The sequence below is a fragment of the Celeribacter sp. genome (assembly GCF_048266405.1).
Lineage (GTDB): Bacteria > Pseudomonadota > Alphaproteobacteria > Rhodobacterales > Rhodobacteraceae > Celeribacter.
Genome location: NZ_JBLWZO010000003.1, coordinates 342,716 through 397,093, shown reverse-complemented (window position 1 = coordinate 397,093; position 54,378 = coordinate 342,716). Strand labels below are relative to the sequence as shown.

Sequence of the window (54,378 nt, the reverse complement as noted above, 5' to 3'; positions counted from 1 at the left end):
AGGGCGTTATCCAGTCGAGCGTCTTGCCCATCTCCCCCCAAAACCCCACAGGATCAGACACAGACCGCGCATACATCTCATCATAACCAGCGCGATCAATATGCGCATCGGCCGTAAACGCGGCGGTTGGGGCGTAGGTTTTCTCAGACATGGTTTTCCTCCCAAAAGTAAACGCCCGCGCCTTTGACAGGAGCGGGCGGCCCCCGCAATGTGCGGGTCGCGGGGGCCGTCTCGATCTTAGATAGCGAGATATTCGGCGCGCAGCGCCTCATTCTCAAGGACTTCTTTCGCGCTACCATCATACACAACCGTGCCAGTGTCGAGGATAACTGCTCGATCTGCGAGGTTGAGGGCGCGCACGGCGTTTTGTTCGACCAAAACGGTGGTGATCCCTTGGGCTTTGATGATGCGCAGGGTCTTCTCTATCTCGTCGACGATAACGGGGGCAAGGCCCTCATAGGGTTCGTCGAGCAATAACACCTTGATATCGCGGGCAAGAGCGCGGGCGATGGCAAGCATTTGCTGTTCGCCACCTGACAGGGTGACGCCCTCTTGCTTGCGCCGCTCACGCAGACGCGGGAACAGCTCGTACAGACGCTCAAGTGACCAGCCGACAGGTTCGACGATTTGGGCCAATTGCAGGTTTTCCTCGACGGTCAGACCGGGAATGATGCGGCGATCCTCGGGAACCAAGGCGATGCCTTCGACGGCGGCCTGATAGGACTTCATGTTGTGAAGGCCCTTGTGATCGAGCCAGATTTCGCCGTGGGTAACTTGCGGATCGTCCAGACGGGCCAAGGCCCGCAGGGTCGAGGTCTTGCCCGCACCGTTACGGCCCAAAAGCGCGAGAATTTCGCCCTCATGGATGTTGAAGGACACGCCTTGGACGATATAGCTCTCGCCGTAATAGGCGTGAATATCCCAAGCCGAAAAGAACGCAGGCGCGGTTTCGGCGTGATTGGCGTTCGGGTTGAACTGTTTTTCTGCCATTGTCTCGCTCCTTAAGACGTATTCAAGTCAATGTGCCGATGCAGATTGCATTGAATGCGGGGCAACGATTGAATTGTGATGGACGTCCCCCGCGCCCGATGGCGGGGCGGGGATAACGTTTAGACTTCTTGGGTTTCGCCCAGATAGGCCTCTTTGACCTTCGGGTTGCCCTTGATGTTGTCGGGGGTGTCCTCGACGAGGGGGGTGCCCTGCGCCAGAACGGTGATACGATCCGCCAAAGAGAACACAACGTGCATATCATGTTCGATGATTGCGATGGTAATATCGCGCTGTTCTTTGATCTCTTTGAGAAGCGCGATTGTGTTGTTGGTGTCGGCGCGTGCCATCCCCGCTGTTGGCTCGTCGAGCAGCAGCAGTTTCGGCTCTTGCACGAGACACATCGCGATCTCGAGGCGGCGTTTGTCCCCGCGAGACAAGGCGGAGGCGAGCATGGTGGATTTCTCCAACATGCCGACATCGCTCAACATCTGTTCGGCTTTTTCAATCAGACCGACCTCGGCGCCCATGCTTTCCATTGCGTGCATACGAAAGGCACCATCGCGTTTGGCAAAGCAGGGGATCATCATGTTTTCCATCACCGTGAGATCACCGAAGATCTCGGGCGTCTGGAATACACGGGAGATACCCATTTGGTTGATCTCATGGGGCGCTCGCCCCAGAACGGACTGGCCGTCGAACATGACGGAGCCCGTGTCGGGGATGAGTTTGCCCACCAGACAGTTTAGCAGGGTGGACTTGCCTGCACCGTTCGGACCGATGATGGCGTGGACGGTGTTTTCCTCAACGGAGAGGTTCACGTCGCCGAGAGCTTGCAGGCCCCCGAAACGTTTTCCCACGCCTTTGACTTCAAGAATTCCCATTTTGAGTTCTCCTTAAACGACGTGTTTGCTGGGGTCGGGGTGATGTTCGGGATCGGGATCGTCGAGCTTATCCCGCTTGGTTCTGCCTTTTTTCAGGCGCGTCGAGATATGCTTGAGGCCTTCGACCAAACCACCTGGAAGGAAGGTGACGACGAGCATGAAGGTGACGCCCAGTGTGAGGTGCCAGCCTTCGCCTGTGAAGCGGGCAAAGAGCCAGACAACGAGGTCTTCGAGGCCGTCGGGCAACCAGTGGAACCAACTGTGCAGAACGCTTTCGTTGATCTTGGAGAAGATGTTTTCAAGATACTTGATCACACCTGCGCCAAGAACCGGCCCCATCAATGTGCCTGCACCACCAAGGATGGTCATGATGACAACCTCACCAGAGGCGGTCCACAGCATACGGTCGGCACCGGCGAGCGGGTCCATTGCAGCCAGAAGGCCACCGGCAAGACCCGCATACATGCCCGAAATCACGAAGGCCGCGAGCGTGTAGGGTTTGGGGTCGAGACCTGTGTAGGTCATGCGCTGCTGATTGGATTTCACCGCCCGCAACATCATGCCGAAGGGCGAACGGAAAATGCGGATCGCCATGTAGAAAGCGATGATCGCGATGATCGCACAGAAATAGTACCCCACAGAGAAGGTAAAGACGCGACCCAAGGCTTCGAGCTTGTAGGATGAGTTCATCGCCAGACCGAACAGGTTGGTGACGGGCAGAGAGCCTGTTTGAGCCGCAGTATCAAGAATGCGTGGATCTTCGAGAGACAGTTGCAGACCTGTTTCCCCGTTGGTGATGGGGGTTAGCACAGAATAGGCCATCTTGTAGCACATTTGCGCAAAGGCCAGTGTCAGGATCGAAAAGTAGATGCCCGAGCGGCGCAAAGAGACGTAGCCGATGGCCAGAGCAAAGATGCCCGAAACGACCATGGCCAACAAAATGCCGGGAATGACGTTCATCGTCAGAAGTTTGAACATCCACACCGCGGAGTAGGAGCCAATGCCGAGAAAGGCGGCGTGCCCGAAGCTGAGGTAGCCCGTGAGGCCGAACAGGATGTTGAAGCCCACAGCAAAAATCCCGAAGATCGCGATTTTCTGCATGAGGTCGGGATAGCCACCGTTGAACTGGGCAAGGCCCGATCCTTCGGCAAAGGGCTGCATCAGGAACGGCGTGAGCATGGTCAACGCAATTACAATCAGCAGGAATTTCGAGTCAGATTTATTGAGTCCGAGCATTTGATTAGTCCTCCATCACGCCTTTTTTGCCCATCAGACCGCGCGGACGGGTCAACAGGATGATAATGGCGACGACGTAGATGATGATCTGGTCGATACCGGGGATGATCGACTTGATTTCGTTCATCGAGGCGAAGCTTTCGAGTACGCCGAGCAGGAAGCCAGCAGCGACAGCACCGGGCAGGGAGCCCATGCCGCCGACAACCACCACGACGAAGGACAGCACGAGGAAGTCCATGCCCATGTGATAGTTCGGGCTGAGAACAGGCGCATACATCACACCTGCAGTTCCTGCCACGGCGGCGGCAAGTCCGAACATGAAGGTGAAGCGGCGGTCGATATTGATGCCCAACAGGCCCACCGTTTCGCGGTCGGCCATCCCCGCACGCACAACCATCCCGAAGGTGGTAAAGCGCAGGAAGGAGAACACGGCCCCGATGACGACAGCGGCAAACATAAAGTAGACCAGACGCCAGTAGGGGTAGACGATGCGGTTGGCTTCAAACCCGATCAAGGACCCGAAATCGAACGAACCTTTGAAGGCGTCCGGTGCGGGAGTGGAAATGGGGTTGGCGCCGTAGAAATACTTGATCACTTCCTGAAGCACGATGGCCAGACCGAAGGTCACGAGGATCTGGTCGGCATGGGGGCGCTTGTAGAAGTGTTTGATGAGGCCACGCTCCATGATGTAGCCGACAGCGATCATGATCGGGATGGAAAACAGGATGGCCAGAGGGACCGACCAATCAATCAGCCATGCCCCCGTTTCGGGGCCAAACCACGCCTCGACATAGGGCGTTTTGATCACGGCGGGGTTGCCGAGAAAATCTGTTTTGGTCGGGTCTACCGTCTCGAACGAAATCGAGAAGATGCGCGACAGTGTGACAGCACAAAACGCCCCGATCATGAAAATGGCCCCGTGGGCAAAGTTCACGACACCGAGCGTGCCAAAAATAAGTGTAAGCCCAAGCGCGATGAGCGCGTAAGCCGAGCCCTTATCGAGCCCGTTGAGCAATTGCGAAAGAATCGTCTCCATCGTCCCCACCTTAGGATTGTGGTTATGCTTTGGCATGAAACCCTCAACGCCGCAGCCTGTGAGAGGCGCGGAGGGAAGGGAACCGGAACCGCAAAGGATGCGGCCCCGATCGTTTCAATTGCATGAGGTGGAGCGCCCGACACCATGGGTCTCAGGGCGCTCCGAAGCGTCGGCGGTTTAGCCTGCGTTACACTGACCCAATGCGCCACCCGCGAACATGGGGTGATCGACATCGTAGGTAACTTGAGCTGCCGGCGTGACTTCAACCACTTCGAGAAGGTCGAACTCGGACGTCGGATTCTCTTTACCGCGCACAACCAGAACGTCTTTGAAGCACTGGTGGTCGCCTGCACGGTAGAGGGTTGGACCGTTGCCCAAGCCGTCGAACTGGAAGTCCTCAAGGGCTTCTGCAACTGCACATGGGTTGAACGATCCCGCACGCGCCACTGCGTCTGCATAAAGCAGGGTCTGGCAATACGTGGTGTGCGCAGCCTGCGATGGTGGGAAGCCGAACTTGGTGCCGAAGGATTTAACGAAGGCTTTGGAGCCCTCATCCTGAAGCGACCAGTGCCAGTTTGTCGAGCCGTGGATACCTTTAACGTTTTCACCAGCACCACGCGCCATGAGGCGGGAGTAGAGTGGAACAACGATTTCGAAGTTCTTGCCGTTGACCATCTTGTCACGCAGGCCGAACTGAACGGCGTTGGTGAGCGAGTTGACCATATCCCCACCGTAGTGGTTCAGAACAAGCACATCGGCATCTGTCTGCAAGACGGGCGTAATGTAGGATGAGAAGTCGCCTGCGCCGAGCGGGGTGCGAACCTTGTTCACAGTTTCCCAACCCATAGCTTCGGTTGCCGCAGCAATCGACTCTTCTTGGGTCCAGCCCCATGAGTAGTCAGCGGTCAGGTGATAGGCTTTACGGTCAGTGCCGTAGAGGTTTTTCAGCACAGGGGCGAGAGCCGCCGCGGACATATACGCGTTAAAGAAGTGACGGAAGCCGTTGGCTTTCTTGTCTTTACCTGTTGTGTCGTTGGAGTGCGTGAGGCCAGCCATAAAGATGACGCCTGCCTCTTGGCACAGACCTTGAACAGCAATCGCCACGCCGGAGCTTGAGCCGCCGGTGATCATGATAGCGCCGTCTTTTTCGATCATGGACTTTGCCGATGCGCGGGCTGCGTCCGATTTCGTCTGCGTGTCGCCTGTGACGTACTGGACCTTCTTACCCATGATGCCGTTACCTTCGAGCACTTTGGAGCTGAAGGTGTTGAGCATACCGCCGTCGCCCTCACCATTGAGGTGCTCAACAGCAAGCTCGTAGGCGCGTAGCTCGTCGGCACCCTCATCGGCATAGGCACCAGACTGGGGAACGTTGAAGCCGAGCGTTACGGTGCCGCCGGTTGGCTCGTTGGTGAACGCCATTGCGCCAGAGGTGAAGATCGTCGGCATAGCGAGACCAGCACCTGTGACGGCACCAGTCTTCAACAGACCGCGACGTGTGAAGTTGGATGTGGACATATTTATCCTCCCTAAAGGTTTTATTCCGACCCATTGCGCCTCCTCCGCGCTTTGGGTCGTCACCTGTTTTTTACGCCGCGAGGCGTTAACAGGATGGGAGGAGTATGAGCGGGGAAAGGAAAATTTCTCAACAAGTCACTATTGGTAAATGATTTTTTTGTTAACGTTTACACAATGCAGTGGTACACATTGTAAAGAAATTTTCGCGCGGTTGCAGCATTGCACGAATGCGCGCGCAGAAAGATGCTGAAAACGCTAAGGAATACATATGCCGCGTTCCACCCTCACAGGCAGCCGCATCCGCGAGCGCCGCACGCTCAAGGGCATTAAGCAGGCCGATTTGGCCCGTCGGGTCGGGATTTCGCCTGCTTACCTCAATCTGATCGAACACAATCGCAGGAGAATCGGCGGCAAGTTACTTGTCGATCTGGCTCGCGAGCTTGAGGTCGATCTGATGGCCTTGTCGCAGGGCGCTCATGCGCCTCTGGTCGAGGGCTTGCGGGCGGCTGCAGGCGAGGCAGGGGAGGCCCGTGACATGGCCGAGATCGACCGTGTCGAGGATTTTGCTGACCGCTTTCCCGGATGGGCGGGGCTGATGATACAGCAGCGCGATCACATCGGCGCGTTGGAGCGTCGTGTCGAGGCGCTCAATGACCGCTTGGCCCATGACCCTTATTTGAGTGATGCGTTGCATGACCTGTTGTCTTCGGTGACGGCGGTGCGCTCGACGGCGGGTATTCTCAATGCAGGGGACGATATTGACCCCGAATGGCGTGTCCGTTTTCACCGTAATATATATGAGGATAGCCAACGTCTCGCGGACGGGGCGCAGTCGCTCGTCACCTACCTCGACACCATCGGTTCGGCCCACGAGGGATTGTCGACGCCGCTCGACGAGGTCGAAGCATGGCTTGCGGCGCAGTCCTATGCGCTCGGCGATGAGGCTGGCGAGGCGATCCCTGATGATGTGTCCGATAGTGTGCCCGCCTCGCCAGAGAATACAGCGGAGGCGGAGACCGCGACCACAAGCCCGTTAAAAAGCCTCGCCGCACAACAGCTTGCTCGCGACTGGCAGGCGAAGGCCGCGCAGGATGCCGCCGCCATGCCGCTTGATCAGGTGGATGCGGTTCTTGCGGAATTTGGCCCTGATCCATCGGCTTTGGCGCGTGCGGCGGGTGTGCCACTTGATGCGGCGATGCGTCGTCTCGCTGCGCTGCCGCCCGCCGATCACCGCCCGCCTATTGGCCTCGCGCGTTGCGATGGCTCGGGGACGCTGACCTTTCGCAAGCCGCTCGACGGCTTTGTTTTGCCTCGCTTCGGCGCGGCTTGCCCGCTGTGGCCACTCTATCAGGCATTGCTGAGCCCGACGGTCCCTGTGCGCCGTCTGATCGAGGCGCAGGGGCAGCCCGCCCGCCGTTTTGTCGCCTATGCGGTTTGCCAGCCGACGCAAGCGCCACAGTTCGACGCGCCGCAAATCGTCGAGGCCACGATGATGGTTGTGCCGTTGGAACATGCGGGGGCCACAGTGCCGCTTGGCGATGCCTTGGGGGTGGGGTCGACCTGCCGTGTCTGTGTGCGACCCGACTGTGCGGCGCGGCGGGAGCCGTCCTTGGTCATGGTTGACCATACGTAAGTTGGCCGCGTTTAAAGGAAACTCCGGTTAAGTCTTTTGACTCGCGCCCTTTGAGCGGCGATAAGAGAGGGAACCAATGGGAGAGGGGGACTGCATGGGCAAACGTGTCCTGCTCATCGAAGACGAGCCTAATATTATTGAGGCCATTCGGTTTATTCTGTCGCGTGATGGTTGGGCGGTGGAAACGCATTCCGATGGCGGAACAGCTGTGGCGGCGGTCGAGGCCAAAGTCCCGGACATTATCATCCTCGACGTCATGCTCCCCAATAAATCCGGCTTTGATATTCTGCGCGAGTTGCGTGAGATGGACGCTCATAAAAACCGTCCCATCATGATGCTCACCGCGCGGGGCCAGAAAAAGGACCGCGAGTTGGCTGAGGTCTCCGGGGTGTCTGTCTTTATGACCAAGCCCTTTGCCAATGCCGATATGTTGGAGGCGGTGCGCACTTTGGCGCGTGAGGCGCAGGGCGCATCCCAAAGCGGCGATGGCTGACCCGACACAGATCCCTCTTGACCGTCTCGATCCCGAGCAGGCGGAAAGTGGCGATCCTGATGTGCCGCGCCCAGACCTGTCGCGAGTCGAACGCCGCACGCCGCTTTACCTCGCGCGGGCCTCTTACCGCCAACGCCGTTGGATAGATGCGCAGCGTTTATTGCCGTTCCTGTTGTTTTCGCTCTACCTTTTGCCGCTCCTTTGGGGAGGTGACGACACGGGAGAGCCCGTGGGACGAGGCGTGCGAGCTGTCGTCTTTGTCTTTGTGATTTGGGGTGTGGCGATTATGGGCAGTGTGGCCTTTGCCGTCGCGATGCAGCGTAAAGTCGCGCAAGAGCCACGCTTGGGCGGAGAGCGAAGCCCGACGGACGATCCCACCATCCCGCAGGACGGGGAGGGTTAAAAATGCTGTCATTCAACCTGCTCGTCGTTGTCTGTCTGACTTATGCCTCGCTGTTGTTCGTGGTGGCCTTTTGGGCCGAGAAACGCGCCGAGCGGGGCCGTTTGGGGTGGCTGCGCTCCCCCACGGTCTACACGCTGTCGCTTTCGATCTATTGCACCGCATGGACGTTTTACGGCGCGGTAGGCTATGCGGCCCGTTCGGGGCTTGAGTTCGTAACGATCTATGTCGGGCCGAGCCTGGTGATGATCGGCTGGTGGTGGGTCTTGCGCAAATTGGTGCGCATCGGGCGCACACAGCGCATCACCTCCATTGCCGACCTGATCTCGTCCCGCTTCGGGAAGTCCAACACCCTTGGTGTGCTTGTCACCTTGCTCGCCGTGATCGGCACAACGCCCTATATTGCGCTGCAACTTCAATCTGTTGCCCTGTCTTTCGCAGTTTTCGGGATCAACGACCCCAACGCGATCGTGGTCACGGACCTGAACAAAACCGCGCTTTGGGTTGCGGGGGGGCTGACCCTGTTCACCATCCTGTTCGGGACGCGCAACCTAGACGCCAACGAGCGTCACCACGGGGTTGTGACCGCGATTGCCTTGGAAGCGGTGGTGAAACTCATAGCCTTGCTCGCGGTGGGGGTGTTCGTCGTCTGGGGCGTGGGTGGCGGTTTGGGAGAGACCTTGGCGCGGATCGACGCCTCACCCATTGCCCAACAATCCATCAACAGTACACGGTGGGTGACGCTGACACTCTTGGCCGCTGCGGCGTTCCTTACGCTGCCGCGTATGTTCCAAGTGCTCGTGGTCGAAAATCCGGAGGAAAGCCACTTGTTTACCGCAGGCTGGGCCTTTCCGCTCTATGTCTTCTTCATGTCGCTGTTTGTGATCCCGATTGCGGCGACTGGGTTGGCTGTGCTGCCGGAGGGGGCGAACCCCGACATGTTCGTGTTGACCATTCCGCTGAATTTTGACCAACACGCACTGGCGGCCTTGAGCTTTTTGGGCGGGTTCTCCTCGGCCACGTCGATGGTAATCGTCGCCGCAATTGCCCTCTCGACGATGGTGTCCAACCACATTGTGATGCCGATCTGGCTGTCGAGCCGTAAAGACGGGGCAACAGTATCGGGCGATGTCCGCTCGGTCGTGTTGCTGGCGCGGCGGCTCTCAATTGCGGGGGTGCTGGCCCTTGGCTACCTGTATTTCCACATCTCGGGTGGCTCGGAAGCCCTCGCGGAAATCGGCCTGATTTCCTTCACGGGGGTGGGGCAGGTCTTGCCTGCGATGATCGGTGGTGTGTTCTGGCGTGGCGCCACACGCGTGGGTGCGATTGCCGGCATTCTGACCGGATTTGTGATCTGGGCCTACACGATGTTCCTGCCCTCTTTCGGGGCGGCGGCTGGGTTCTCGGACGCATTTCTGGCCAACGGCCCGTTTGATCTTGCGTGGCTGCGCCCGCAAGCCCTGTTTGGTGTCACGGGAGCCGACCCCGTTGTCCATGCCGTAGCGTGGTCCTTCGCGTTCAATACGCTGGCGTTCGTGCTCGGCTCTTTGCTGTCCTTTCCGCGTCCCGTGGAGCGGCTGCAAGGCGCGCAATTCGTCAATGTGTTCGAGCATACAGGGGCTGCACGGCGGTGGTCGGAGGGCTTGGCCGAGGCCGAAGATCTGTTGATGATGGCGCAACGCATTGTCGGGCCTGCCGAGGCGCAAAAACTGTTTCAGGCCGAGGCCGATGCCCAAGGAAAACAAGGCTATTTGCCTGATGTGACCCCTGCGTTCCTAGAGCATTTGGAGCGTGAACTGGCGGGCTCTGTGGGGGCCGCAACGGCTCACGCCATGCTCGGCCAACTGGTCGGCGGCTCTGTGGTTTCGGTCGAGGATTTGATGGCTGTGGCCGATGAAGCCGCCCAGATCATGGAGTATTCCAGTCAGCTGGAAGCCAAATCCACGGAACTGGCCCGCACGGCCCGCCAATTGCGCGAGGCCAACGAGAAACTCACCGCGATCTCGATTCAGAAGGACGCCTTCCTGAGCCAGATCAGCCACGAGTTGCGCACCCCGATGACCTCTATCCGTGCCTTTTCCGAGATTTTGCACGATGGCGGAGAGATGGATGACGAAAACCTCAAACGGTTCTCGGGGATTATCCACGACGAGGCCCAACGGCTGACGCGGCTGCTCGACGATCTTCTTGATCTGTCTGTGTTGGAAAACGGTCAGGTGACGTTGAACTGGACGCGGACCAATTTGCACGACGTGATTGCCCGCGCGGTTGAGGCCACGACACAGGGGGGCAGGGATGCGGGTTTGGTCGTGCATCGCGCCGAGTTGAGCGAACATATTGCTATCGACACCGACCCTGACCGTCTGGCGCAGGTGTTTATCAACCTGATCACCAATGTGCGCAAATACTGCGATGCACGTCACCCCGAATTGCACATTACGGTCAAACGGGTCGGGCGGGATCGCCTTCAGATCGACTTTGTCGATAACGGATCGGGCATCCCGAAAGACAAACAGGCGATGATTTTCGAGAAGTTCTCGCGCCTGACGGATCACGCCAAAGCGGGCGGGGCGGGGCTTGGTTTGGCGATTTGTCGCGAGATCATGCACAACCTTGGCGGTACGATTTCCTATCTTCCTGGCCAAGGTGGTGCGGCTTTCAGGCTTGAACTGCCGCGGGTGCGCCGGATGCCTGAGCGCTCCGTAAAGGCAGACTAAACCGCTCATTTCGGCGCGAGCGCAAATTTATTACCTGAATCAAGGTTTTGTTTACCGAGTTGGGGCAAGGTCGAGATCAATCAGGAATAATATGCGCATGTCAGACGAAGACGTAATTTCAGCCTTGAGACGCAAAACTGGCGCGGGACGTCCGCCGCCAGAGGTGCAACCGATGTCACCGACCAAAGCGATGCGTGTCGGGTTTGCCAAAGCGGCCGAAGAGGCGATGGAGTTGGTGTTTCAGGTCCAACAGGTCACGGAGCGCCGCCTGACGGTCTCGGCGCTGACCGAAAGCCTTCCCGAAAATGCGCTTCTTGCGCTGTTGGAGGGGCCGCTCGAACAGTTCGGGCTGATGGTCTTTGATCACATTACAACCGCCTCTATCGTCGAGAAAATGACCACAGGGGCCGTGTTGCCTATGGCGCCCGAGGAACGACAACCCTCGACCACCGATGCCGTCATGTGTTCTGATTTGATGGACCGTATGCTTGAGGCTTTTGAGGATCAAATTTCCGAAGCTCCCGATCCGCCGATGGTCCAAGGGTTCCGATATGCGGCTCGTCTGCAAGAGGCGCGTTCCATCTCCTTGGCCTTTGACGACGTGCCGTATCGCTGTTTCTTCATCACTGCGAAACTCGGGCGTGTCGGACGTGAAAGCACCGTTGTCTTGGCGTATCCCTATGCGCCGCCACAGCCCAAGCGGGCGAAGGGTGAGGAAAGCGCGTGGGGCAAGGAGTTCAAGGATGTTGTGATGGGCGCCCATGTGACGCTCGACACGGTGTTGCATCACTTCAAACTCTCCTTGGCGGATGTGTCTGCATGGGAGGAGGGGACCGTGATCCCGATCCCGCGCGAAGCCTTGTCGCGGGTGGAGGTGCGGGCTCAGGATGGCCGTAAGGTGAGCCGTGGCCGTATTGGCCAAATCAGCGGTATGCGGGCGGTGCGTATAGATTTGACCGAGGACGAGGGGTCGAGTGTGGCGCTTGACGGGCAGGCGCTTGATCTGGGCGGGATGGCTGCAAAGGACGGTGATATGCCGTCTTTGGGCGATCTTGGTGCGATGGAGGCGTCGGATATGGGGTCCGCCGATCTTGAACCCGATGCCGTTGGTAATGGGCTGGGAGACATGCCCGCGATGGGAGATTTACCTGATCTGCCCGACCTGCCCGATGTGGACGGCGCGGGGGATGATCTGCCTGATCTTGATGACTTCCCCGCAATAGAAGACCTGCCGCCACTTGGTGATCTGGCCCCGCTTGGCGAGTTGCCCGACTTGGATTGAGGCGCCTTTTGCGTGGACCTGTTCCCAACGGAGCTTGATGTGAATCAAGGCCCTCGGAGCAAATTTGCGCGAAGATCATCAGCAAGGAGGGCACGATATGAAAAGCCTTGAAGACAGACGTGCGCAACTCTTAGCTCGTCGCAGTGAGCTTGAAACGCGCCTACATGACATTGACGATGAACTCGACGCCCACCAGTCCAAGGATTGGGAGGAGCTTGCGACCGAGCGCGAAGGCGACGAGGTTCTCGAAGGAATGGGAAACGCAGGCAATGCCGAACTGGCCTTGATTGACGCGGCCCTCAAACGCATCGACAGCAAGGAATATGGGGTGTGCGCCAAATGTGGTGAGGCCATTAGCGAAGAACGGCTCGATCTATTGCCGCACACACCGCTGTGCCGCAACTGTGCCGCCTGACCCAAATTCAAAGGCCACGGGCCAATGTGGTTCGTGCCGAAACGGGAGGACCACCATGACCAAGAAAACAGATCGTGAGATTGACCAAATCGTAGACACGCTTGTGGGCGACCATGAGGTGGCCGAGACATTGAAGGCCAAGCTACATGACACGCCACTACCTGCCGAGAAGGCGGAGCGTGCGGACCCAGAGCAGGGAGAGCCAGATCGTGCGGATGGTGCCGATGATCTGTGGGATAACCTGCCCATTTAAACGTCGCCTGCAATCCAAAGGTTGCGTCGCGCCAAGGCGCATGTGATCCAATGAAAGGAGGCCGATATGGCCTTTGAAGCGCTTAAAATGCAAGCCTACATGATCCTTGATGAGATTGCGCAGCGCCCTGCGGATCGTCATATCCTGCAAGAACAGCTACGCGAAAAACTGTCCGAGCTGTCGAGCCTTGGCTTGCCACTGCCCGAGGATTTGGTGCGGCTGGAGGAGGAGCTGGAGCAAAACAACGCCGATCAACTCTATCCAAAGCCTTCAGATGATCCCGCATGACGATACGCGCGAATTGAGTAGTCCGTGAGTCTGTATCGCTCTCGCGACCCATGTGCAGTGTCGCGACCTTTCTCAACAGTTCCTTGCGTTTAGCGCTGCATCAGGTCAGAAATAGACAAGGCGATGATGGACGTGGCAGGAGTGGTTATGGCGACCGAAGAGCAAAAGGCGAGTGCCGCATTACGGATCAAAGGGCCAATCGCGTTTGTTGTTTTATCCAATCCGCCGACCAACGCCCTATCAGATGAAATGCGGGCCACGATTTATGCCCATGTCGAGACGGCAGATGCCGACCCGTCCGTGAGTGCTATCGTCTTGGTCGGGCGGGGACAGCGGTTCTCGGCAGGTATGCGTGATGCCGACCTTGATCGCCCGCAGGCTTTTCCTGACCTGAATACCTTATGCAACCGTATTGAGATGTGTTCCAAACCCGTGGTGGCGGCGCTGACAGGGGCGATTTCTGCCGAAGGTGCCGCTCTGGCCTTGGCTGCACATTATCGCATTATGGAGAAAAACGCGCGGATTTCGTTTTCCGACGCTCATTTTGCCCTCGTCCCGGCGGGCGGTGTCACACAGCGTTTGCCGCGCCTTATCGGAATTGAGGCCGCATTGGCCGTCTTGTTGCCTGCCGCGACGATCCCCGCTGCCTCGGCCCAAGAGATGGGCCTTGTTGACTTGGTGGCCTCCCAAAAGATCCGTGTCGCGGCCATTAACTTTGCCCGCGAACGGTTGGCGGAAGGCGGTCAGCCGCGTCGCGTGCGGGATATGGATCGTGTCTTTTCGCATCCCCAAAATAACACCGCTGCCATAGCTGAGGCCCGTCGTACCTATGGGCAGCGGTCTTTTGCGGCCAACCGGATCATTGATTGTGTCGAGGCGACGATGCTCTTGCCCTTCGAGGCGGGTCTGGGGCGCGAAGAGGTCGAGCGCAATGAGGCTTTGGCTTCTCCACAAAGCATTGCCCTGCGTCATGCTCATGTCAGCGAACGCCGCGCCGCACGTCCTCACGGATTTACCGCCGCCGATGCGCGGCCCGTGGCCACTCTTGGCCTGTCCGGAGCGTCGAACCTTGCGCTGGGCCTGTGCCTGATCGCTCTGGATCACGGTGTGCGGGTGCGGTTTCTTGCGCCCACTGCCGAAATTGCACAGGCGACATTGAGCAAGATAAACCACGCCTATGACGTGGCCGAGACCAAAGGCCAAGTCACGGCGGATCAAAAGCAATCCCGTCTCGACAGCTTTTTCGTGAGCGCCGATCCCGCCAGTTTTGCCGATTGCGATGCGGTGATCGAGGCCACGACCGGGACGCTTGATGCCCGCGTCAATGCCCTGCTCAAGGTTGAGACGGCTTTGAATGCGGACACGCCTTTGGCCACGGTTTCGGATCGTGCGGTGGAGCAGATGGCGGGAAAACTTGCGCATCCCGAACGGTTCTGCGCAACACATATTTTCGCCCCTGCGCAAGTGATCCGGTTGGTGGAGCTGGGGCGTGCCCCCGCGACGAATGCGGCGACCCTTGCGACCTTCCATAAAATGCTCACGTCTATGGGCAAGCGGGTTGTGAGCGTGCAGGCACGGGATGGTTTTGTGGCCAATAGGGTGCAAGAGGCAACTCTTCAGGCGGTGGATGTCTGTTTGTTGCTGGGTGCCACTCCGGCCCAAATAGACGCTGCAATGACGCGGTTCGGCTTCGCGACAGCCCCTTGTGCAATGATGGACCGCATCGGCCTCGAACATTTTAGCGGCACGGTCGCACAGGCTTTGGTCGCTGCAGGGCTTGCTTCTGTGTCGGGGCGTGGATTTTTCGATGCTGACGGGACGGATGTCGCATCCCTTGAGGTGATCGGGCTGTTGCGAGAGGCGGGTGAAATCACACCGATGACCTTTACGGATAGCGAGTTGATCAAGCGGATTGTTCTGGCTCAGGCCAATGCAGGCGTGCATTTGTTGGAGCAGGGCGTGGTGGAATATCCGTTCGACATCGACGTGATTATGATGCTCGGCAAGGGCTTTCCCCGTCATCATGGCGGACCGATGCAATGGGCGGACCAACTCACCCTGTTTCAGGCCGAAAAGGCGTTGAAACGCTACGCCAGTACCTCGCCCGAGGTCTGGGCGCCTGCGACACTATGGCGTGAATTGGTCAAGAGTGGCGAAAGTTTCAAGTCTCTCAACGCTACCCGCTAAGCCACACATATAAAGACTTATTTTTGATTGTGGTCTCGGGGCTTGCATCCGTGTGCGCTCTGTCGTGTTGCGTGACCCAACGGCACGCTCTCTTTTTATAACGCCCTTGATCGAAATCAAGGAGCGCGAGCGCTGCGTGGCCTAATTACGGTCTCGAACGCAGGGTGCAACGTCTTCAGTCAGGGCGTAGCAACTTGCCTTCCTCCTGCGGGCCTTCCTTCCGACTGTCCGCACCGTATCCAGTCCTTTGTGCGTGGGCTGAATACTATACTGGCGCCCGCGGGTTTATGCGTTTCTCCCCGGGCGCCATTTTTTTCACCATTTTCGAGCGACCTGTGCAGTGTTGCGAACGGGGCTTGTCTGTGCGCCCATTGCAGCGGGTCGTCTGGTCGTTAAAGTGAGGTCAAGGGAGACATCACCGTGACTGATAGCATTGATCCGAACGCGATTTGCGAGACTGCTTTGGCGTGGCACCGTGAGGGCACGGGCGCCGTTTTGGCCACCGTGATCAACACATGGGGCAGCGCACCGCGCCCTGTCGGCAGTCAATTGGCCATTTCGGGGCGCGGCGATATGGTTGGCTCGGTGTCGGGCGGCTGTGTCGAAGGCGCGGTGATCACCGAGGCGCTGGACCTGATTGCTGCACCCGAGATGAAAATTCTGGAATTTGGCGTGGCTGATGAGGATGCGTTTTCCGTCGGCTTGGCCTGTGGCGGGACCATCCGTGTGCTGTTGGAGCCTGTGGGCGCGGTCATGCCCGAAGAGATGTTGGCCCAGATCGTAGAGGCCCGCGCGACCCGCACCCCTGCGGCCTATGTCGTCAATCTGACAAGCGGGGCGCGGTATCTGGCGGACCCGACAGAGTTTGCAGCGCGCTTTGCCTCGGATCGCTCGGGTCTTGAGGCCGATGGGGAGACTTTTGTGGCCATTCACAATCCGCCTGCACGGATCGCGGTGATCGGCGCGGTGCATATTGCCCAAGCGCTCTTGCCAATGGCACGGATCGCGGGGTTTGATGTGCATCTGATTGATCCCCGCGGGGCCTTTGCTTCCGAGACCCGTTTCCCGAATGAAGTGATCAGTGACGACTGGCCTGATGCTGCGCTTGACGCCTATGGGTTAGATGCCCGCACGGCGGTGGTGACGTTGACCCATGATCCCAAACTGGATGATCCCGCCTTGATGCGGGCGCTGACGTCTGAGGCCTTCTATGTCGGATCACTCGGCTCGACGCGCACCCATGCCAAACGGGTGACGCGATTGGCGCAGGCGGGATTGAGTGCGGAGCAGATCGCGCGGCTCCATGCTCCTGTGGGGCTCAAAATTAAAGCGCAATCGCCCGCTGAGATCGCGGTGTCGATCCTCGGGCAAATCATCGAAGTGATGCGGGCTGCCTGAGCGATGCGGCGCGTGGCACTTTACGGGCAGGGCCGATCTGTGATCTGCTCACATAAAGACAAAAGGGAGGGCGCGGTATGACGATGCTCACACTCAAGATCAACGGCGAGGACAAAACCGCGCAAGTCGAGGGGCGCACGCTCTTGGTCGATTTTCTGCGCGATGGTGGACTGACGGGCACCCATGTGGGCTGTGAGACCAGCCAATGCGGGGCCTGCACGGTGCATCTCAATGGCGCACCCGTCAAAGCCTGTTCGGTCTTTGCGCTTGAGGCCGAAGGTGCCGAGATCACCACGATCGAGGGCATGGCGACGCGAAACGGCGATGCGCTCGGGCTGTCGTCGATTCAGGCGGCGTTCAAGGAACACCACGGATTGCAGTGCGGGTTTTGCACACCGGGCATGATCATGTCGGCGGCGGCGCTGCTCAAAGAGGTGCCCAAGCCAACCGTGGCGCAAATCCGCAGCCATCTGGAGGGCAATATTTGCCGCTGCACGGGCTATCATAACATCGTCAAAGCGATCATGGCCGCAAGCGGTCAGGACGTGTCTGACGTGGCCGCAGTGTAGGAGGGCGCAGGATGTACGACTTTGAATTGATCCGCCCCGCGTCTCTGGCCGAGGCTATCGACGCGCTCAAAGACGAGGATGCACAGGCGCTTGGGGGCGGGCAGACCTTGATCCCGACGCTTAAAGCCCGACTTGCGATGCCGTCCACTTTAGTTTGCCTGTCTGGGCTGTCCGAGATTGTTGGGATTTGCGACGGCGATGACGGGCGGCTTTGTATTGGCGGGGCCACGACCCACGCCCAAATCGCCCGCGACGCGACGCGGTTCCCCGCGCTTGCGAACCTCGCGGGACAGATCGGGGACGCGGCGGTGCGTACCCGTGGCACAATCGGCGGATCGGTGGCCAACAATGACCCGTCCGCCTGCTATCCCGCTGCGGTTTTGGCCTGTGGCGCGGAGATTTGCACGCCTGCGCGAACCATTCCCGCCGATGACTTTTTCGTCGGTCTGTTCGAGACGGCTCTGGAGGAGGGGGAGATCATCACAGAGGTTCGGTTCCCCGTGCCGGCCCGCGCGGCCTACGCCAAATTTGAACAACCCGCCTCGCGGTTTGCACTCGTGGGCGTGTTCGTCGCGGATTTTGGTGGCGATGTGCGTGTGGCGGTGACAGGCGCGAGCGGGGAGGGCGTGTTTCGGTGGCATGAGGCCGAGGCGGCTTTGTCGCGCGATTTCAGCCCCGAGGCGCTCGACGGTCTAGCGGTTGATCCTGATGGGATGATGTCGGACCCGCATGGGGCGGCGGATTACCGTGCGCATTTAATTGGCGTTATGACGCGCCGTGCCGTGCAGCAGGCCTGCGCAAAATAGGAATCTCTCGCGAGAATCATCCCGATTAGGGGTGAAAAATCCGTGAGCGCAAAGAAAAATCCCCGAAACCGTGAGGTTTCGGGGAGACCCTGTCAGACTCGGCGTCTGATGCAGCGGCCCGTTATTCGGGCCTGCGGCGTGTTTATTTTGGAAGCGGTCCGATCATCATGATCATCTGGCGACCTTCCATTTTCGGCATGTTTTCGATTTTGCCGATCTCTTTGGTGTCTTCTGCAACGCGTTCAAGCAGGTTGCGACCCAAATCCTGGTGCGCCATTTCACGACCACGGAAACGCATGGTGATCTTCACCTTGTCACCGTTTTCCAAAAACTTCATAACGCTGCGCATTTTCACACCGTAATCATGGGTGTCCGTATTGGGACGGAACTTCACCTCTTTGATTTCAATGATCTTTTGGTTTCTGCGAGCCTCGGATTCACGTTTTTGCTGTTCATACTTGAACTTGCCGTAATCCATGATTTTGCACACGGGTGGCGTAGCATTTGGTGAGATTTCCACGAGGTCGAGATCGACTTCGGCGGCCATTTCCAAGGCACGCTGAGGCGTCACGACACCTACGTTTTCTCCTTCAGCGCCGATGAGGCGGATTTCCGGTGCGCGAATGTTATCGTTGATACGAGGACCGGTTTCTCTGGTCGGCGGGGCTCTGTGTGGGCGGCGGGCTATGACACGCTCCTATTTGTGATTTCTGTAAAGTGTTTGTGATCCCATCTGTGATCAAGCGCAAAAATAGTGCGAATGTAAGCAGCTTACAACAGCAAACTCGGCAATCCTTCGCGCGTGTGTCATTGAGGTGCGAAGGGCTCTTTTCTTCGCAGGTGCAGCATGGCATATGTCGCGCTGGAAGTTGAATATTTCTAATTGTATGTGAGGATCACAAATGACCAATCGTTTCGTTACTGGCGCCATCATCACGGGTCTCGCCCTGAGTCTTTCTGCATGTAAAGAAGACGCAAAAGATGCCGCTGACGCAGCCGCAGGGGCCGCGACATCCGCTGTCGAATCCACAACGGAAGCCGCCTCTGACGCTGCTGGCGCTGTGACTGAGGCTGTTGAAGGTGCCGCAGAAGCTGCCACAGACGCTGCGGCTGATGCTGTAGATACGGCTGCCGATGCCGTCGAAGGCGCAGTTGACGCTGCCGCAGACGCCGCAGAGGGAGCCGTTGAGGCCGCTACGGATGTCGCAGAAGAGGCTGCTGAGGCTGCTGGCGACGCAATGGATGCTGCGGGCGACGCCGTTGAAGGTGCTGCTGATGCTGCAACCGAATCAGCGTCCGACGCTGTTGATGCGGCCGCTGATATGGCTGACGATGCCGCAACTGCGGCAACCGATGCCGTTGAGGGCGCAACCGATGCTGCTGGCGATGCTGCCGATGCTGCGACAGACGCAGTTGATGCAGGTGCAGATGCCGCCGAAGGCGCTGCTGACGCCGCCACAGATATGGCTGATGAGGCTGCCGATACCGCTGCGGATGCAACAGAAGCCGCCACAGACGCCGCCGCTGATGCTGCCGATGCAGGTGCGGATGCCGTAGAAGGTGCTGCTGATGCGGCCGCCGACATGGCGGACGACGCAGCAGATGCGATGCCTGAAATGTCGATGGAGTCGATGAAGGAGCTGCTGACTGTTGACGGGTTCGACCTCGACAAAGTCACCGCCATGATCGAAGCCGCCCCGTTGGCTGACGACGCCAAAGCTACCGTGATCACCGCACTGGGTCGCGCCAAAGATAGCCCCGAGCTTCTTGGTGCCGTTCTTGAGCGCGTTCGCGGCCTCATCGGTATGTAATCCTAGTCTCTGACTAGATACGAATTTGGGCCGTGTAGGGGTGACCTTGCGCGGCCTTTTTTGTGGGCGGTGAGGGCGTGAGATCCTCGCGCCAAAGAAAAAGCCCCGCAGAAGCAGGGCCGTTTCATGAGTTCACTGTCAGACTGCGTTAGTCGACAAAGGCTTTTTCGACCACGTATTCCTTTGGCTCGGAGTTGGCGCCTTCGCGTAGCCCGAAGCCATCCAGAATGACCATAATGTCCTTGTTGAACGCGAGGTTGCCACAGACCATGCCGCGGTCGGTTTCGGGGTTGATTGGCGCGATGCCGAGATCCTCGAAAACCTTGCCGGACTTGAGGTTGTCGGTGACGCGGCCCATCTGGTGAAATTCCTCGCGGGTCGTCGTCGGGTAGTAGCGCAGCTTGCCATCCTCGATCTCGGAGAGGATTTCGTCGGATTTGATATGTTCGACCAATTGGCGACCGTATTCCAACTCGGACACCTGACGGCAGGTGTGCATCAGGATCACTTCGTCGAATTTCTCATAGACCTCAGGTTCACGCATCAATGAGGCAAAGGGCGCAATGCCTGTGCCAGTGGCGAACATCCACAGCCGTTTTCCGGGCAAGAGCGCATCTACAACGAGAGTGCCCACGGGTTTGGGGCGCAAAATGATCTCGTCACCCGCTTTGATATGTTGCAGGCGCGAGGTCAGCGGGCCGTCTTGGACCTTGATCGAATAGAACTCCAGATGCTCTTCCCATGAGGGCGAAGCAATGGAATAGGCGCGCAATAGCGGTTTGGCCTTGCCCGTCTTCGGGTTCACATCGCCCATCAGGCCGATCATCACAAATTCGCCAGAGCGAAACCGCAGCGTTTGAGGGCGCTCCACCTTGAACGAGAACAGGCGGTCATCCCAGTGTTTGACCTCCAATACTTTGGCAGCATCGGGCAGGGTGGGGACGGGTTTTGTTTTTACTTCGGTCACTTGGCTCAGCTCGGTCATGTCGGTTAGACGCTCTCTAATTGAGTATTTCGGATGTAGCTTTGATCCAGATCAGGCCTCATGGTCGCAAGGCCCAACGAGATCGCCGCGAAAGCGCACTGTTGGCGCTCTTTTGACCTGTCAGGCGCGTTTGCGCAAGCGGCTCTGGTAGTCGTTGGCGGTCCAATTGGCGCGAAAGGCCCATTGATCGGCGGGTTGGCGGGCCGCGAGATCGGCAGAGATTTCCACCTCGTCAAAACCCGCACGCCGCGCCATCGTATATTGATCCGCAATCACGTGACCCATTGCGCGCAACTTGCCCTTGTACCCGCCAAGGCGCAACAGCCGCGCCAAAGTGAACCCGCGCCCGTCCGAGAATGTGGGGAAGGAAATGCGGATGCCTTCGGCGTTGTTGTATTGTGGCAGCGTCGCAGGGTCGGTATCGGAGGGCAGATCAATCCAGATGCCGCTGAAGCTGTCCGTCGTAAATCCGTTATCTGTGACGATCACGTTCATGGCGGTGTCTCCCGTGTCTTGTGTGTCTGTCTGTGCATCTGACGGCTCTTGGGTGGGCAGGGGACCACGCACGATTTTGCCATCGACGAAATGGATGCCGCATTCTTCTTTTTTGCTGCCGCGCCAACGGCCCGCGCGGGGGTCTTCCCCCTCTTTGACGGGCGAGGTGCAGGGGGCACAACCGATAGAGGGGTAGCCCTTTGCCACAAGCGGGTGGCGGGGCAGGCGGTTGTTGATGATGTAGTCCTGCACATCTTGGGGCGACCAATGGGCCAAGGGATTGATCTTGATCCGCATATCCAGTTCGTTTTCAAAGAAATCAAGCGTTTGACGGCTGTTTCCCTGAAACCTTTTGCGCCCCGTGATCCACGCGTCAAAGCCGCCAAGCGCGGTTTGTAGGGGCACGGTTTTGCGCAGCGCGCAGCAGCTATCGGTATCGGTTTGGTGGAGCAGGCCGTCGGGATCATGCGCCGCAACGCGCACAGGCGCAGGACGGATACGACGCAGATCGCGCAGGTCCAGAGCCTCCACAAGATCAAGTTGGTATTGGATGGTTTCGGGGAACAGCATTTCCGTGTCGATAAAGATCACAGGGGTGTCGGGTTTCATCACCGAGATCATGTGCAACAGCACAACGCTCTCGGCGCCGAAACTCGATACAAGCGCGATCCGTCCCAATTCCGCATCCCGCAACGCCAGTTCGAGCACCGAAGTGGCCGAGTGGTTGCGGTAGCGGTCATTGAGCCGTGCCACGCGTTCGTCAACCGACCCGTAGGTGGATTTCAAGAGGTCAGCCTCATGCGGCATTTGCACTGTCCTCTTTTGGAGGATAAAGCGCCGCTTTGAACGGCTCCATGCCAAGACGACGGTACGTCTCAAGGAAGGTTTCCTCGGGGCTTTCACGCAGATCGAGATAGGCGTAGATCAACCGCTCGATTGCGGGGATGATCTCGTTATAGGCAAATCCCGGCCCTGTGCGCTCACCGATGACGGTGGTCTCGGTGCCGTCGCCGCCAAGGGTGATTTGGTAGTTTTCAACCCCTGCGCGGTCGAGACCCAGAATGCCGATGTGGCCGACATGGTGGTGCCCGCAGGCATTGATGCAGCCCGAGATTTTGATTTTGAGCGCACCGATGTCATGCTCCAGTTTCAGCTCGTCGAAACGGGTTGCGATGCCTTGGGCCACAGGGATCGAACGGGCCGTGGCCAATGCGCAATAATCCATGCCGGGGCAGGCGATGATGTCAGAGATCAACCCGATGTTGGCGGTGGCCAAGCCCACGGATTTCAACACAGCATGAAGGGCGGGAAGGTTCGATTTGTGCACGTGAGGCAGGATGATGTTTTGCTCATGCGAGATGCGCAGTTCATCATGGCCCCAATCCCGTGCCGCCTGCGCAAGGACGCGCATCTGCTCGGATGTTGTATCGCCGGGGGTCTTGCCATGCGCCTTTGTGGACACGGTTACAATGGCATAGCCATCGGCTTTGTGTGGCGCGAGATTTGTATCTGCCCAAGCACGGAACATCGGGTCGTTTGCATAGGCACGCGTGTAGGCATCTACAGGGGCATCGGCAAAGGGCGGCGGAGTAAAGAATTGTTCGATTTGTGCAAGTACATCCAAAGCCGTCTCATCGAAATCGGGACGGATCTGGTTGAAGCGTTCTTCGACGCGGGCTGCGATATCTTCGATCCCGTGTTCGTGGACTGTGATCTTGATCCGCGCTTTGAACTTGTTATCGCGCCGCCCAAGCAGGTTCCACACCGAGACAACGGCCTCGAGGTAGGGCAGAAGATCGCCAAAGGAGATGAAGTCTTTGAGGACTTTACCGACCATAGGTGTGCGGCCTAGGCCACCACCGACGATGACTTCTGCGCCCAGTTCGCCATTCCGCTTTTTAAGAACCAAGCCAATGTCGTGCGCACGCACAACGGCGCGGTCGGCTTGCGCCCCTGTGACGGCCACTTTGAATTTACGTGGCAAGAACTGGAACTCCGGGTGGTCGGTGGACCACTGACGGATCAGCTCGGCCACGGGACGCGGATCAGCGACCTCATCGGCGGCAGCCCCCGCGAAATGGTCGGCGGTCACGTTGCGGATGGTATTGCCGCTTGTTTGTGTCGCGTGCATTTCCACATCGGCCAAGGCGTCGAGAATGTCGGGCACTTCGTGCAGTTTTGGCCAGTTGTATTGGACGTTCTGGCGGGTGGTGAAGTGACCGTAGCCCTTATCCCATTTGTCCGCGATATAGGCCAGTTGGTCCATTTGGTCGGGATTGAGCGTGCCATAGGGGATGGCCACACGCAGCATATAGGCGTGCAGTTGCAGGTAGAGACCGTTCATCAGGCGCAGCGGGCGGAACTCTTCCTCGGTCAGGGAGCCATCAATGCGACGCTCCACCTGTGCGCGGAACTGGGCGCAACGGGTGCGCACAAATGCTTCGTCGAAGTCGTTGTACTTATACATTGGCTACGGCTCCTGTGACCTGTTTGCCGTGGGCGTAATTCGATGGACCCTTGCGGCGGAATTCTTCGCGAAAATGGGTGGGCTCCGGGCCTGTGGCACCCTTCGCGGCGTCGGCGAGATAGGCTCCGACCTGCATCCCGTCTTTGGAGGCCTGCGCCAAGGCCGCCTCGGCGCTCTCGGCATCCTCGAACAGGGCGGCGTCTTTGAGCGCACGGACCCATGCGCCATTGGCATCAAGGTAGATCACATCACCATCAAGAAGGGCGTTGGCGGTGACGACTTTGGGAGTGAAGGGACGAGCCATGAGAGTTTTCCACTTGCGATTTCTGACTCTCAATTTAGAACATTGTTCTGTATATTGCACAGGTGCCCAAGCAAATAAGGGTGTTTGTTCTAACCGAACCAATGGGCTAGGCCTGTGTTCCGCTAAAATGGAGAAAATCGAAATGGGCGTCCAACTTGATGAGATGGATCGGAAAATCCTGCGTGAGCTTCAACACGATGCAAGCCAGTCTTTGGACGAAATTGCCAAAACTGTCGGCTCGTCAAAGACGCCCGTGTGGAATCGCATCCGCAAAATGCGCGAGAACGGGGTGATCGGTCAGGAGACCGTTATCCTTGACGCCGAGAGCCTTGGCTTGGAGGCGTGTTTCTTTGTTCTGGTGCGCACGAATGCCCATGAGGCGGGGTGGCAGGAGAAGTTCCTACAGGTGCTGCAAGCGCGTCCCGAGGTGTTGGAGGCGCACCGTCTGGCGGGGGAAATCGACTACATTCTCAAGGTCCGCGTCACCAACGCCAAAGCCTACGACGCCTTCTATCAGGCGCTGATTGAGGAAGTATCGATATATAACGTCACCGCATTGCTGTCGATGGAAGAGATCAAATACACCACCGAATTGCCGTTGTAAGTGTGATGAATGGCGGGTTTGAGCTCACACCAGAAGTGTCAAATTCTTGCTGCGCGCGCTCGCAGCGTGGAGAATGCTCCGTCAGCGTAAAATTTGGTGCTGCCGCGCATCGGGAAAGCCAGCCATTTGTGCCGAGTGCAGCAAGGATCAAAGGTTGAATTCACAGATTGCGGACAAAACTGCAGTTGACGATAGTCCGCACAATGACTGCTTTTCTTTGGCTGCACACGTAGCGAAATACTCTTTGGGCGAAACGCGGTCGTTCGCTCAGGATGTCAAGGTGTTAGTGTGGCTGTCCCAATGCAGATTCTGGCGAGGCCCGCGGGGGCGTGTACTCGCCTCAATCGTGGAATTTCTGTCAAGCCGTCTGGCCAATTCGGGTGACATTTTCCGCTAAGCTACGGGTAACTGACAGGCTGCGGGCAGTAGTTTGAGTCATTTGTGGCAGGATCATCCATGCCTGTCCAGAGCGCTCTTGGCTGCCTCGATGACACGCAGCTCCGTGCCCTTTCCGAGCGTCTGTCCGGCGCGCTTTTGGGGCTTTCTATGGCGCTCTATGAAGGCGCAGAAATCAGAGACGACCAAGTCTATGACCGCAATCTAGGTGACTACACACCGCTATGCATGATCTACACGCCAGACATCGAAATCGGGCTTGTGTGCAGCACTGAAGTCCCCGTCGGGCTCTGCGTCACGGGCATCGCCCAATCTGTGGTCAACGCGACATTAAGCGCAAACTTAGAGTGCTTCAGCACGCCGAGAAGATCGGCAAAAGCGCGTTCAGGGCTGCGGGATTTACATTCCCCAGTTGGACAATGCTTTGGCGGCCATCAGGCGCAAGATGCGCACCGCCGCCGTTTTTGAAAACGGTGATGGTGTAAGGTTTGCTCCGACCGGTCGCGCGCTGTGTCAGATCATAAGCGCTGACGTCAGATTGGCTCGTCATTGACTAACCCCGTCTTTCAAAGCCGCTCCAGCTTTCGCAGGCCCTTGGCGATCTGGAATATTTTTTGGCGCAGCCAGATATGCGACGGTAAATCGTGGGTTTTTTCCGTCCAAACCAAGCTGATGGGAAAGGTCCATGGAATAGGAGCATTGATCACGTAGAGATCGCCCGCAATTGCGTGTCCCAAGCGGCTCGGCACCGTTGCAACGAGATCCGTCCCGCGGATCATGTGCGGAAGGCCAGAAAGGCTGGGCGAGGATACGGGCTGATGCAGTTCGATATTCTCTGACTGCAAGCGCTGCACCACCGTTGACTGCCAGTTTTTATCATAGGATGTGATGGCGAGGTGCTGCGCGTCGAGATAGGCTGCACGATCAAAAGTCGGGGATTTCGCAAGCGGGTTCTCTGGGTCCATGATGCAGACGTAATGCTCTTCCATGAGCTTACGGCTCACAAACCCAGATTCGCTAGGCCGGAGCGCCCCAATCATCAAATCAGCCTCACCATCGGTGAGTTGCTGCCCGCCCCGCGATCCCGATGTTATCAGATCTACACGAACGCCTGGGGCGGATTTTCTTATGAACCGTATGAATGTCGGCAGCAAAACCCGCCGCGCATAAAAATTGCTGCTGATGACAAATTCGCTTCGTGCCGTTTCGGGATCGAACGTTCTGGGCGTGGCCAGATCCACCATTTTCTCGCTCATTTCTTTGGCGGTGGAGACGATCTCATCGCAGCGCCCCGTGGGTAACATCTTTGAGCCTTGGCGATAGAACAATGGATCCTCAAAGACATGGCGCAGCTTCTCAATTGTGTAGCTGACTGCCGATTGGTTGACCTCAATGGACTTCGCTGCGGCCGTGAATGACTGGGTCTCGTGTACGAGGATCAGGGTTCGTAGGGCCGCAAAGTCGATTGAAAGGATAGATTTTTTTGCCATTTGGTATCCTTCGGAATCGATGCGATAAAAAATTTTGATCAGAACTATCAGTTACATCCAATTGATGCATTTTAAAAAAGAAATTAGCCTTTTAACCGGAGGAGAAGAAGATCAGACATCGCCTGTTAAAGGAGACAACGCACGGCCACTCGCGCCGAGTGAAGCCGCACTTTGTCTGGCGACACATGATCCAAACACAATCCATACATAATCTTAGGAGGAGAAGATGAACGTATCTCAAGTAATTTTGCCGGCTGTCGTCGCAGGAATAATTGGCAGCGCGGCTATGGCCGAAACACAATTTTCACTTAGTTATTTCGTAGGGCCAAAGCACCGCTTTAACGAGGCCTTTTTCACGCCGCTTGGTGATAACCTCGAAGAGTTGTCTTCTGGCGCTCTTACGGTCAAACAATACGGGGGCGGCACGCTGAATTCCAATCCGGCGTTGCAATACTCCACAGTGGTTGAAGGCGTTGCGGATCTTGCCTTTGGTATTTCCAGCTACACATACGACCTTTTCCCTATTTCCAGCGCTGTCAGCGTTCCGGGCGTTTGTAATTCGGGCGTCGATTGCACCGAGGCGCTTTGGCGCGCGCAGGATCTGATTGAGGACGAATTCAACGCCAAACTGATCGCGATGTGGTCCAACGAACCGATGGCGATTGTGTCCAAGGATCGTCCCATCACCAGCTTGGAAGACTTCCAAGGCTTGAAGATCCGCGTGAGTTCGAACATCGAAGCTGACTTCTTGTCCGCTTTAGGGGCGTCTCCCGTCTCGCAATCGGTCTCCGAGATAAATCAGAACTTGGCGAATGGCACAATCGACGCCATAGCAATTGACCCGACATCTGTGCGTGACTTCAAACTCTTCGAGCCAGCAAACTACGTGACATTGGGCATGCCCACATCAGGCTTGGCCTTCTGGATTTTGATGAACAATGACACCTATGACGAGTAATCCGACGAGGAAAAAGCATGGGTCGATGCGGCTGGCGGGCGTGAACTGAGTGTCGCAGGGGCCCACACAACACAGGCCATGGCCGACGCCGCGCTGGAAACTGTACGCGAGTCTGGCGTTGAAATCCTGACCATGTCGCCTGAAGAAGCGGCACGGATCACCGAGGCTTTCGCGCCGGTACTGGCCGATTTTAAGGCGCAGGACTTCAACGGCGTAAGCGGCGCGGAGATCTTTGCCGCAATGAAGGGCGAGTAAGCATCATGCGCGGAAAGTCGTTCACAAAATGGCTGACACGCATTGGTGATTTCTTTGCCTTTGCGGCCGGGATCGGAGTCGTTCTTTTGGTGATGACAATCGTGATTGCAGTGGTTGGCCGGTATGCTTTCGGCCAACCCATTTTCGGTATCGAGGATGTTTCACGCATATTGCTCACCTTTATTGTCGCCGGTTCTATCGCATATGGCGCGCGCCGCGGAGCACACGTTCATGTAGATGTGATTTCGATGAAAGCAGGTCCTAAGGTCCTGTTTGTAAGTGACATAATAGCGAGGGTTATCGGCATCGCAGTTGTCTTCCTTGCATCCTACGCCCTCTTCACCAAGGGATTATGTGGGAAAGCTTGCGGCTATTTCACGCCAAACCTTAGCATTCCACATTTGCCCTTCTACATCGCCTTGTCGATCAGCATGGCACTGTATGGACTCATTATGGTGGTCGAGCTTTTCTCCGGTCAGCCGGTTGAAGAGCACACACCAGAAGAAGACGGGGAGTTATTCTAATGCCTTCTGATATTATGATTGGGGCCATTGGCTTTGTTGTCCTGCTCGTCCTACTGGCCATTCGCGTCCCTGTTGGTACCGCTATGTTGGCCGTTGGCGCAGGTGGTATCTACGTGCTGCATCCACGCGGCGAAATCGCGGTTTTCTCGACCTTGGCGGGGGAGAGCTTTTCGGTTTCCTACCTGTACTCTCTCACCATTTTGCCGCTGTTCGTCCTTATGGGCAATTTGAGCGGCGTGTCGGGAATGAGCCGCGACCTATATGACGCCGCACATGCGTGGTTCGGGCATCGCAAAGGCGGGCTGGCCTCGTCGACGATCGTCGGTTGTGCGGGCTTCTCCGCTCTGTCGGGGTCATCACTGGCAAGCGCCGTCACTATGGGCCGCGTCGCGATCCCCGAAATGAAGCGTTTCCACTATTCGGACGCTTTGTCGACGGGATCCGTCGCGGCTGGTGGCACCTTGGGTATTTTGATCCCGCCGTCGGCTGGGTTTGTTATCTACGCGATTTTGACCGAGGAAAGCATCGGACGCCTGTTTATGGCTGGTGTGCTGCCGGGTCTTATCTTGATGGGCCTGTTCATTGCAGCGATCACGATTCAGGTTGCGCGAAACCCAGATCTGGCCCCAGATGCTCTGTCCAAAGAGCCTCTTCGCGAGCGGTTTAAATCCCTTGTACGCGCACGGTGGATCATCGGCATTGTGGCTATTTCCATCGGAGGGATTTACGGCGGCATCTTCTCTGCGGTCGAAGCAGCCGGCATCGGCGCATTCCTTGCCGCAGTTGCAACCTTCCTACGCGGGACGTTCCGCTGGCCGGAAATCAAGAAGGCCATGGGGGACACGCTGTCTTCGACTGCGACCACATTTTACATTCTGATGGGCGCGTACGTCTTCACGCCCTTCGTCGCCCTCAGCGGAATTCCTGACGCCTTGAATGAATGGGTCGTGGGCTTGGGGGCGGGGCCGTACACGGTGTTGTTCCTATGCCTGATTGCGCTGGTGGTGCTTGGCACCTTTATGGAAGGTTTCGCCATTCTTGTTCTGACTCTGCCACTGCTTCAGCCTTTGCTGGAGGGGTATGGGTTCGACATGATTTGGTTCGGCGTGCTGATGGTGATCGTTCTCGAAATGGGGCTTATCTCTCCTCCCGTCGGGATCAACGTGTTCATTGTTAAAGGCATCGCGCCAGATGTTCCGATGAACACAATTTTCCGCGGCATCTGGCCATTCTGGTTTGCAATGGCCGTGATGATCATCCTGCTGGTGGTGTTCCCACAAATTGCTCTGCTGCTTCCGAACACCATGTTCGGCGTCTAACGAAAGGAAAATAAATGTTCACATTGTATCACCATGGGTCCTCTGTCTGTGCGGCCAAAGTACGCTTTGCAATGGCGCAAAAGGGGCTGGAGTGGGAGGGCGTCTATATCGACATTCTCAAGGGGGACCAGTTCGACCCAGAGTATGTGAAGCTGAACCCCAAGGCTGTTGTCCCAACCTTGGTTCACGACGGCACGGTCATCGTGGATTCAACCGTGATCTGCGAGTATCTCGACAAGATTTTGCCGGACCTTAACCCGATGCATCCCTCTGATCCGTGGGAGTATGCGCAGGCGCGGTATTGGACAAAGGCCGTCGATGAGGACCTTCACCCCGCGTGTGCTGCGCTGACCTTTGTCTGCTCACATCGGCACACAGTTCTCAAGAACTTGGGCGAAGAGGGGATGAAGAACTTCTTGGCGTCGACGCCGCCCATCTCGGTAACATCGGATTGGAAGGCCAAGAAAGACATCTTTACCCGCTATGGTTTTGAGGCACCTGAAGCTGTCGACAAAATCAAGCTCTACGATAGCTACTTGTGGAAGATGGAAAAGGCGCTCGAAACTGGCAACGATTGGTTGGTCGGAAATGAGTTCTCGATCGCGGACATTGCGATGGCGCCTTACGTCAACAGATGCGCTATGCTGTCCTTGAGTGGAATGTGGACAAACGGGCGCATGCCAAACCTCGAAAAGTGGTTTTCACGCGTCTCGGCTTTGCCCAACTTCAAAACATGTCTGCTCGATTGGGTGCCCGAAGATCTCACCAGCGACCTGCGCGAAAACGGCGCGAAGAGTTGGCCAGAGGTCGCGAAGATCTTGGACATTGTATCCCGCAATTAGCGTCAGACGCGAAGGGTCCTCATGCGTCGGTTTCATCGGAGCGCTGGTTATTTACTCACTAAGCATCTCGCACTCCGGCCCTTCCAAAAGCCTTTGAACCGGGGTTTCTTGTTATTGCTTTGGGTTTTGCGTCCAAAGCCGACCTTGGTTGGTCTTGTCGGGAGAGCAGCTTTGTCCCGCGACCTGATTGTTGGAACCGCGCGCGGCGAAAGGGTGGTTTGGAATACCCAATCTCGGCGCTCTCAATGTCCACTCTGGTGATATCCAAAATGCGTGGCGCTGCAAATGCGAAAAAATGATGCGTCAGCAATAGCCGCGTCTGCAAATGGCGGCTTCGTCCCGGTGGTTTCAATGGGTGAGCGCAACACTTTAATCTTTTTGGAAAGATGGAGTGAGAGAGATGAAGTATCGTACGCGGACGTTTTACACAGACAAACAGAAGTCCGAGATGTGGGATTCCTCTCGGCGATGCGAGCATCGCCTGCCGGCATTGGATGACAGCGCGGAGAGTCGATGAGTTCGATTGGGCGGCATTTCGATTGCGCTTCGTCTTCGATTTTCCCGCATTTGGCTCAGTTTGGCGGGATCCGACCCGCTGCCCGCAAGAGGTCACGTTTTGCTTTAAGCCTGATGGACCGTGAGGAGATATCTCGCGGGTTGGTCGCGCAGAAGTCGTTCAGATCAATCGCCAAGGCACTGAACCGTTCGCCTTCGACGATCAGCCGTGAGGTTCGCAGAAATGGTCGCCGCAGCAGATAGCGGGTTGGCTCAAGCGGAAACATCCCGAGGAGGAGCATCTTCGCGTGTCCCACGAGACGATCTATCGCAGCCTTTATGTGCAGACCCGTGGGGTTTTGAAGAAGGAATTACAGGAGTGTCTGCGCAGTTCACGCGCAATCAGACGGTCCCGCCATGCGACCCAGAAAGGGGTCAAGTTGCGCAAGATCAAAGGTGCGATCCCGATCAGTGAACGCCCTCCGGAGGTCGAGGGTCGGGCCGTGCCAGGGCACTGGGAGGGCGACCTCATCGTGGGATCTAACAACAGCTATATAGCCACGCTGGTCGAACGACATTCACGATTTGTGATGTTGGCAAAGGTCGAAAACAAGGACACCCAAAGCGTTATCTCCGCCCTGATCAAGCAAGCTCGCAAGCTGCCTAAAGAGCTGTACAAATCGCTGACTTGGGACCGTGGATCTGAGATGGCTGGCCATACGAAGTTTACGGTGGCGACAAAGATCGACGTCTATTTTTGTGACCCACAGTCACCTTGGCAAAGAGGAAGCAATGAAAACACCAATCGATTGCTTCGCCAATACTTCCCGAAAGGCACTGATATATCTGGTTTTAGTCAAGCCAAACTCAGCGCTGTCGCGCGCCAACTCAACGAGCGCCCCCGAAAGACCTTGCAATACCAAACCCCAGCAGAGAAATTTGAAGCCTGTGTTGCGGCGATCAGTTGAAACCACACCGCATAGCGGACATTGGCTCGTCCGCAAATAATGAAGGCCCGCAACCAGATTGCGCTCAACTATTGCCCGACTTGGTGAACCGTCCCGCATCCGCGGCGGCCATGCGTAGGGCGTTGGATTTGTTGATGGTTTCCTCAAACTCAAGTTGCGGATCGCTGTCGTAAACCACGCCGCCGCCTGCTTGGATGTAGAGCTTTTCGTTCTTCACCACACCCGTGCGCAGGGCGATGCACATGTCCATGTCGCCATTGGCGGAGAAGTAGCCAACACCGCCACCATAAACACCGCGTTTCTCGGGCTCCAACTCGTCGATGATCTCCATCGCGCGGACTTTGGGCGCACCTGACACTGTGCCTGCGGGTAGACCCGCGAGCAGGGCTGACAGCGCGTCCTCGTCGTCGGACAGTTCGCCCACAACGTTGGAGACGATGTGCATGACGTGGGAATAGCGTTCGATGATAAATTCTTCGGTCGGGCGCACGGTGCCGATTTTGGAGACTTTGCCCGTATCGTTGCGGCCCAGATCGAGCAGCATGAGATGTTCGGCCAGTTCCTTTTGATCCGACAGAAGATCCTCTTCGAGGGCCTTATCCTCGGCGGGGGTCGCGCCACGTTTGCGGGTGCCTGCGATCGGGCGAATGGTCACTTCGCCCTCAAAGACGCGCACGAGAATTTCGGGCGAGGCCCCGATGATCTGATAGCCGCCGAAGTTGAAAAAGAACATGAACGGCGACGGGTTGGTGCGGCGCAGTGAGCGGTACAGAGCGAAGGGTGGCAGGGGAAACTCCTGTGTCCATCGCTGCGCGGGCACCACTTGGAAAATGTCGCCTGCTTTGATGTAGTCTTTTGCCTTTTCAACGGCTTGAAGGTATCCTTCGTGGCTGAAATTCGACACTGGCGTCGGCGCTGTCCACTCTTGTCCGAGGTCGAGCGATGCCTCGACAGGCGCGCGTTCAAGGTCGCGCAACGCGTCCATCACGCGTTCGGCGGCCTGCGCATAGGCGGCTTTTGCGGATTGGCCCGAGCCGGCCCATGCGGGCGCTACGATGATCACCTCGCCTTTGACGCCATCCAGAACGGCCACAACAGACGGGCGCATCAACACCGCATCGGGCAGGCCGATGGGGTCGGGGTTCACGTCTGGCAGGTGTTCGACAAGGCGGATCATGTCATAGCCGAGATAGCCAAACAGCCCCGCGGCGGAGGCGGGCAGTTCGGCGGGCAGCTCGATCTTGCTCTCGTCAATCAGGGCGCGGATCGCGGTGAGCGGGTCGGCCTCTTGAGGGGTGAACCCGTCCGCATCAAAGCGTGCATTGCGGTTGATCGAGGCTTTTGTGCCCTCACATTTCCACACCAGATCCGGCTTCATTCCGATGATGGAATAGCGTCCTCGAACCTCGCCCCCCGTCACGGATTCAAGAATGAAACTGTCGGTGCGCGCGCCTGCAAGTTTGAGCATGATCGACACGGGCGTGTCGAGATCAGCGGCCACTTTGGCGTAGACGACTTGGTTCTGGCCCGCGTTATACGCGGCCTCGAAATCGGGAAAGGACGGGATCAGCGTGGCCATCTGTTCGACTTTCTGTGACGTTTCAGCGCCTTATGGCATTTGAGCATGCACGGCGTTGATTGCCGTTTGGTTGACCGTAACACCATCACGCAGACGCATCGCACTCGCAAATGCCGCTATGACGTCTTGGGCGGCTCCTTGTGCGGCTTGCTCGGCGTAGTTTGCAGCAATCTCGTCCATTTCGGTATTGGCTTCGGGCGGTTGAACCGTGTCGATCTTGGCGATCACCACGCGGTCGGTGCCTGTAATCACGGCCGTCGCACCCTGCGCCAAGCCAGGAGCGAAAACAGCGTCAATGAACCCTTGTGGCATTGTCGCGATAAAGTCGCGGCGGGTGATGTCGGTAAAGGTCTCGACGGGCAGGCCAAGCGCATCCATCGCGGTGCCAGAGGCGACTTCGGTCTGGATTTTATCCGCACGGGCTTTGAGCAGGCGGGCGGTCTCTGCGGTTGTCCAGTCGGCGATCACTTGGTCACGGACCTCGTCAAGAGGACGCAAAGCGGCAGGGTTGATCGCGTTCAGGCGCATGGCAAAGATGCCGCCATCGGACAGTTCGATGATCTCGGGGAAATCGCCGACTTGGGCCTCTTGCACCGCTGTGACAAAGGCCGAGAAGGAGGCGATGCCATCCTCGGACGCTGTGGTCCAGTCGATCTGTCCCAGTTCCATTGCGGTCTCGTCTGCGAGTTCTTCGAGCGTGGCGCCAGAGGCCAAAAGGTCGTCGAGGCTTTCAACGAGGTCGCCAATCTCGCGGCGGGCGGCGTCGGTGGCCATTTCTTTCGCCAGATCGTCGCGGGCCTCTTCAAAGGTTGTTTCTGTCGCATCAAGCACACCGTTGACGCGGAACAGCGCAGGGCCGAGGTCGGACATGACGGGGCCAACAACACCGAGGTCGTCGGCGGCAAAGACCACCTCAGCGGCGGCACCAATGTCACTTGCGGAGACATCGCCCAGATCAATATCGGTCAGCTCCAGACCGCGAGCGGTCACTTCGTCCTCGAATGTGCTTTCACCCGCTGCAATGCGGTCGGCGGCCGCTTGGGCCTCGTCCTCTGTCCCGTAGACAAGGCGTTCGACAAGGCGGCGTTCGGGCTGCATGTAGGCAGAGATATTGTCGTCGTAAATCTGGCGCAGGCTTGCCTCGTCCAATTCGGCTGTTTCGGCCAACATTGCGGGCGTGAGCCATGCGTAGGTGACATCGCGCGATTCAGGCGCGGTATAGGCCGCAGGGGTGGCCTCGTACTGGCTCTTGATCTGGTCTTCTGTTGGCGCGGCAATCTCGGTGTCGAGATCGGCGGCGGTCAGGCTTGCAACGCTCACCGTGCGGCGCTCGCCGAGCCAGTCGACGATGACCTTTGCATAGGCGTCGGGCATGACCACGCCTGTGGCCAAAGCTCCTTGCAACAAAGCCCGTGCGGTATCGGTGCGCAGGGATTCTTCAAACTCGCTGGGGGTCTGACCGAGGCGCTCGATGGCGAATTTATAAGTGTCAGGGTCGAATTTCCCGTCCAGACCTTGGAACGAGGGAATGGACATCAAGGTGCGGCGCACTTCTTCGTCGCCAACCGAAACGCCAAGGCGAGCCAGTTCTCCGTCGAGGGCGGCGCGGGTGAGAAGACCGTCGAGCACTTGGTTGGTGACGCCGAGTTGTTGGGCTTGGGCGACGGTGATCTGCTGACCCGTCTGTTGCTCAAGGGCGCTCAACTCGTTTTGCAAGGCGCGCGCGTAGAGATTGATATCGACCTCTTGGTCGCCCACGGCACCGACACTGCGGACCGTGCCGCCAAAGTTGGTGGCCCCGAAGCCGCCGAGGCCGAGCACCAATAGGCCCACAATGCCCAGTGCAACCATTTTTCCGCCGCTGCCTTTACCGCTCGCCATGTCTTTGTCTCTCCTTAACTGTGGCAAAATGTCTAGGCGGTTCGCGCCGCGCCCGCAAGGCGGATTGGCGCGTTATTGCAGTGATCATGGAGCAATATTGGCCAAACGGTCTAAAAGGTCCGTGATCCCGTCGCAATCGAGATTGGCAAAGGCAATGCGCAGTTGACGCGCGCCACGCGGATCGCCCTGCGGGGTAAAGAATGTCGCGGGCAAGAGAAGCACCCCCGCATGATCGACGAGCCACGGGGCAAGCTGGGAGGAGGGCATGTCGAACGGGTGGGCGACATAGGCGAAGAAGCCGCCCGTGCCCAAGAGTGTCCAACCCTTTGCGGCCAGTGGCGCAAAGCCGTTTTCAAGGGCGCTGCGGCGTTTCAGGATTTCGCGACGTTCCTCGGCGAGCCAGTCGCCCAAATTCTGCATCCCCCAAAGAGCGGCGCGTTGGCCCAATTGGTTGGGGCAAATGGTGACGGTGTCGAGATATTTCTCTACCTCTACGAGCCGTGCAGGTGAGGCCGTGAGCGCCCCGACGCGGTGGCCCGTTAGGCGGTAGGCCTTTGAAAAGGAATAGATTTGCACAAGCGTGTCGCGCCAATCAGGTTGGCGCAGCAGGATGTGTGGCGCTCCGTCACGGGCGTCAAAATCGCGGTAGGTCTCATCGACAACAAGCGCGATGCCGTGGGCGCGGGCCAAGGCGTAGAACTTTGTGAGCAAGTCTGACGGGTATTCGACGCCTGCGGGGTTGTTGGGTGTGACCAAAACGATGGCGCGGGTGCGCGGGGTGATGAGGCTTGCCGCGCGTTCCAGATCGGGCAGCATGTCCTCGCCCGTGGGCAGCGGTACAGCGGTGACGCCCGCCATATCGCACCACATTTTATGGTTGAAATACCACGGTGTGGGCAGGATCATCTCGTCGCCATGAGCGGCCAAGGTGGACATCACGGCGGTAAAGGCCTCGTTTGCGCCCGATGTGATGGCGATGTCCTCGGCGGTTACGGGGGCGGTGGCCGATGTGTGATAGGTGGCGTTGACGCTTTTTGCGACTTCGGCGCGTAAGTCGTGTTGGCCTAGGACTGCGCCGTAGAGGTGCGCACTGTCCTCCTCTACCGCGATCCGCGCGATCTCCTTGCGCAGGGCAAGCGGTGGCGGCGCCATAGGCGCGGCTTGGGAGACGTTTAGAAGTGGGCGGTCGGACGCAAAGGTTTTGCCCGCGACCCAAGACTGCGCCTCAACAATCGGAGAGCGGGAGGTGCGGGCCATCGGAAGGGCGAGGGGCAGGGGCGAGGTTGCGACCATTTGGGGCTCCTAAGCGTCAATTTGTGTTTGTTTTATACTTAGGTAGCGGGTGATGGGCTGGCAATGGGCGCGACCGTAATCGAAGGCCAAAGTGGCAAAACAAAACGCCCTCGCACGAGGCGAAGGCGTTTGGAATGGGTTGGAACAGTGAGCGCGCTTTAATCCTTGCCACGGTATGGCTGCACATATTGCAGCGCCATGTCCCAAGGGAAAAAGATCCATGTGTCTTGGCTGACTTCGGTCACGTAGGTGTCGACCTGTGGGCGGCCTTGGGGTTTGGCGTAGACGGTGGCGAAATGGGCTTTGGGGTACATTTTGCGGCACAGTTCGAGCGTTTTGCCGCTATCGACCAGATCGTCGATGATGAGAATGCCCGTGCCATCGCCCATCATATCGGCGTCAGGTGATTTAAGCACTTGAGCTTCTGAGCGATCCTGATGGTCGTAGGATTTGACCGAAATCGTGTCGACGGTGCGCACGTCCAACTCGCGGGCGATGATCATCGCGGGAGCCATGCCGCCACGGGTGATCGCAACAATCGCGCGCCATGCGCCGTCATCGGGGCCTTTGCCGTCCATTCGCCACGCCAAAGCACGGCTGTCACGGTGGATTTGGTCCCAAGAAACGTGGAAGCCTTTTTCGTGCGGCAAAAGCGGTTCGGTCATGTTTGGCTCTTTCTAGCGATGATGCGTTAAGTCGTGGCGATTTTTAGTCCGAAGGCGGCAATCATGCCACCCAAGAGGCGATCGGTCCAGAGTTTGGCGCGTGCGTAGGTGTCGCGCGCGCGTTTGCGTGAAAAAACGACCGCCACAAACAGATACCACATGGTTTCGTTAAAAAAGACGAAAAATAGCAAAGCGGCAAGGACGGACACCGATGTGCCTTGTGGAATCAGCCCCGCAAAGACCGCTCCAAAGAAGATTGCGGGCTTGGGATTGGCAAGCTGTGTGAACAGCCCAAGACGCATGGCATTGCCCAATGAGCGCGGTGTGGCCATTAGTGTTGCATCTGGCAGCGGGTCGCGGGCGTGGCGGATGGTCTTGTAACCGATCCAAGCCAAAAACAGCCCGCCTGCCACTTTGAACGCCAAATAGGCGCGGGGTACGACTTCAAAGACCAAAGCCAGTCCGAACATCGCGGCCATTGCCCAGATCACCGCGCCAAGGCCAAAGGCCACCGCAAGCCCACTCGCGGGGCGAAATCCTTCGGAGGCGGCGGTGCGCACGGAGACGACAAACGACGGACCTGGCGACATGGCGGCGACGAAATGCAGCGCAAGGATCGACAAGAAGATGGTTAGGGTCATGGTGCGGCCTGTCTAGGAAGACATCCGAGGGCCACGCCGTAAAACGGGCCCTCGGGGGATGGTTATACGTGGGGGCGGGCTTTAGCCCTTTGTGATGTCGGGCGCGTCAACGGCTTTCATGCCGACCACGTGGTAGCCCGCATCAACGTGGTGGGTTTCGCCCGTCACACCTGCGGAGAGATCCGAAAGCAAATACAGCGCGGAGCCGCCCACGTCGTCGATGGTCACATTGCGGCGCAGCGGCGAGTTGTATTCGTTCCATTTCATAATGTAGCGGAAATCGCCAATGCCGGAGGCGGCGAGGGTTTTGATTGGACCTGCCGAGATGGAGTTGACGCGAATACCGTCCTTGCCGAGGTCTTCGGCGAGGTAGCGCACGGAACATTCCAAAGCGGCTTTGGCGACGCCCATGACATTATAATGTGGCATAATGCGTTCGGCGCCGTAGTAGGTCATGGTGAGCATGGAGCCACCGTCCACCATCAGCTTGGCCGCACGTTGCGCCACGGCGGTGAAGGAATACACCGAGATGTCCATCGTCATGTTGAAGTTGTCGCGGGTGGTATCGACATAGCGGCCACGCAGTTCCGCTTTGTCGCTAAAGCCAATGGCGTGAACGATAAAGTCGATCTTGCCCCATTTGGCTTCGATATCAGCAAAGAGCGCATCGACAGAGGCGCCATCTGTCACATCGCAGGGCACGACGAAATCGGACCCGAGTTGTGCGGCGAGTGGGATAACGCGCTTTTTCAACTGCTCGCCTTGGTAGGAAAAGCACAGCTCTGCGCCATGTTCGGCCAGAGCCTTGGCAATGCCCCATGCGATGGATTTGTCGTTAGCGAGCCCCATAATGAGGCCGCGTTTGCCTTCCATAAGTTTTGTCATGGTCGGTCCTTTACCCATTTTATACCTGTTGCATCAGGCTTTATGCGGTTTGGGCGGCTCTCGCAAGGTTTTGGCCACAGCTGCGCTCACTTTGCCCGCATGAAATGGTGTGACTTGCCGTGCCGGGGGCAAAGGACTATTTGCGAATAGGTACAGCCACGGAGGGCAGGGCGATGGAAACGCGTAAAGGGATTTTTGCAGGGGACAATCCGTTCGAGATTGCACGTGCATGGTTGGCGGAGGCCGAAGGCACAGAGATCAACGATCCCAACGCCATTGCCCTTTCCACGGTTGACCCGAGCGGACTGCCCAATGTGCGGATGGTCCTGCTCAAAGAGATCGCTGATGACGCTTTTGTGTTCTTTACCAATTACGAGAGCCAAAAGGGCGTAGAGATCGAAGCAAGCGGAAAAGCGGCGTTTGTGCTGCATTGGAAGAGCCTGCAACGGCAAGTGCGTGTGCGCGGACCCGTTGTGCGCGAAAGCTCAGCTGCATCGGATGCCTATTACGCGTCGCGCGCTCTTGGCAGCCGTATCGGCGCATGGGCGTCCAAGCAATCGCGCCCCTTGGCGTCCAAGGCCGCGTTGATGGAAGCTGCGGCCAAAGAGGGGCTAAAACACGGGTTGAACCCGAAAAGGCCTGATTTTTGGGGCGGGTACAGAATTGTACCACTTGAGATTGAATTTTGGGCAGCGGGCGAGTTTCGGCTGCATGACCGTTTCCAATGGCGGCGCGCGGAAATTGATGCCCCTTGGGTCATTCAGCGTCTCAATCCCTGAAATTGGTATTTCCCTTAGGGAATATACCTAAATTTACGTCGGGGGATGCCGCAACTTGGTCTAAAAGACAGGTATTGATGCCTTGCATCCTCCGCCATTCTGCCCCAACTGTACGGGTGGGATGAGCGGGCACTTGTAGTGGGTGCCCATAAAAATGGAGGGAGCGTCCGCGCTCCTACGTACATATATGACTGATGATGATGGTTTGAACATCGTATCGGGCCACGTGAAATGGTTCGATCCGGTGCGAGGATTCGGCTTTGTCGTTTCCGATGAGGGCGGATCTGATATTCTGCTCCATGCCAATGTGTTGCGCAATTTCGGACAGAGTTCTGTAGCAGACTTGGCGAAGATAACACTTTCGATACAAAAAACAGAACGCGGCGTACAAGCTGTCGAAGTGCATGAAATTTCTCCACCTGAACAAGGTGAGGGGCTCATTCTTGAAGATTTGGAACCCATTGATGGCGAAACGGAAAATCTTCCGTTGGAACCAGCGCGGGTGAAATGGTTCGACAAGACCAAAGGATTCGGATTTGCCAATGTGTTTGGCCGTCCCGAAGATGTCTTTGTGCACGTCGAGGTCTTGCGTCGTTCTGGTCTGGCTGATTTGATGCCTGGCGAAGCTGTGGGACTACGTGTCATCGAGGGCCGTCGCGGTCGGATGGCGGCACAGGTCACGGCATGGGATGTGGCGCTGAAAAACAATGTGCAAACAATCGAACAGACAGACGACTGCAACGGGGCGGATCTCGACTAATCCCTTTCGGGTTAGGCCGTTGCTTTTTGCACTGATTGCGATCTGCGCGGTCGGAGGGAGTGCCTCCGACGCGTGGGCGCAGTCCTGTGCGCTTGATCGCGCGGTGGTCTCTGGTGACTTTGGCACCGTGGGATTTGCGGTCGAGATTGCCGATGATGTTGCCGAACGCGCTCAAGGATTGATGCATCGCGAAACGATGCCGCGCCTGTCTGGAATGCTCTTTGTCTACGAGAACCCGCGTCCTGTGGCGTTCTGGATGAAAAACACTCTGATTCCCTTGGATATGCTGTTTGTCGATGAGCGTGGCGTTGTCACGCACATCCATGAAAACGCTGTGCCATTGGATACCACGGCGATTGAGGGTGGTGATCAGGTCTTTGCCGTGCTTGAGATCAATGGCGGGTTGTCCGAGTCGTTGGGACTCAAAGTGGGCGATACGATAATGCATCCCGCTTTCGGCGCGGATGCTGCGGCTCCTTGTGCGCCCTAAGGCAGGGATTACCTTTTCTTTTTGTTCAATTTACCCTGCAAAACGCCGGGACATTCGGTGTTGAGCGGGTTGTGATTTACTCTTGTGCAAGAAGAAGCAAAAAAACTGCATAAAGGGTCTTTTCTTTGCCGCGGACAGGATATAGGAAACGCACACGGTCGGGGCGTGGCGCAGCCTGGTAGCGCACCTGTTTTGGGTACAGGGGGTCGGAAGTTCGAATCTTCTCGCCCCGACCACTTTTCAAAGATCTCGCACGAAACGCGATGAACCAGATGACACGGCGGGACACCCGCCATGTGTCGCTGTGATGGCAGGTCGCCATCAAATATCTCCCTCTTACACTGTGATTGATTCGAGAATGTGACAACTGTCGCGTCCGATGCCATTGCCGCGGGTGTGATAGGAAAATTCTACCTTATATAGAGAGCTTATGCGGGGTTCTTGAGGGTGGCGCACAGTTTTTCACCACTATATCTAGTATCTGGGCGCTGCGCTCCAGGTGGTGCAAATGTGTGACGGAAACATCCATACATGCAAAATTGAGGTTATCCACATGCCTTCGTGCATAGTTTCAAATGCACCGCAGAAGTGGTGTAAAACAAAGGTAAAATCTGACGCTGTTAACCTTCTCGAATCGAGCGCCCCTGTGGGTAAAATCGGTCAACAGAAAATCGCCTAATAATTCGTGAAAATTTCGTTGACCGATGACCTGAAAACGCTGCACATTGTGCGGGCCGAGTGGTTGGCTACTACATGTAGTGTTGATCGCGGCGAGGGACACGGGGCCGTCAAGGTCGGTAAGATCGAAGGCACAGATCTGCATAGGGTAGGGTTTTAAGGCCATATTCCCATAAAGCAGACGGGCAAACGGTAACGCCGGCGTAATAGGCAGACCTGCATATATAGTGATGGTACGGAATCACCCGCCAGTGCGCTGGCGTCAGGTAGGATTTTGCGTATCGGACTTTATCCCTCCCGTGACAGACACAAGATGTAGCGTTCCAGTCCACTGAGAACGGCGCATGGGTCAGTGATGTACGCACAAATTCTACGGGGCAGTATAAATGAAAATAGATCGCAATTTCACCACAGCAGGCAAAGACGCATACGCGGATATTGCGTTCACCACGACAACCTCGGAGATTCGCAATCCCGATGGCACGGTCGTCTTTAAGCTCGATGAGTGCGAAGTCCCCGCGAAATGGAGCCAAGTGGCTTCCGACGTCATTGCACAGAAATATTTCCGCAAAGCAGGCGTGCCTGCGGCGACCAAAAAGGTGAAAGAGAAGGGGGTCCCCGTCTTCCTTCAGCGTTCCGTCCCTGACGAAGCGGCACTCGCCAAACTGCCCGAAGATCAACGCTTCGGTGGAGAGATCTCCGCCAAGCAGGTGTTCAACCGTCTCGCAGGCGCATGGGCGTACTGGGGTTGGAAGGGGGGCTACTTCACCTCCGAAGAGGATGCACGGGCCTACTATGACGAGATGCGCTTTATGCTTGCCCGTCAGATGGCCGCACCGAACTCGCCACAGTGGTTCAACACAGGTCTGCACTGGGCCTACGGCATCGACGGTCCGGGCCAAGGTCACTACTATGTCGACTACCAAACCAAAGAGTTGACCCGTTCGACCTCTGCCTATGAACACCCACAGCCCCACGCCTGTTTCATCCAGTCTGTCGAAGACGATCTGGTGGGCGATGGCGGCATCATGGATCTTTGGGTCCGTGAGGCTCGTCTGTTCAAATACGGCTCTGGCACAGGCACCAACTTCTCATCCCTGCGTGGTGCCAATGAAGCGCTCTCGGGTGGCGGTAAATCCTCTGGCCTGATGGGCTTCCTCAAGATCGGCGACCGCGCCGCAGGCGCGATCAAGTCGGGCGGCACCACACGCCGTGCGGCCAAGATGGTGATCTGCGACATGGATCACCCCGATGTTGAGGAATTCATCAACTGGAAAGTGATCGAAGAGCAGAAAGTGGCGTCCATCGTTGCGGGCTCCAAGATGCACGAACGTCAGCTCAACGAGATTTTCGACGCCATCGGCACATGGGACGGCGCCGAAGACGCCGCGTTTGACCCCAAGAAAAACCCTGCTCTCAAAGAGGCTATCAAATCCGCCAAGCAGGTTGCGATCCCCGAGACCTACGTTAAACGCGTGTTGGATTACGCAAAGCAGGGCTATTCCTCGATTGAGTTTCCAACCTATGACACCGATTGGGATTCCGAGGCCTATGCATCTGTTTCCGGTCAAAACTCCAACAACTCCGTGCGTGTCACTGATGCCTTCCTTAAAGCCGTCAAGGATGACGCCGATTGGGAGCTGATCCGCCGCACCGATGGTGGCGTTGCAAAAACCGTGCGTGCCCGCGACCTGTGGCAGGACGTTGGCCACGCCGCATGGGCTTGTGCCGATCCGGGAATCCAGTTCCACGACACCGTTAACGCATGGCACACTTGCCCCGAAGACGGTGCAATCCGCGGCTCCAACCCCTGTTCCGAGTATATGTTCCTCGACGATACGGCCTGTAACCTCGCGTCGATGAACCTGCTGACCTTCCTCAAGGGGGGCGTGTTCGATGCAGAGGAATACATGCACGCGACCCGCCTGTGGACGCTGACGCTCGAAATCTCCGTGATGATGGCGCAGTTCCCATCCAAAGAGATTGCACAGCGCTCGTTCGACTTCCGCACCTTGGGTCTGGGATACGCCAATATCGGCGGCCTGCTGATGAACATGGGCTTCGGTTACGACAGTGACGAGGGCCGTGCCCTTGCCGGTGCGCTGACCGCGATCATGACGGGCGTGTCCTATGCAACCTCCGCCGAGATTGCAGGCGAGCTTGGCGCTTTCGACAAGTTCGAGAAAAACCGCGACCACATGCTGCGTGTCATTCGCAACCACCGCAACGCGGCCTATGGCAAGACCACGGGCTACGAAGACCTCGACGTCAAACCCGTCGCCCTTGATCACGCCAACTGCCCCGATGCGAAACTGGTCGAACTGGCCAAGACCGCTTGGGACGACGCGCTCGAACTGGGCGAGAAAAACGGCTACCGCAACGCACAGGTCTCCGTGATTGCCCCAACAGGCACCATCGGCCTTGTGATGGACTGCGATACCACAGGCATCGAGCCAGACTTCGCGCTTGTGAAGTTCAAGAAACTCGCGGGTGGCGGCTACTTCAAAATCATCAACCGTTCGGTTCCTGCCGCTCTTGAAAAACTCGGTTATTCGAGCGCCGAGATTGAAGAGATCGTGGCCTACGCGGTTGGTCACGGTACCATCGGCAACGCACCAGGGATCAACCACACCGCGCTGATCGGTCACGGGTTCGGCCAAGCGCAGATCGACAAGATCGAAGCAGCGCTGCCTTCTGCCTTCGACATTCGTTTCGTGTTCAATCAGTGGACATTGGGCGAAGAGTTCTGCACTGGCACGCTCGGCATCCCTGCCGAAAAACTGAACGATCCGTCCTTTGACCTGCTGCGCTCGCTTGGGTTCTCCAAGAAGGACATCGAGTTGGCCAATGACCACGTTTGCGGCACCATGACATTGGAAGGTGCGCCGCACCTTAAGGAAGAGCATTACTCGATCTTCGATTGTGCCAATGCCTGCGGTAAAAAAGGCAAGCGTTATCTGTCGGTTGAAAGCCACATCACGATGATGGCTGCGGCGCAGTCCTTCTTGTCTGGCGCGATCTCCAAGACCGTGAACATGCCAAACGACGCAACCATCGAAGATTGCCTCGCGGCCTATGAGCTGTCGTGGTCGCTCGGTGTCAAAGCAAACGCACTCTACCGTGACGGCTCCAAACTGTCGCAGCCTTTGGCCACCGCGCTGATCGAGGACGACGAAGAGGCCGAGGAAATTCTCGCCTCTGGCTCCACCCAAGAGAAAGCTGCCGTGCTTGCCGAGAAGATCATCGAAAAGGTCATCGTCAAAGAGATCGCACGTGGTCGCGAAAAGATGCCTGATCGTCGCAAAGGCTACACACAAAAAGCCAACGTTGGCGGTCACAAGGTCTACCTGCGCACAGGTGAGTATGAGGACGGCACACTCGGTGAAATCTTCATCGACATGCACAAAGAGGGCGCGGGCTTCCGCGCGATGATGAACAACTTCGCCATCGCCGTTTCCGTGGGTCTTCAGTATGGCGTGCCGCTCGAAGAGTTTGTCGATGCCTTCACCTTCACCAAGTTCGAGCCTGCGGGCATGGTTCAAGGCAACGACAGCATCAAAAATGCCACGTCGATCCTCGACTACATCTTCCGCGAATTGGCCGTGTCTTACCTCGACCGCACCGATCTCGCCCATGTCAAACCGCAAGGCGCGTCCTTCGACGATCTGGGCCGTGGTGAGGAAGAGGGCAAATCCAACGTGACTGCACCGTCTGAGGCGGCTTCTGTCAAATCTTTGGAAGTGCTCAAGCAGATTTCCTCAACGGGCTATCTGCGCAAGCGGATGCCGCAGGAATTGATGGTGCTGCAAGGCGGGGCAGGGGCAATGGCATTCAGCAACGCCGTTGACGCCGAAGCCGCGCTTCAGACCCTGGTGCCCGAGGTCAGTGCCGCGATGACGACATCCGTATCGACTGGCACAGCGGTGTCGTCGGGAACAGTGTCGATGGACGCGCGGACCAAGGCGAAGATGCAGGGCTACGAGGGTGATCCCTGTGGCGAATGCGGCAACTACACCTTGGTGCGCAACGGCACCTGTATGAAGTGCAACACCTGCGGCGGCACATCCGGCTGTAGCTAAGCGATAGGACGAAGAAGACGATGGATATGATTTTCGATATCGCAGGTCAGGCATGTGTGGCGGATCGTGTGCAAATGCGCGGTAACACAATTATGGCCGAGTTCTCCTCCGAGGCGGCGGGGCCACTGGCCACGGCCTATGACGAGAGCGCGTCTGTCGTTTTGATGGGGATGCCCCGCCTTGACGTGACCTATTCTGTGCAGACCTATCGTGCTGATGGCGTAGGGGGCTGCTCGGCGGTGTTCTCCGTCAACAGCTCCGCAGGGCGGGTGCTGCACTAAAGAAACGAGTTTCCCTGTCCGTCCCGAGTGCGGGCAGGGTCGTGAGGTTCGATCTCTCTCGTTCCCCCTGCGGGACCGAGCGGGTTCATCGAACACCTTTCTGGGGCGGATGCGTTCGCCCTCGACGCGGGTCAGGCCACAGGCAATAAACACCGGGCGGTATCAATCACGAGCCTGATCAGCGAAACTGGGGAGCCTTCGGGTTCCCTTTTTTCTTTTGTGGGGATGCAAACGGGCATTGGTCGGATTGGACTTGCAAGAGTGGGGTCGACCCCCTAGAACGTCGATTGATTTATAGGACGGCCTTCGGGCGGTCTCAGAGAGACGTAATAAGACGTAAGAAGGACGCTAATATGCAGGTCACCGAGACCCTCAACGAAGGTCTGAAGCGCGGCTATCAGATCACCATCCCCGCCGCCGAGCTGGACGAGAAAGTCAACGCCAAGCTCAAAGAGGCCCAGCCCGAAGTCGAGATGAAGGGCTTCCGCAAGGGCAAAGTGCCTATGGCTCTGCTCAAAAAGCAATTCGGTCCACGTATCCTCGGCGAAGCGATGCAGGAAACTGTCGACAGCGCAATGTCCGCACATTTCGAGGAAACCGGCGACAAACCTGCCATGCAGCCCAATGTGGTCATGGACGGTGGCGAAGAGTGGAAAGAGGGCGATGACGTCGTCGTCAACCTCACATACGAAGCGCTTCCCGAAATCCCTGACGCCGACCTGTCTGGTGTGAAACTCGAAAAACTGGTTGTCAAAGCCGCCGACGCAGAAGTCGATGATGCTCTGAAAAACCTCGCAGAAACGGCGCAGAACTTCGAAGAGAAGTCCGGCAAAGCCAAAGATGGCGATCAGGTTGTGATCGACTTCCTCGGTAAAGTTGACGGCGAGCCCTTTGAAGGTGGCGCGGCTGAAGATTACCCCCTCGTTCTCGGTTCCGGCTCCTTCATCCCCGGCTTCGAAGAGCAGCTTGTTGGCGTCAAAGCGGGCGACGAGAAAAACGTAGAAGTGAGCTTCCCCGAGGAATATGGCGCTGCCAACCTCGCAGGCAAAGCTGCTGTGTTCGAATGCAAAATCAAATCGGTCAACGCCCCTGTTGCAGCCGAGATTGATGATGAGCTTGCGAAAAAATTCGGCGCTGAAGATCTCGCATCTCTCAAAACCCAGATCGCCGAGCGTCTCGAAAACGAATACGCAGGTGCATCGCGCGCTGTGATGAAACGTGGCCTGTTGGATCAACTCGATGCCATCGTGTCGTTTGACCTGCCGCCTTCGCTCGTTGACGCAGAAGCCAAACAGATCGCGCATCAGTTGTGGCACGAAGAAAACCCCGATGTTCAGGGCCATGATCACCCTGAAGTCGACGTGACTGATGAGCATAAGACCCTTGCAGAGCGCCGCGTGCGTCTTGGCCTGTTGCTCGCAGACATTGGTCAAAAACAAGAGATCCAGATCACCGACGCCGAGTTCACCCAAGCCGTGATGAACCAAGCCCGTCAGTATCCAGGTCAAGAGCGCGAATTCTTTGAATTCGTTCAGCAAAACCAACAGATGCGTCAGCAACTCCAAGCGCCATTGTTCGAAGACAAAGTGGTAGACTGGATTGCCGATAACGCTGATTTGACAGAAAAAGAAGTCTCGAAAGAAGACCTCGAAAAAGCTGTCGAAGCGCTCGACGAAGAATAAGGCGCGATCCGCGTCGATCATCTCCGGCGCGAAACTGCGATTGACATGACTAAGAAAGGCCGCTCCGACTGGGGCGGCCTTTTGCATTGGTTGACAGGGCGCTGTGCATCCCGCACATCTTTAATCCAGCAGTGAAGGGGACATCATGCGACATCCGTTGCGCGTCATATTCTTGGTTTTCGCGTCGCTTTTGCCCGTGGCGGCACAGGCTATTTCGCCCGAGTGGACCGCCGAGAAATGCAGCCGATACGCTCGCGCGTGGGATATGGCCACGCAAGGGCCACGCGTCGGGCTGTCAGATGACTTTATCGCTGATCACGATGCGTTTTTGGCGTCAGGCTGCACCATCCGTGGCGAGGTGTGCCCCCGGAGCGAGCAAGAGCGTGCGCTTGCGGATATGCTGTCACTGATGGCGGTGGCGGAAGGCGCTACAGGGTCATTCTTGCCATTTCATTGCGATGAACCCTAGGGCGGAAATGGCGGCTGTTTAGCTGCGCAGGCCTGTCTCGTAGAGCAGGCCTTGTCGTTTGGCCTCGTAGTAATAGCCCTTCGCATACCATTTCATCGCACCGTCAATGTCGCCGCCCGAGACGAGGTAGGCGCCTTTGAGGTACTTGCCCGCGTATTTCAGGTTCACATCGGGGTCGAGAAGCTCGCTCGCAGGGCCGCGGTGCCCCATGGTGCGGGCGGTTTGCGGCAGGATTTGCAACAGGCCCCAGTAAGGCCCGTTGCGGGCCCACGGGCGGTGTGTGCTTTCGCGGATGGCCTGGCGGTGGATCAACTCGCGTGGAATCTCGTAATAATCGGCCCATTTGTTGATGAGCGCGCGCAACTCGGGCGTCTCGTTGGGGAACAGCGGCGGGTTGTAGCCGCGCGATACCTCGGTGGACGAAGGTGCCGAGCCACAGGCGGCGAGTGCGATCGGGGCGAGGATCATCATACGGCGGGAGAGCAGGGGCGTGTTGGCGCGGGACATATGAGTAAGACCTGAATTTGTTTCGCACGGAGATCACCACGGTCGTGGCGTTTTGCCAAGGCCGACATGGAGCGGGTGGCGGAAAGCTGCTTGGCGCGTGGGCGTTGTTCCAAAAGAAAAGGCCCCACCAGATGGCAGGGCCGTTCCAAAAGCGTGTACGGGGCGATTAGGCCTCGTCGGAAGCGTCCTCAGCAGGAGCTTCAGCAGCATCGTCGAGATCCTCGTCAGCGGCAGAACCGATGTCGTCGAACAATTCGGAGATTTCGAATTCAGCTTGTGCTTCTTCTTCTGCGGCCAGTTCCTGAATGGATTTGCCTTCAGCCTGAAGTTCGGCTTCCTCAGGGGAACGCGCGATGTTCAGAGTGATTGTGGCTTCCACTTCTGGGTGCAGGTGGATGGCAACGTCACGCAGGCCAAGCTCTTTGATCGGGTGACCGATCACAACCTGTTTGCGCGAGATGGTGAAACCACCTTCGGTCACGACGCCTTCGATGTCGCGAGGGCTTACGGAACCGTAGAGTGCGCCGGCATCGGATGCGGAACGGATGACGACGAATTTCGTGCCGTCGAGTTTCGCAGCCAAAGCTTCGGCTTCTTTTTTGGTTTCGAGGTTCTGGGCTTCGAGCTGCGCTTTGCGCGCTTCGAATGCTTTGATGTTGGCCTCGGAGGCACGCAGTGCTTTTTCCTGCGGCAGCAGGTAGTTGCGTGCGTAGCCTTGTTTCACAGAAACAACATCGCCCATTTGGCCAAGCTTGGCCACACGTTCAAGAAGGATAACGTCCATTGTCAGTACTCCTTACTTAACGGCGTAGGGCAGAAGAGCGAGGAAACGAGCGCGTTTGATGGCACGAGCCAGCTCACGCTGTTTTTTCGCAGAAACTGCGGTGATACGGGAAGGAACGATTTTGCCGCGCTCGGAGATGTAGCGCTGCAGAAGACGTGTGTCTTTGTAATCGATCGCGGGTGCATTGTCGCCAGAGAACGGGCAGACTTTGCGACGGCGGAAAAACGGTTTTGCGGCCATGTTAAAGGTCCTTTCCTAAGCTCTTACGGGCGACGTGGGCGGCGCTCTTCGCGCTCGTCACGTTTTTGCATTTGCACGGAGGGCAATTCTTTGTGCTCGTCGACTTTGATGGTCATAACACGCATCACGTCGTCATGCAGGCGCATCAGGCGTTCCATTTCCTGCACGGCAGCGGATGGGCTGTCGGTGCGCAGGTAGGCGTAGTGGCCCTTGCGGTTTTTGTTGATCTTGTAGGCCATCGTTTTGACGCCCCAATACTCGTGATCCACGAGTTTGCCGCCGTTGTCGGCGAGGACGGTGCCAAAATGCTCGATGAGACCTTCAGCTTGGGCGTTGGACAGGTCCTGACGCGCAATGAAGACATGCTCGTAAAGCGGCATGAGTGCTCCAGTTCTTTTTTCAAGCGTATTTCATAGGGCGGGCATTTGGCCTTTCCGCTGCCCGTCCACGAGAGTCTACGCGGTTCATAAATCCTTGCGGAAAGGATGGGCTCTTATACGGCTCTGTCGCGATGGCGCAAGGGGAAAGGGCGCGTTTCTCCCTTATTTTCCTAGATATTCGCCAATTTTTCCGTGCAAGTCGCCACGACAGGCCAAAAGAGGTGTCATATGGCCCATGCGCCGCCCAAATTTCCGTGGTTTTGTCACATTCTGGCCGCGTTTTTGGAAAAGGCTCGCTTTGTAACAGAATAACAAAACCGAGCCTCGCGATGTCTGATGCCTCTATTGCAACCGATTTTATCCGTTCCCAAGTGGTCGCATGGTCAAAAATTGCCCGTCACCCCACGGGCTATGGCTACCGTGTGACGCGATCACGCCCTGTGTGCGCGGGGATGGACGGGGTCGAGGTCGCCGTGGCATTCGCAGGATATATCAGCCTGTTGGTATCTGTTGGGCTATGGGGTCTGCCTGGCTCGTTGATGGTGGCAAACATCGTGGGGTTCAAAATTGTTCTGACATTGGTGTTTGCGATGGTGGGGCTGTCGTTGGTGTATGCGGCGCGGCGCGGATTGAAGCGGGAATTGCATGTTGACCGTCGGCGTCGGCAGTTGCGCGTCGTGTGGCGTAATCGCAAAGATGATACCCGTCTCGATACCGTCATCGGGTTTAACGAAGTCGGATCGCTCTTTTTGCGCCGCTCGGTGTGGACGTGCGGGCGCACTCAGCTTTTTGTGCGCGTGGATATGGTAAAAACGCCCATTCACATCTTTTCGGGGTCCGGGCGGGAGATGCAAGGGCTATGGAATGCGTTGAATGCCAATTTGCAAGCGGCGGCGACACCAAAGACGATGCAGTCGACGCTCTTTAGCGTCATGCCTGAGCAACAGGCGCGGGTGGTTCAGCGCAATGGTGGGCCTGCCCGCGCAATGGCGTCTACCACTGGGCGTGGGGTTGTGGCTGCTGCGGAGTTGACGCACCGCGCGATCCTCTAATCCGCACCGCCTCAAAGAATCGACCAAGGCATATTGGTGTATGGATAGGCACATTGAGCAGAGGTGTGACAGGGCTTGGTCAAGTGCAGGCGAGATTGCAGTCTGTTCATGCCGACGCCACTTTCATGAAAATTAGACACGAAAGAGTGGTAAAGATTTTGCCGTTCTTTTGGTGAATATATCATTACTTTTTTCATATGCCTTTGTAGTGAAAGTGATTTTGTTTGAAGTGGGTGTTAACCAATCTGATGTTTTTAGATGGATGTTAGCGCTGTAGCTGGCGTAATCTCCCCGCTGTAGCAAAGGTGAGATCCATGCCCCGAGTCGAGATATTGAAATCGTTCAACACAGAAGAAGACGGTGCCGTGACCGTCGATTTTGCTGTGCTTGCGGCTATTGTTCTTGCTTTGGGTGTGGCTGTCTTGGCCACGGTTTCGCGAGGGTCGAATGACTTCGCAGGGGCGCTGGATGACCATATCAAAGCGGTCGAAGTTGGCGTGAGTGCTCCCGCAGATGAGAGCGGCTCCGGCGGCGCGGGGGGCGATGGTGAAGGGGGAAGCGTTGGCGGGGCCAGTGACTAACCCGTGACCAATATGACCCGTGTGGCCTTGTAGGCTCCATCCGTCATGCTGTGCGCTCTTCGATTTCATCTTCATGTGTGCCCACGCCTCCGCGACTTGAGGCGGCTTTGACTTGCCGTAGGACGCGGTGGCCGTTATTCCCATGTCCCAACACCGTTTAACGTGAGGGCAAACATGACACGCGCATTCGTATTTCCGGGACAAGGTGCCCAAACCATCGGGATGGGCAAGGCATTGGCCGATGTCTATCCGCAATCCAAAGCGATTTTTGACGAGGTTGACGAGGCCTTGGGCGAAAAACTTTCTGCGGTGATTTGGGAAGGCGATATTGATGCGCTGACATTGACCCAAAACGCCCAGCCTGCCCTTATGGCAACCTCTCTGGCCGCGTTGCGTGCGCTTGAGGCCGAAGGGTTTTCTGTCGCGGATGCGGCTTATGTGGCGGGGCACTCTCTTGGAGAATATTCAGCATTGGCCGCAGCAGGGGCGATTTCTGTCGCGGATACAGCACGTCTGTTGCGCATTCGCGGCCAAGCTATGCAAGCCGCGGTGCCCGTTGGCGTCGGTGCGATGGCGGCACTCTTGGGTCTTGATTTCGCAACCGTTACCGAAGTGGCCGCTGAGGCCGCCGCCGACGGCGAAGTTTGTCAGGCGGCCAATGACAATGACCCTGGTCAGGTGGTCGTCTCGGGGCACAAGGCCGCTGTCGAGCGGGCCTGTGAGATTGCCAAGGCCAAGGGCGCCAAGCGCGCGGTTTTGCTGCCTGTCTCCGCACCCTTCCATTGCGCTTTGATGGAGCCCGCTGCCAAAGCGATGGCCGAGGCTCTTGATGATGTGGATATTTCCGCTCCGTCGGTGCCGTTGATCGCAAACGTCGAAGCCGCCGCCGTGACCGACCCCGCCACGATCCGCTCCTTGCTTGTGGAGCAGGTGACAGGCTCGGTGCGCTGGCGTGAAAGCGTTGCCTATATGGGTGAACAGGGCGTGACAGAGATTTGGGAAATCGGCGCGGGCAAAGCGCTGTCGGGCATGGTGCGCCGCATCAACCGCGACATCGCGTGTACCGCGATTGGCACCCCTGATGATATCGCCAAACTCAAAGCGTAATCGCGCGTCTGAATTCGGAATTGTAAGCGCAAGAGCGCTTTAAGAAAGGCAGTAATATGTTTGATTTAACAGGTAAAAACGCGCTTGTAACGGGCGCATCCGGTGGCATCGGTGGCGCGATTGCAAAGGCGCTTCATGGTGCGGGGGCAACCGTTGTGCTCTCTGGTACTCGCCAAGAGCCGCTTGACGCTCTGGCCGCCGAATTGGGCGAGCGCGCCTATGTGTTGACGTGCAATCTGTCGGATAAAGACAGCGTTGAGGCGCTGCCCAAGCAGGCGGTCGAGGCCATGGGGTCGGTGGATATTCTGGTCAATAACGCAGGGATCACCCGCGACCAGTTGTTCATGCGTATGTCAGACGACGAATGGGAGAGCGTGTTGAACGTCAACCTGACCTCCACCATGCGTCTGTGCAAAGGCGTGATGCGCGGCATGATGAAGGCGCGTTGGGGCCGTATCGTCAATATTTCGTCCATCGTCGGCGCGACGGGCAACCCCGGTCAGGCGAACTACGCGGCGTCCAAGGCGGGTCTGGTCGGCATGTCCAAGTCTCTCGCCTATGAGGTCGCCTCGCGTGGAATCACCGTGAACTGTGTGGCACCTGGCTTTATTGCCACGGCGATGACCGACAAGCTGACCGACGAGCAAAAAGGAAAAATCAACGTGCAAATTCCCGCTGCCCGTATGGGCACCCCCGAGGAAATCGCCGCAGCGGTGTTGTATCTTGCATCGCCCGAGGCAGGCTACACCACAGGGGCTACAGTGCATGTGAACGGCGGTATGGCCATGCTCTAACCCGTTTCGGGGCAGGGGCGCATTCGAGGTCAAAGGGCTCGGGGGTGCAGTGCCGCGAAGTTTTAACGTCGGGTTACAAATGATTTGCCCTCCTCGTACAGTGTGCTATAGGCGGGCCGAGTTTGCTACGGGACATAACTGTTCTTGTAGCCGTGTTCGGGGTTTTCGGAAATCAGGGCTTGAAAAAGTCCTCCTGATCCCGACATGATCTAAGCGGCCCGAGGGCCACGACCAAAAGTGGGCATCGGGCCCCATAATGTGAGGAAAGAATATGAGCGACATCGCAGATCGCGTTAAAAAGATCGTCGTCGAGCACCTCGACGTTGAAGAAGACAAAGTGACAGAGACAGCGTCCTTCATCGACGATCTCGGCGCAGACAGCCTCGACACTGTTGAGCTGGTTATGGCCTTCGAAGAAGAGTTCGGTATCGAAATCCCTGACGACGCAGCCGAAACCATCCAGACGTTCGGCGACGCGGTGAAGTTCATCACCGAAGCTTCCTAAGTCCTAAGGATTGACAAGATTTTGAAAACGGCGCGGCCTGAAAGGGCGGCGCCGTTTTTGCGTTTTTGGGGGGGGCGTGAGACAAACGAGCCGATACCAGAGCGAAGAAGTTTTATGGACAGCGGCACCGCAGATTTCTATCATCGAGACATTAGAACCTCCGACATTGGTAACAAAACAGGAGTGAACACCATGTCAGATTATTTTGATACGCCAAGAGAGCGCCTCTTTCTTCCTTTCCTGTCACCGTT

General features: G+C 57.3%; 55 protein-coding genes, 1 tRNA gene and 2 pseudogenes (1 of these 58 running past the window's edge). 35 read left to right on the top strand and 23 right to left on the bottom strand.

What is annotated here, in order from left to right; genetic code table 11:
• The 6 genes from ACN0TS_RS09390 to ACN0TS_RS09365 form a co-directional block, all read right to left on the bottom strand.
• The coding region (locus tag ACN0TS_RS09390; protein WP_417259095.1) for an acetyl-coenzyme A synthetase N-terminal domain-containing protein at positions 1-76 on the bottom strand (76 nt) is incomplete at its 3' end.
• A 161-nt stretch (positions 77-237) separates the two neighbouring features.
• Positions 238-990 (bottom strand): ABC transporter ATP-binding protein, encoded by a 753-nt coding sequence (locus tag ACN0TS_RS09385; protein WP_417259084.1) that lies wholly within the window; start codon positions 988-990, stop codon positions 238-240.
• Positions 991-1,109: 119 nt separating this feature from the next.
• Positions 1,110-1,871, bottom strand: a complete 762-nt coding sequence (locus ACN0TS_RS09380) for an ABC transporter ATP-binding protein (protein ID WP_417259083.1) — start codon at positions 1,869-1,871, stop codon at positions 1,110-1,112.
• 12 nt (positions 1,872-1,883) lie between these two features.
• Entirely contained in the window at positions 1,884-3,107 is a 1,224-nt protein-coding gene (locus tag ACN0TS_RS09375) for a branched-chain amino acid ABC transporter permease (RefSeq protein ID WP_417259082.1), read from the bottom strand.
• A gap of 4 nt (positions 3,108-3,111) precedes the next feature.
• A complete protein-coding gene (locus ACN0TS_RS09370; protein WP_417259081.1) occupies positions 3,112-4,143 on the bottom strand; it encodes a branched-chain amino acid ABC transporter permease in 1,032 nt (343 codons plus the stop codon).
• A 177-nt stretch (positions 4,144-4,320) separates the two neighbouring features.
• Entirely contained in the window at positions 4,321-5,661 is a 1,341-nt protein-coding gene (locus tag ACN0TS_RS09365; RefSeq protein WP_417259080.1) for a substrate-binding protein, read from the bottom strand.
• A gap of 268 nt (positions 5,662-5,929) precedes the next feature.
• On the opposite strand from ACN0TS_RS09365, the gene ACN0TS_RS09360 reads away from it, so the two are divergent.
• From ACN0TS_RS09360 to ACN0TS_RS09305, 12 genes are all read left to right on the top strand, one after another.
• Positions 5,930-7,294: a short-chain fatty acyl-CoA regulator family protein gene (locus tag ACN0TS_RS09360; RefSeq protein WP_417259079.1), complete on the top strand. Its 1,365-nt coding sequence runs from the start codon at positions 5,930-5,932 to the stop codon at positions 7,292-7,294.
• Positions 7,295-7,388: 94 nt separating this feature from the next.
• Positions 7,389-7,787, top strand: coding sequence for a response regulator transcription factor (locus tag ACN0TS_RS09355; protein WP_417259078.1), 399 nt, complete (start codon positions 7,389-7,391; stop codon positions 7,785-7,787).
• On the top strand, positions 7,780-8,190 hold the full coding sequence (locus ACN0TS_RS09350) for a hypothetical protein (protein WP_417259077.1): 411 nt from the start codon (positions 7,780-7,782) through the stop codon (positions 8,188-8,190). The genes ACN0TS_RS09355 and ACN0TS_RS09350 overlap by 8 nt, the downstream gene beginning before the upstream one ends.
• 2 nt (positions 8,191-8,192) lie before the next feature.
• Positions 8,193-10,904 (top strand): ATP-binding protein, encoded by a 2,712-nt coding sequence (locus tag ACN0TS_RS09345; RefSeq protein WP_417259076.1) that lies wholly within the window; start codon positions 8,193-8,195, stop codon positions 10,902-10,904.
• A gap of 97 nt (positions 10,905-11,001) precedes the next feature.
• Positions 11,002-12,186: a FliM/FliN family flagellar motor switch protein gene (locus ACN0TS_RS09340; protein ID WP_417259075.1), complete on the top strand. Its 1,185-nt coding sequence runs from the start codon at positions 11,002-11,004 to the stop codon at positions 12,184-12,186.
• 97 nt (positions 12,187-12,283) lie between these two features.
• On the top strand, positions 12,284-12,601 hold the full coding sequence (locus ACN0TS_RS09335; RefSeq protein ID WP_417259074.1) for a TraR/DksA family transcriptional regulator: 318 nt from the start codon (positions 12,284-12,286) through the stop codon (positions 12,599-12,601).
• Positions 12,602-12,656: 55 nt separating this feature from the next.
• On the top strand, positions 12,657-12,854 hold the full coding sequence (locus ACN0TS_RS09330; RefSeq protein WP_417259073.1) for a hypothetical protein: 198 nt from the start codon (positions 12,657-12,659) through the stop codon (positions 12,852-12,854).
• 66 nt (positions 12,855-12,920) lie between these two features.
• The gene (locus ACN0TS_RS09325) at positions 12,921-13,142 is read left to right on the top strand and encodes a hypothetical protein (protein WP_417259072.1); all 222 of its coding nucleotides are present in this window, start codon (positions 12,921-12,923) and stop codon (positions 13,140-13,142) included.
• A 123-nt stretch (positions 13,143-13,265) separates the two neighbouring features.
• A complete protein-coding gene (locus ACN0TS_RS09320) occupies positions 13,266-15,329 on the top strand; it encodes an enoyl-CoA hydratase-related protein (protein WP_417259071.1) in 2,064 nt (687 codons plus the stop codon).
• A 420-nt stretch (positions 15,330-15,749) separates the two neighbouring features.
• The gene (locus ACN0TS_RS09315; RefSeq protein ID WP_417259070.1) at positions 15,750-16,727 is read left to right on the top strand and encodes an XdhC family protein; all 978 of its coding nucleotides are present in this window, start codon (positions 15,750-15,752) and stop codon (positions 16,725-16,727) included.
• A gap of 77 nt (positions 16,728-16,804) precedes the next feature.
• Entirely contained in the window at positions 16,805-17,296 is a 492-nt protein-coding gene (locus ACN0TS_RS09310) for a (2Fe-2S)-binding protein (RefSeq protein ID WP_417259069.1), read from the top strand.
• Between the two features lie 11 nt (positions 17,297-17,307).
• Positions 17,308-18,102, top strand: coding sequence for an FAD binding domain-containing protein (locus ACN0TS_RS09305; protein ID WP_417259068.1), 795 nt, complete (start codon positions 17,308-17,310; stop codon positions 18,100-18,102).
• Positions 18,103-18,244: 142 nt separating this feature from the next.
• On the opposite strand, the gene infC is transcribed toward ACN0TS_RS09305, so the two are convergent.
• On the bottom strand, positions 18,245-18,790 hold the full coding sequence (gene infC, locus ACN0TS_RS09300) for a translation initiation factor IF-3 (protein WP_417259094.1): 546 nt from the start codon (positions 18,788-18,790) through the stop codon (positions 18,245-18,247).
• Positions 18,791-19,004: 214 nt separating this feature from the next.
• Between infC and ACN0TS_RS09295 the strand changes: the two genes are divergently transcribed.
• A complete protein-coding gene (locus ACN0TS_RS09295; RefSeq protein WP_417259067.1) occupies positions 19,005-19,913 on the top strand; it encodes a translation initiation factor 3 in 909 nt (302 codons plus the stop codon).
• Positions 19,914-20,061: 148 nt separating this feature from the next.
• Here the strand turns inward: ACN0TS_RS09295 and ACN0TS_RS09290 are convergent, their stop codons facing one another.
• The 5 genes and pseudogenes from ACN0TS_RS09290 to ACN0TS_RS09270 form a co-directional block, all read right to left on the bottom strand.
• A complete protein-coding gene (locus ACN0TS_RS09290) occupies positions 20,062-20,898 on the bottom strand; it encodes a ferredoxin--NADP reductase (RefSeq protein ID WP_417259066.1) in 837 nt (278 codons plus the stop codon).
• Positions 20,899-21,018: 120 nt separating this feature from the next.
• Positions 21,019-21,393, bottom strand: a complete 375-nt coding sequence (locus ACN0TS_RS09285) for a DUF934 domain-containing protein (protein ID WP_417259093.1) — start codon at positions 21,391-21,393, stop codon at positions 21,019-21,021.
• Between the two features lie 45 nt (positions 21,394-21,438).
• Positions 21,439-22,200: pseudogene (locus tag ACN0TS_RS09280) on the bottom strand (phosphoadenylyl-sulfate reductase); the annotation flags it as partial.
• Positions 22,190-23,860, bottom strand: coding sequence for a nitrite/sulfite reductase (locus tag ACN0TS_RS09275; RefSeq protein ID WP_417259065.1), 1,671 nt, complete (start codon positions 23,858-23,860; stop codon positions 22,190-22,192). The gene ACN0TS_RS09275 and the pseudogene ACN0TS_RS09280, both read right to left, overlap by 11 nt.
• Positions 23,853-24,164 (bottom strand): DUF2849 domain-containing protein, encoded by a 312-nt coding sequence (locus ACN0TS_RS09270; protein WP_417259064.1) that lies wholly within the window; start codon positions 24,162-24,164, stop codon positions 23,853-23,855. The genes ACN0TS_RS09275 and ACN0TS_RS09270 overlap by 8 nt, the downstream gene beginning before the upstream one ends.
• A 142-nt stretch (positions 24,165-24,306) precedes the next feature.
• On the opposite strand from ACN0TS_RS09270, the gene ACN0TS_RS09265 reads away from it, so the two are divergent.
• Together ACN0TS_RS09265 and ACN0TS_RS09260 are read left to right on the top strand one after the other, a co-directional pair.
• Positions 24,307-24,768 (top strand): Lrp/AsnC family transcriptional regulator, encoded by a 462-nt coding sequence (locus ACN0TS_RS09265; RefSeq protein WP_417259063.1) that lies wholly within the window; start codon positions 24,307-24,309, stop codon positions 24,766-24,768.
• A 456-nt stretch (positions 24,769-25,224) separates the two neighbouring features.
• Complete coding sequence (locus ACN0TS_RS09260; protein WP_417259062.1) at positions 25,225-25,632, top strand: hypothetical protein; 408 nt, start codon at positions 25,225-25,227, stop codon at positions 25,630-25,632.
• A gap of 98 nt (positions 25,633-25,730) precedes the next feature.
• On the opposite strand, the gene ACN0TS_RS09255 is transcribed toward ACN0TS_RS09260, so the two are convergent.
• Positions 25,731-26,654: a LysR family transcriptional regulator gene (locus ACN0TS_RS09255; RefSeq protein ID WP_417259061.1), complete on the bottom strand. Its 924-nt coding sequence runs from the start codon at positions 26,652-26,654 to the stop codon at positions 25,731-25,733.
• Between the two features lie 226 nt (positions 26,655-26,880).
• On the opposite strand from ACN0TS_RS09255, the gene dctP reads away from it, so the two are divergent.
• The 6 genes and pseudogenes from dctP (at position 26,881) to ACN0TS_RS09225 (ending at position 32,015) form a co-directional block, all read left to right on the top strand.
• The gene (gene dctP, locus ACN0TS_RS09250; RefSeq protein WP_417259060.1) at positions 26,881-27,612 is read left to right on the top strand and encodes a TRAP transporter substrate-binding protein DctP; all 732 of its coding nucleotides are present in this window, start codon (positions 26,881-26,883) and stop codon (positions 27,610-27,612) included.
• A 78-nt stretch (positions 27,613-27,690) separates the two neighbouring features.
• Positions 27,691-27,867 carry a hypothetical protein gene (locus ACN0TS_RS09245; RefSeq protein ID WP_417259059.1) on the top strand — a complete coding sequence of 59 codons (177 nt, stop codon included), beginning with the start codon at positions 27,691-27,693 and terminating at the stop codon, positions 27,865-27,867.
• A 5-nt stretch (positions 27,868-27,872) separates the two neighbouring features.
• Positions 27,873-28,391 (top strand): TRAP transporter small permease, encoded by a 519-nt coding sequence (locus ACN0TS_RS09240; protein WP_417259058.1) that lies wholly within the window; start codon positions 27,873-27,875, stop codon positions 28,389-28,391.
• Positions 28,391-29,710, top strand: a complete 1,320-nt coding sequence (locus ACN0TS_RS09235) for a TRAP transporter large permease (RefSeq protein WP_417259057.1) — start codon at positions 28,391-28,393, stop codon at positions 29,708-29,710. The genes ACN0TS_RS09240 and ACN0TS_RS09235 overlap by 1 nt, the downstream gene beginning before the upstream one ends.
• Positions 29,711-29,724: 14 nt before the next feature.
• Positions 29,725-30,552, top strand: coding sequence for a glutathione S-transferase family protein (locus ACN0TS_RS09230; protein ID WP_417259056.1), 828 nt, complete (start codon positions 29,725-29,727; stop codon positions 30,550-30,552).
• A gap of 400 nt (positions 30,553-30,952) precedes the next feature.
• A pseudogene (locus ACN0TS_RS09225) lies at positions 30,953-32,015 on the top strand (IS30 family transposase).
• Between the two features lie 64 nt (positions 32,016-32,079).
• On the opposite strand, the gene trpE reads toward ACN0TS_RS09225, so the two are convergent.
• From trpE to fabI, 6 genes are all read right to left on the bottom strand, one after another.
• On the bottom strand, positions 32,080-33,594 hold the full coding sequence (gene trpE, locus ACN0TS_RS09220) for an anthranilate synthase component I (RefSeq protein WP_417259055.1): 1,515 nt from the start codon (positions 33,592-33,594) through the stop codon (positions 32,080-32,082).
• Positions 33,595-33,624: 30 nt separating this feature from the next.
• Entirely contained in the window at positions 33,625-35,475 is a 1,851-nt protein-coding gene (locus ACN0TS_RS09215) for a peptidyl-prolyl cis-trans isomerase (protein ID WP_417259054.1), read from the bottom strand.
• Positions 35,476-35,559: 84 nt separating this feature from the next.
• A complete protein-coding gene (locus ACN0TS_RS09210; protein ID WP_417259053.1) occupies positions 35,560-36,768 on the bottom strand; it encodes an aminotransferase in 1,209 nt (402 codons plus the stop codon).
• Between the two features lie 158 nt (positions 36,769-36,926).
• Complete coding sequence (gene gpt, locus ACN0TS_RS09205) at positions 36,927-37,433, bottom strand: xanthine phosphoribosyltransferase (protein ID WP_417259052.1); 507 nt, start codon at positions 37,431-37,433, stop codon at positions 36,927-36,929.
• A gap of 26 nt (positions 37,434-37,459) precedes the next feature.
• Positions 37,460-38,074: a LysE family translocator gene (locus ACN0TS_RS09200; protein WP_417259051.1), complete on the bottom strand. Its 615-nt coding sequence runs from the start codon at positions 38,072-38,074 to the stop codon at positions 37,460-37,462.
• An 81-nt stretch (positions 38,075-38,155) separates the two neighbouring features.
• Complete coding sequence (gene fabI, locus ACN0TS_RS09195; protein WP_417259050.1) at positions 38,156-38,959, bottom strand: enoyl-ACP reductase FabI; 804 nt, start codon at positions 38,957-38,959, stop codon at positions 38,156-38,158.
• A gap of 173 nt (positions 38,960-39,132) precedes the next feature.
• Here fabI and pdxH point away from each other — a divergent pair, with 173 nt between their 5' ends.
• From pdxH to ACN0TS_RS09155, 8 genes are all read left to right on the top strand, one after another.
• Positions 39,133-39,738 (top strand): pyridoxamine 5'-phosphate oxidase, encoded by a 606-nt coding sequence (gene pdxH, locus ACN0TS_RS09190; protein ID WP_417259049.1) that lies wholly within the window; start codon positions 39,133-39,135, stop codon positions 39,736-39,738.
• 187 nt (positions 39,739-39,925) lie between these two features.
• A complete protein-coding gene (locus ACN0TS_RS09185; protein WP_417259048.1) occupies positions 39,926-40,498 on the top strand; it encodes a cold-shock protein in 573 nt (190 codons plus the stop codon).
• 19 nt (positions 40,499-40,517) lie between these two features.
• Positions 40,518-40,988, top strand: a complete 471-nt coding sequence (locus ACN0TS_RS09180) for a DUF192 domain-containing protein (protein WP_417259047.1) — start codon at positions 40,518-40,520, stop codon at positions 40,986-40,988.
• Between the two features lie 159 nt (positions 40,989-41,147).
• Positions 41,148-41,224 (top strand) — tRNA-Pro (locus tag ACN0TS_RS09175).
• Positions 41,225-42,052: 828 nt separating this feature from the next.
• Positions 42,053-45,745 carry a vitamin B12-dependent ribonucleotide reductase gene (locus ACN0TS_RS09170; protein WP_417259046.1) on the top strand — a complete coding sequence of 1,231 codons (3,693 nt, stop codon included), beginning with the start codon at positions 42,053-42,055 and terminating at the stop codon, positions 45,743-45,745.
• A gap of 20 nt (positions 45,746-45,765) precedes the next feature.
• Positions 45,766-46,026, top strand: coding sequence for a hypothetical protein (locus ACN0TS_RS09165; RefSeq protein WP_417259045.1), 261 nt, complete (start codon positions 45,766-45,768; stop codon positions 46,024-46,026).
• Positions 46,027-46,379: 353 nt separating this feature from the next.
• Positions 46,380-47,708, top strand: coding sequence for a trigger factor (tig, locus tag ACN0TS_RS09160; RefSeq protein WP_417259044.1), 1,329 nt, complete (start codon positions 46,380-46,382; stop codon positions 47,706-47,708).
• 145 nt (positions 47,709-47,853) lie between these two features.
• Complete coding sequence (locus ACN0TS_RS09155) at positions 47,854-48,177, top strand: hypothetical protein (RefSeq protein WP_417259043.1); 324 nt, start codon at positions 47,854-47,856, stop codon at positions 48,175-48,177.
• Positions 48,178-48,195: 18 nt separating this feature from the next.
• Here the strand turns inward: ACN0TS_RS09155 and ACN0TS_RS09150 are convergent, their stop codons facing one another.
• The 4 genes from ACN0TS_RS09150 to rpsF form a co-directional block, all read right to left on the bottom strand.
• Positions 48,196-48,684 (bottom strand): transglycosylase SLT domain-containing protein, encoded by a 489-nt coding sequence (locus tag ACN0TS_RS09150; protein ID WP_417259042.1) that lies wholly within the window; start codon positions 48,682-48,684, stop codon positions 48,196-48,198.
• A 166-nt stretch (positions 48,685-48,850) separates the two neighbouring features.
• Positions 48,851-49,468: a 50S ribosomal protein L9 gene (rplI, locus tag ACN0TS_RS09145; protein ID WP_417259041.1), complete on the bottom strand. Its 618-nt coding sequence runs from the start codon at positions 49,466-49,468 to the stop codon at positions 48,851-48,853.
• A 12-nt stretch (positions 49,469-49,480) separates the two neighbouring features.
• Positions 49,481-49,708 carry a 30S ribosomal protein S18 gene (rpsR, locus tag ACN0TS_RS09140; protein ID WP_005852865.1) on the bottom strand — a complete coding sequence of 76 codons (228 nt, stop codon included), beginning with the start codon at positions 49,706-49,708 and terminating at the stop codon, positions 49,481-49,483.
• Positions 49,709-49,731: 23 nt separating this feature from the next.
• A complete protein-coding gene (rpsF, locus tag ACN0TS_RS09135; RefSeq protein WP_417259040.1) occupies positions 49,732-50,088 on the bottom strand; it encodes a 30S ribosomal protein S6 in 357 nt (118 codons plus the stop codon).
• A 329-nt stretch (positions 50,089-50,417) separates the two neighbouring features.
• Here rpsF and ACN0TS_RS09130 point away from each other — a divergent pair, with 329 nt between their 5' ends.
• The 6 genes from ACN0TS_RS09130 to ACN0TS_RS09105 all read left to right on the top strand — a co-directional run.
• Positions 50,418-51,140 carry a hypothetical protein gene (locus tag ACN0TS_RS09130; RefSeq protein ID WP_417259039.1) on the top strand — a complete coding sequence of 241 codons (723 nt, stop codon included), beginning with the start codon at positions 50,418-50,420 and terminating at the stop codon, positions 51,138-51,140.
• Between the two features lie 314 nt (positions 51,141-51,454).
• Positions 51,455-51,721 carry a hypothetical protein gene (locus tag ACN0TS_RS09125; RefSeq protein WP_417259038.1) on the top strand — a complete coding sequence of 89 codons (267 nt, stop codon included), beginning with the start codon at positions 51,455-51,457 and terminating at the stop codon, positions 51,719-51,721.
• Positions 51,722-51,895: 174 nt separating this feature from the next.
• Positions 51,896-52,828, top strand: coding sequence for an ACP S-malonyltransferase (gene fabD, locus ACN0TS_RS09120; RefSeq protein ID WP_417259037.1), 933 nt, complete (start codon positions 51,896-51,898; stop codon positions 52,826-52,828).
• Between the two features lie 56 nt (positions 52,829-52,884).
• Positions 52,885-53,622 (top strand): 3-oxoacyl-[acyl-carrier-protein] reductase, encoded by a 738-nt coding sequence (fabG, locus tag ACN0TS_RS09115; RefSeq protein WP_417259036.1) that lies wholly within the window; start codon positions 52,885-52,887, stop codon positions 53,620-53,622.
• Between the two features lie 271 nt (positions 53,623-53,893).
• Positions 53,894-54,127 carry an acyl carrier protein gene (locus ACN0TS_RS09110; RefSeq protein WP_009571390.1) on the top strand — a complete coding sequence of 78 codons (234 nt, stop codon included), beginning with the start codon at positions 53,894-53,896 and terminating at the stop codon, positions 54,125-54,127.
• Positions 54,128-54,319: 192 nt separating this feature from the next.
• Positions 54,320-54,378 carry the start of a DoxX family protein gene (locus ACN0TS_RS09105; protein ID WP_417259035.1) on the top strand. Its footprint extends 526 nt past the window's final position, so only the first 59 of its 585 coding nucleotides appear in the window; it begins with the start codon at positions 54,320-54,322; its stop codon lies beyond the right edge, outside the window.

Excerpts from the sequence above, each read along its gene's own strand:
- ACN0TS_RS09150 (WP_417259042.1), bottom strand. The coding sequence starts at position 48,684 with ATGTCCCGCGCCAACACGCCCCTGCTCTCCCGCCGTATGATGATCCTC.
- ACN0TS_RS09265 (WP_417259063.1), top strand. The coding sequence starts at position 24,307 with ATGGGCGTCCAACTTGATGAGATGGATCGGAAAATCCTGCGTGAGCTT.
- ACN0TS_RS09340 (WP_417259075.1), top strand. The coding sequence starts at position 11,002 with ATGTCAGACGAAGACGTAATTTCAGCCTTGAGACGCAAAACTGGCGCG.
- ACN0TS_RS09310 (WP_417259069.1), top strand. The coding sequence starts at position 16,805 with ATGACGATGCTCACACTCAAGATCAACGGCGAGGACAAAACCGCGCAA.
- pdxH (WP_417259049.1), top strand. The coding sequence starts at position 39,133 with ATGGAAACGCGTAAAGGGATTTTTGCAGGGGACAATCCGTTCGAGATT.
- rpsF (WP_417259040.1), bottom strand. The coding sequence starts at position 50,088 with ATGCCGCTTTACGAGCATGTCTTCATTGCGCGTCAGGACCTGTCCAAC.
- ACN0TS_RS09285 (WP_417259093.1), bottom strand. The coding sequence starts at position 21,393 with ATGAACGTGATCGTCACAGATAACGGATTTACGACGGACAGCTTCAGC.
- fabD (WP_417259037.1), top strand. The coding sequence starts at position 51,896 with ATGACACGCGCATTCGTATTTCCGGGACAAGGTGCCCAAACCATCGGG.
- ACN0TS_RS09155 (WP_417259043.1), top strand. The coding sequence starts at position 47,854 with ATGCGACATCCGTTGCGCGTCATATTCTTGGTTTTCGCGTCGCTTTTG.
- ACN0TS_RS09165 (WP_417259045.1), top strand. The coding sequence starts at position 45,766 with ATGGATATGATTTTCGATATCGCAGGTCAGGCATGTGTGGCGGATCGT.
- dctP (WP_417259060.1), top strand. The coding sequence starts at position 26,881 with ATGAACGTATCTCAAGTAATTTTGCCGGCTGTCGTCGCAGGAATAATT.
- ACN0TS_RS09275 (WP_417259065.1), bottom strand. The coding sequence starts at position 23,860 with ATGTATAAGTACAACGACTTCGACGAAGCATTTGTGCGCACCCGTTGC.
- tig (WP_417259044.1), top strand. The coding sequence starts at position 46,380 with ATGCAGGTCACCGAGACCCTCAACGAAGGTCTGAAGCGCGGCTATCAG.
- ACN0TS_RS09270 (WP_417259064.1), bottom strand. The coding sequence starts at position 24,164 with ATGGCTCGTCCCTTCACTCCCAAAGTCGTCACCGCCAACGCCCTTCTT.
- ACN0TS_RS09215 (WP_417259054.1), bottom strand. The coding sequence starts at position 35,475 with ATGGCGAGCGGTAAAGGCAGCGGCGGAAAAATGGTTGCACTGGGCATT.
- ACN0TS_RS09130 (WP_417259039.1), top strand. The coding sequence starts at position 50,418 with ATGTCTGATGCCTCTATTGCAACCGATTTTATCCGTTCCCAAGTGGTC.
- ACN0TS_RS09230 (WP_417259056.1), top strand. The coding sequence starts at position 29,725 with ATGTTCACATTGTATCACCATGGGTCCTCTGTCTGTGCGGCCAAAGTA.
- ACN0TS_RS09380 (WP_417259083.1), bottom strand. The coding sequence starts at position 1,871 with ATGGGAATTCTTGAAGTCAAAGGCGTGGGAAAACGTTTCGGGGGCCTG.
- ACN0TS_RS09365 (WP_417259080.1), bottom strand. The coding sequence starts at position 5,661 with ATGTCCACATCCAACTTCACACGTCGCGGTCTGTTGAAGACTGGTGCC.
- ACN0TS_RS09320 (WP_417259071.1), top strand. The coding sequence starts at position 13,266 with ATGATGGACGTGGCAGGAGTGGTTATGGCGACCGAAGAGCAAAAGGCG.
- ACN0TS_RS09185 (WP_417259048.1), top strand. The coding sequence starts at position 39,926 with ATGACTGATGATGATGGTTTGAACATCGTATCGGGCCACGTGAAATGG.
- ACN0TS_RS09245 (WP_417259059.1), top strand. The coding sequence starts at position 27,691 with ATGGCCGACGCCGCGCTGGAAACTGTACGCGAGTCTGGCGTTGAAATC.
- ACN0TS_RS09385 (WP_417259084.1), bottom strand. The coding sequence starts at position 990 with ATGGCAGAAAAACAGTTCAACCCGAACGCCAATCACGCCGAAACCGCG.
- rpsR (WP_005852865.1), bottom strand. The coding sequence starts at position 49,708 with ATGGCCGCAAAACCGTTTTTCCGCCGTCGCAAAGTCTGCCCGTTCTCT.
- ACN0TS_RS09235 (WP_417259057.1), top strand. The coding sequence starts at position 28,391 with ATGCCTTCTGATATTATGATTGGGGCCATTGGCTTTGTTGTCCTGCTC.
- ACN0TS_RS09170 (WP_417259046.1), top strand. The coding sequence starts at position 42,053 with ATGAAAATAGATCGCAATTTCACCACAGCAGGCAAAGACGCATACGCG.
- ACN0TS_RS09355 (WP_417259078.1), top strand. The coding sequence starts at position 7,389 with ATGGGCAAACGTGTCCTGCTCATCGAAGACGAGCCTAATATTATTGAG.
- trpE (WP_417259055.1), bottom strand. The coding sequence starts at position 33,594 with ATGGCCACGCTGATCCCGTCCTTTCCCGATTTCGAGGCCGCGTATAAC.
- ACN0TS_RS09345 (WP_417259076.1), top strand. The coding sequence starts at position 8,193 with ATGCTGTCATTCAACCTGCTCGTCGTTGTCTGTCTGACTTATGCCTCG.
- ACN0TS_RS09375 (WP_417259082.1), bottom strand. The coding sequence starts at position 3,107 with ATGCTCGGACTCAATAAATCTGACTCGAAATTCCTGCTGATTGTAATT.
- ACN0TS_RS09350 (WP_417259077.1), top strand. The coding sequence starts at position 7,780 with ATGGCTGACCCGACACAGATCCCTCTTGACCGTCTCGATCCCGAGCAG.
- gpt (WP_417259052.1), bottom strand. The coding sequence starts at position 37,433 with ATGACCGAACCGCTTTTGCCGCACGAAAAAGGCTTCCACGTTTCTTGG.
- ACN0TS_RS09240 (WP_417259058.1), top strand. The coding sequence starts at position 27,873 with ATGCGCGGAAAGTCGTTCACAAAATGGCTGACACGCATTGGTGATTTC.
- ACN0TS_RS09260 (WP_417259062.1), top strand. The coding sequence starts at position 25,225 with ATGCCTGTCCAGAGCGCTCTTGGCTGCCTCGATGACACGCAGCTCCGT.
- ACN0TS_RS09210 (WP_417259053.1), bottom strand. The coding sequence starts at position 36,768 with ATGGTCGCAACCTCGCCCCTGCCCCTCGCCCTTCCGATGGCCCGCACC.
- ACN0TS_RS09110 (WP_009571390.1), top strand. The coding sequence starts at position 53,894 with ATGAGCGACATCGCAGATCGCGTTAAAAAGATCGTCGTCGAGCACCTC.
- fabG (WP_417259036.1), top strand. The coding sequence starts at position 52,885 with ATGTTTGATTTAACAGGTAAAAACGCGCTTGTAACGGGCGCATCCGGT.
- ACN0TS_RS09360 (WP_417259079.1), top strand. The coding sequence starts at position 5,930 with ATGCCGCGTTCCACCCTCACAGGCAGCCGCATCCGCGAGCGCCGCACG.
- ACN0TS_RS09125 (WP_417259038.1), top strand. The coding sequence starts at position 51,455 with ATGCCCCGAGTCGAGATATTGAAATCGTTCAACACAGAAGAAGACGGT.
- ACN0TS_RS09335 (WP_417259074.1), top strand. The coding sequence starts at position 12,284 with ATGAAAAGCCTTGAAGACAGACGTGCGCAACTCTTAGCTCGTCGCAGT.
- ACN0TS_RS09200 (WP_417259051.1), bottom strand. The coding sequence starts at position 38,074 with ATGACCCTAACCATCTTCTTGTCGATCCTTGCGCTGCATTTCGTCGCC.
- ACN0TS_RS09330 (WP_417259073.1), top strand. The coding sequence starts at position 12,657 with ATGACCAAGAAAACAGATCGTGAGATTGACCAAATCGTAGACACGCTT.
- ACN0TS_RS09370 (WP_417259081.1), bottom strand. The coding sequence starts at position 4,143 with ATGGAGACGATTCTTTCGCAATTGCTCAACGGGCTCGATAAGGGCTCG.
- ACN0TS_RS09290 (WP_417259066.1), bottom strand. The coding sequence starts at position 20,898 with ATGACCGAGCTGAGCCAAGTGACCGAAGTAAAAACAAAACCCGTCCCC.
- ACN0TS_RS09325 (WP_417259072.1), top strand. The coding sequence starts at position 12,921 with ATGGCCTTTGAAGCGCTTAAAATGCAAGCCTACATGATCCTTGATGAG.
- fabI (WP_417259050.1), bottom strand. The coding sequence starts at position 38,959 with ATGACAAAACTTATGGAAGGCAAACGCGGCCTCATTATGGGGCTCGCT.
- ACN0TS_RS09255 (WP_417259061.1), bottom strand. The coding sequence starts at position 26,654 with ATGGCAAAAAAATCTATCCTTTCAATCGACTTTGCGGCCCTACGAACC.
- ACN0TS_RS09305 (WP_417259068.1), top strand. The coding sequence starts at position 17,308 with ATGTACGACTTTGAATTGATCCGCCCCGCGTCTCTGGCCGAGGCTATC.
- rplI (WP_417259041.1), bottom strand. The coding sequence starts at position 49,468 with ATGGACGTTATCCTTCTTGAACGTGTGGCCAAGCTTGGCCAAATGGGC.
- ACN0TS_RS09295 (WP_417259067.1), top strand. The coding sequence starts at position 19,005 with ATGACCAATCGTTTCGTTACTGGCGCCATCATCACGGGTCTCGCCCTG.